The following is a 55,991-nucleotide window of genomic DNA, read 5'->3' as shown; positions in this document are numbered from 1 at the left end:
GGCAAATCAGCTTGAGCGTGGCCTCAAGGTCGTATTCCTTGTCCCTGTAGCTGCAGCGCGCGGCTTGCCCCGTCAGGTAGTCCGTGCGAACCGGTCGGCAGTCCATCTCGATGCCCTTCTGGTGCGACTTGTGGTTGTCGTAGGCGTGCCCGCCGTCGATGCTGATGTTCCCGATCCCGAATTTCCGGTCGCATATGGCCTGCCATTGGCGCTCAATCTGGAAAATCACTGTAAGCAGGTTGGGATGCGCGTACTGCGCCAGCTGGCCGGTACCTGGCACATCATGGAGGGTGCCGTAGACGTAGTAGCCCGCGTCTTCGGGCGCCTGGGGTAGCATGAAGTAGCCGCGTGACTCCTTCGGTTGGATTGGGACGCCGGTCGACATGGCCGTTCCCCTTACACGCACTTATTGCTGGCCAGGCACCAGCCGCCAGCGGTGTTTCCGCCGGTACCGCCGGCGATCTTCTGTTGGGTGTATTTCCACTTCACCCTGGAGTAGCTCAAACCGATCTCGTCGTGCAGGATGTTGCCGTCACCGAGTAACTGGTCCATGTTGGAGATGATCACGTTCTCCAGCTCGACCTCGTAGTACTTCACGCGCTGGCCATCGCCGTCTGCTCGCAAAAACTCCAGCTTTGCCTTCGGAATAGTCCTCCCCATCGAACAAGTCTGCATGAGGATTGGCGAGGCCAGGTCAGCCAGTTTTGTCAGTGAGATTGTCCGATGCTCGCAGCGTTCGGCAGTGTGACCCCCACCAGTTGAAGCAGTAGCACTCCGAGGTTGGACAACGCCAAAATGGGCGCTGGATATTTCGATCCAGCCCAGATGATCCGAATCGGCTGACTCGCCCTTGATACCATCGATTCGCAGGTATGCGTCCGTTGCCATGGTGCCTCCAAGTAAATTAAGGAACACACCTGACATTGTTACGTTAGCTTGGCGATCTTGATTTGGCTGACGTCAAGCGCGATGCAATGATCTGGGAGAAGAAGGGGCTGGCAGAGCAGAGTCGCTAAACACACTAAGGGGGCAGGTGCCGACTGGCAGAGAATGGACCTCGGTAATTGTGCTTCAGAAGACCAATTTGCGGGGAGAACGTGATGCTCGCTCGATGGTGCTTTTGGGTGATCGGGGAATATTGCTCGAGGGGAATTATACGCCACACATAATTTCGACTAATTCCTCGATGGAAACTTTCCGCGACTGGCATTTGGGTTTCGCGCACTCAGAATTTCAGCTCAAAATTGTCGCCAACAGTCAGCGTAGACCTTACCACCTTCGGCTTCGGCCACGTCTTCATTAACTCAGCGGGGTACAGTCGCAGAAACGTGCGTGCATACTCGGGATCCTTGCAGTCCAGCCAATCATCCCACTCTTCGCGAGGAACAACGACAAGGGATCTCTTTTCCTCCCCTGGTTTGTGCATGCGCTTCATCAATGGGTGCTCATTCGCGTTGACCGTGATCTGCGTAAATACTATCTCCGGACCATTTTCACCAGGCCATTCCCGCCATAGCCCCGCAACGGCGAACATCGGCTCATCTACAAGTCCTATCTCCATCCATACGTTTTTTCCCGTTTCGTAGCACGGCTCAATAAACGACGTGGCGGGCACCAAGCACAGCTGGCTGTTCTTCCAAGCCCCTTTGTACGTCACACGCGTTCCTAGGCTGTCATCCCTTGCATTCATTGTCTCGTATCCCTTGAACTTCCTCATTTTCTTGGGATCGCTAGTGGGCGGCAGCTTTGCCTGCTGAGCCTCAAAATCTCTTCGCTGAAGCTTCATAGGATACATTCCGTAGCCGGCAAGTAGCCCTTCACGTCGGCCGTTGGCGCCGCGGCGCACAATGGGCGCCTGGAAGTCTTTGAAGACGTCGGAGTCCCAGGCGGGCTGATCTTGCAGGTCAATCAGAACACCCATCACAGCCTCAAGCAATTCGGGGTCCGGTGGACGGTAGTTTACGCACATGGTTCGACAATGCTTGAAGTTGGAAGTTGCATAATAGCTCTGTTTTGCTGGGTGTTATACTGTATAAATATACAGTTAAAATGGCGGGTGCATTTATGCGTGCATGGGTAGCGCGGAGGCGGGAGGGCGGTGCCCTTCTTCAGGAACCAGTTCAAATCAAATCAGGCACAGCGCCATACGAGTTACTGGTTATCGATGTCACTGACCAAGGGCAGCGGCGCCCATCTAAGGTCGCACGCCTGATGCCACTTGGAGAGCGCAGAGCGGTGGCCGAACTTGTAGCCCCCAAGTTGGTTTGGCTGGACGGCTTCAGGCTAGCCCTAAGCGGCATTGAGAAACTGCAAAACCGTCTCGGCGTCAAGGAAGTCAGCCAATCATGGGTATGCGACCTGGTTCCTCCAAAATTCGCGATTGGCTTCAAAATTACACATACTTACGTGGAGGGTATCCAGTTGCCGCGCCGCGCGCTCCGAGACAATGGAAAGACGGGCGGCAGGCTCAAAGTAGGCGACCACCTCATCAAATCGCTTGGGCGCCACGCATCGCTAGCCGAGTTGATCGATTATGAATCCGGCGACCGCCGGCCCTCCACGCCTCACCTCGCAGACTGCCATCTTGAGTGGATGGCGGGTGACCGCTTCGAGCTGGGCGGACTCTGCATCAGGGAACCATTTGAAGACAGACCCGAACATTTGCTTCGTGGTGGATGGCTCTGCGAATTCGACATCGAGTTGCCCGAATTAAGTCGCGCGCAGAGGCGCCTCATTGGTCCAGCTCACTAATGTGGTTTGCGTCGCTGCTCAGGTTCAGTCAGCACGCGTCCAATAACCCTGAAGGGAACGCCGGCTGCGAGCAGGAATTCGGCAGTTTTTTTTAGGCCAGCCGTGGGCACCATCTCGATGCAAGCATCTACAGTCGTTGACTTTGCACGATCTGGTCGTGTACGGCGCTCACTCTTCATAAAGCCCCCCTTTGTGATCGGTATTAAAGCATAGACGGTTATGCGGGGCGTGAGCTGGCGCAAAGGACATACGCTTCGAACTTGAACTTGGTTAAGGAACTTGATTTAGTAGATTTTCTTGAGGCTGGAATAATGATTTGGTAGAAGCCACCGTTCTGTACACCCTGCAAAGTTGTAAATTGGGTTGGCGGGTAGCTGGCTTTTCGAGGATGTTCCCCTCTTTACTCCTCCAATATGAGTTCGGAGCGAAAGGCCTGGCCGATGTGCATCCGTGCTGAAAGGCCATCATTCTCGATCAAGCTTCTGCCAATGAGTTTCGCCCAAGATGAGTTTTGCACTTCTGCAGAGTCTTCAATGACGGGCCCATGCTCAAGGGCTTCCAGTATGTCCCGGTTGACGCCCTGCTTGATGATTACCCTCCTTACTTGCCGCTCGTTTACCCTGACCCCGCGAGGAAGCGTGAGCGAGACTGTTCTACCTTGGAACTGCCTACCGAACACTGCTTGACGTTCAGCATTGTCCCGGAGCTCTCGCTTCGATCTCTCACTGCGACTGTCCAGCATTTGTTTAGTCTTTCGTGATACCTCACGTGTTGCTCCAGGCTTTCGTCCGAAAGGCGATGCAATTGTTTCTGCGGTTACTTCAAACCCTGCCATGCGTAGCGCCCTAGACATGACGCCCCTATCTGCAGCCTCCTTGGCATCGGAAAGATGATTGGTGCCAATCTCAAAGGCCTCGTCAGGCTCCGGATCAACAATTTTGAGCACGCTTCCTGTTCCGCCTTGAACCGTGATGTTCAGTCCGCACACAAGTCTTTGTCCGGTGTGACCAGCAGGGAATTTGATAGAGCACTTTTGAGCGATTCCGCCAGTCGGTGGTGGTCCTTTTGTGCCGAGCTGCCTCTCGCTGAATTCGGAACCCGATTGCGTACCTTTGCATTCAATGACGTGCCACCTTCCCGCAGTATCGCGAGCGACAAAGTCGGGCGTTTTGTTTGGCCCGCGCTTAGCAGTTCGCCGCTGGGCGGCGCCAACAGACGCTGCAACCCATTGCATGAAATATCGGCCATCAACAATCTGTTCCAGCGAAAGGTGCTCGCTTAGCCAAAGCATGGGAACACCCATTCCGAAGTCGTCGCTCAGAATGGTTTTCTGGTGCGCGTCGAGTTCTGCGAAGCTATTAGTCAGACTCAAACTCTCGTCTTCTGAGATGGCAGCGAGATATCTCACCCACGCCCAAAACTCACTAAGTGAGACCCCTGTTGACGAAGTGGGGGTCGTTAAGTAACCGATCATCATAAGCATGGCCGGAATGTTTAAGTCATAGGCACTGCGACCACCGGCGAACGATCTTGGGAATAACGGGCGGATACCTGGGCCTGGCCAAGTCGCTTTATCGATGTCTACGATGAGTGTCCGTTCCATCATATTTCTTTCGGTATCAATTTCTTCAGTTCGCGCGCCGAATCCTTCCCGAGTACACGCCTATACTTCCTACGTTATCTAAGCTGTACTATTTGTCGCTGACGATGAGTTTCTAGGTCATTTTTTTAGGTGTACTGCGTTAGCGCTCATCGCAATCCCTAATTTAAGTGAGCCAGGAAGGTGGCTTACCAAGGTGCTCGATCAAGTTGTTAAGGCGTGTCTTGTCATTCAGTCCAAAGCATTCAATGGCATTTGTCCGAAAAACAGCCTGTCGATCAAGGTTTGAAAAAGCGAGGGCGCGCGCAAGTTCTGTCGGATAGTCTTGCCAACCATCCTCTTTTATCATCATGAACCAGTCCGAGCCATACATTACGTGTCGTCCGAAATCCGGGAATACATTCAGCGCGTCCTTTATGCGTTCAAGAGGCTCGCAGGTAGCATCTATACATGCACGTAGACCGGTCCAGTAGCCTAGATCTCCATAAGTATTTGTACCCTTGGGCTGGCTCATTAGCTGTGCAAAATCACGGGTCCAAGACGTCGGATCTCCTTCGCTGCCATCACCGCCAAGATGGCCGAGATTTACTCGCATGGGTAGGCTTGGTGCCATGGCATCCGCGAGTGTTTGCCATCCTGTAGGACTGCTTGCATTGTCGGCTTCGTTGTCGTATCCCATACTGCGGTTTGCGTGGGCCATCACAGGCACCCTTTGCTCTGCACACCACTTGAACATTTTGAGCAACAGCCGGTCTAGTTCCACTCCATTCCCATATGGCTTAAACCCCATTGGAGGATAAATCTTTACGCCGATGAAGCCGTGGTGATTCACTGCCTCCTGAACCAGCGCTAGCGATGCACCGGATTCATTTAAGTCAGTCATCGGGTTGTAGGCTATCAGCGGCAGCATGTACCCGCCTGACATTTTAGAGATCAGCGCCATCAAGAGCATCTGATCGTGCGGGGTCGAGCGAGAGGCACAATACCTATAATCAAAGTTGACCATGGCGCCAAACGCTGCGGCGATACCCATCGGTTCCCAAGTACGCCGATACAGGTCCAAGTTCATCCAGCGATCCTGCAGCATGCACGCTACAAAGCGGATGATTCCGTCCGGTGTGCTTCCTGAAACGCCGCGCAGCTGGTCCATGCGACCACGGGCGCCCGGCGAATGCATCTCGTCTAGGATTTTGTGCACGGTTGTACTGTTGAAGCGGCGGGGTATGAAGCGTGCGCCCCATTTTCTCTCAAGCGATACCTGTGCCTTGTCATATTCGATATCTACGCCACGACTAACGATTTCCTCCCGCAGACGCTTCTCGATCCGCTGCCGTTGTTCCATCGCCCTATCTTCTAGCGACTTCGTGCCTCGGCCATCCGTTCGCGTGTTCGCGTCTCTGAGCAGCTCATATTCATCTTTTGCGCTGCTGGCAATTTCGGTGACGGCCCGCACCACTGGTTCCATGGCGATGATGAAACCCTGCAGTTCTGGAGTGGAGTGACCGACGGAATGGGCTAGGTAGCCGGCGGCATCAATATCGGAAGCGTTAAAGAAGTGAGCATGGACGTCGATAGCACGAACGGGCAACACTTCCATGCCGCGCGTGAGCCCGCTCGTTATCAATAAAGGGCGCACAGGACCATTGTGGGCTTCAATGTCATCCCGTCGTAGTTGTGGCGGGATGCAGCACCCGCCTAAACCAGACAAAGCCAGTCCGCCGAGAATTCCTATTGCGTTGCGCCGTCCACTATCCATCTCAGCCCCTTCATTGGGTTCCGATGGGAAACAGTACCGATTTTCCGGGCGAAAATTTCTATCCAATTGTCACCATGTCCGAAATACAACGACTGATGGTCAAGAGTGCTGTTCTTCAGTACGCTTTTAGTCTGTCTCTGGACTATGATGTGATTTCCACGAGGAAACTACATTATGGATATCTTTGCCTTATACCCGACAAGCCCAGGATATGACTTCATTACCGAAGATACCTATTTCGAAAAGACCCAGCGTCGTTTTCCTTGGGCTACGCACACTAAAAGTGTGCCGAAGAGCCCGCTATATCTCGCTACCTGTCCGGAATGTAAAAATGCGATAGAGATCCGCGAGTTAGATAGGGTGCGCGGCGAAAATGAACGAGCTCCAATGGAGCCTTTTGGAAAGCACTATCAGCACAACGTGCCTGGGCTGGACATTATTTACGATCAAGCGAAATACGATAACTGCTCGTTGCGCGCGAAAGTTAGCCTGAGTTCCTCTGAGCCCCGCTTGAGCCAGGCATTCAACGATGAGGTGCTGAAGCTTTTGGTAAACGAAGCAGCCGTGGTTCGGGAAGTCTTGGCCACTACCGTTGGCATTGGTTTTGGCGACCGGCTTTTCGAATCTATGTTAAAGACTTTTATCGAACAGGGACGCTACAGGTGTAAGGGCGTTATGCCTTCAAATTTACCTTTCGCGCTGCTCTACTGGACCGAGAGTCAATGGATAACCGGACAGTACGTTTCTTCAGAAAAGCATATTGAGATAGAACGTGCTATTGAAAATTCTCAGCACTTTTGCATGAGTGGGCGCCAAATCAGTTCAAAGCATTGGCGTGATAAGCAGTCGGCGGCCGCACGTGACAAAACGCCACTCCCTTCAAGACCGGACTGGGGGCCACACAGGCTCGCTTTCTTCATGGGAAAGCGAGTCGTTCGTGGGGACGAGCGAAAGGGGGAAAAGAATCATATGACGCTAACCCTAACAGAGCACACCAATAATAAGCCGACGGGAAACCCAATCTATAAAAAGAAAATTTCCTATTCAAATAATCACTTCCCTAACGCGATTCGTGCGTTCGAGCGCAGGATGAGCAAACCAGAAGAGGCTGCTGAGACCTTGGCAAAACGCATACGAGCGGGGAAACTTGCCTACTCTTACGCCAAGCATCTTCTTCCGGATACATGGCGCCCAAACTGGGAAGGCGAGTAGAGTCGTTCGCCTTCATGCAAGCTAATCTGGCAATTATCGGCACGCCTGTTGGGGCCGTCCGATGGGGAATTTCTCGCGTGTCTCATAGCTATTCTGCGCCGCTGCTGCCGACGGCAGGCATCAAGGTAGTGGCATCATCTCAACGCTCAACTCGTGCGATCTTGACTTTAAATTAAGGCTGAAAAGTAGATGGATAAGGTTATAAAACTGGGTCTTAACAAATATCCGACAATACCGCATACGCTCCGCTCTGCACCAAAGCTTAACGAGCCAGCCCAGGAAATATCGGTTGGCCTGGCCCAACTTTTTCATCACTATTACCTCGACACATATGGTCGCCGTCCCCCCAGCCCGGATCCGACACAATTCGAGCACGTTCGGTTCTTGCTACCAACCTCAGACTTCCGTTTTCAGGGCGGAGGATTGGGGATATCTACAGCTGCTCGGCGAAGCCGATCATGCGAACTTGGGCAAGCATTTTGTCGCTGGTTCCTTCACGAACATTTAAATATTACATACTTTGCGCACATGGGAGATCTGCTCGACAGGCAGCTTCATCGTGCGTTCGGAGGCTGCTCCATTAGTCGCGTAAAAAGTGGCGACACGCCAGACTATTTCTGCGCTGAGAGTGTGGATCGTGTGTTTCTAGCGGAGGCCAAAGGCCGTTACACTTCAATCGGGTTCGCTACCAAGGAATTCGATGGTTGGCGAGAGCAGTTCAATCGGGTCCAGGTATTAGATGCGGCAGGGATCCCACATAGCGTAAAAGGACACGTCGTAGCAACACGATTTGCTACAGAAAGAGATAGCGCTGTAGTTCGAACGACATTGCTCGCTGAAGATCCACAGAGCCCAGGAGAGAGGCCCCTTGATGGTGAACTCGCGCGCGTACTTGGTTCTGCGATCATCGGTTCTCACTACAGTCGAATTGCGGAAAAGCTAGACCAGCCACTCCTAGCAGCCGCACTGCGCAATGGCATCACACTTCCTCCGGAAATCCTTGTTCCCGTCGTCGTTTGGGAATTGGCAATGCCCCTGTTCAAGGGCCGACGGTTTGTAGGTGGATACTTCAGCCCTGATGATATCCCCGCCTTCCGGGTAATAGACGGCAAAGTCGTCGCCAATCGCAATGACCCATTCAGACTAGACCGCCCTAGAGCAACTTTCTTTGGCGTTGAGGAGAAGATCTTTCGTCAAATTGTCATGGTGTGTCGTTCGACAGGGCGATTCGACGAACAGTTAAATCAACTTGAAAATATTGAGGCTATTTATAGCGGGATTAGCATGCTCCGTGATGGCTCCATTATTGGTCCGGCGGAGTTCTTCTTACCCGTTGGCACTGCCACACTGTGAGTTTTTAGCTCCAGGCTTCTTGCCAGATATTGATGGAATACGCCCATGCCTTCGTCCGGTAAGAAGCGCTTATGCTACCTTGGCAACATTATGATGACCGCTTTGAGACGGCGTAATTGCAGTACCACCGTAGGAAGTCTTCAATATCGTGGCTCATTCGAAGGACACTCACCGTGATAGGGGTGGACTTGGCAAGAGGCTTTTCAGGAGGAACTCCTTCAGCCCGGAGAATCATTAGTTCCACTTCGAAATCGTTAGGAAGGGCGACGAATCTCATGTGCTTTGGCGCGGAATGGACGATGAAATCATCCCGTACGGCCTTCAGCGGCATTTCGAACCAGTCTGTGCCATTTCTGATGCGTTCGGCATAAGGCTCGTGATCGCCATATGGTGCTGTTAGCCTTTTGAAAAATTTCTTGTGGTCGTTAAACGATTTGAAGCTTGGCCGATTGCCGACTTGCAGAAAGTGGCTAGACAGGGACGTCACCCGGTCCAGCAGGATTCTTGCGTGGATCAGGCAGTTTATTATCTCCAGCTCTGTGTACGGAGCCACCTCGCGATACTTCTCCGCGATAGCTCTCTGGGATGGGGAGTATTTTTGGCGGTACTTGCGAGCGTAGTGAGCTGAGCTCATGTAGCGAGTCACAATGGACATATTTGTGAGGAATCTACGGACCGAAAGGTAGTACAGGCTGTAAGCATCCCGGTAGCGTGAGACGTCTGTACTAATAACTGGATCCAAATCAAATTCCATTGCAGTGAACCACGGTTCGAGCGGATCCCGCTTTACTCGAGAAACCTCGCTACGCACGTTGGGTCGTTTTCCCAGCGAGCGATGACCCAAGGGGAAGTCCATATTTGATAGATCCTTTTGGCCGCAATAATCTTCAGAGTGTGTCGGCATAGCGGCCTCTGCCATGAGGGTTAGAGGTTCTGCAATCCTACTTACGCCTCTTGGCCGGCAGCCGGTAACGGTCTCTCAAAACTCCAATTCATCTGACAGCTTGTGTCAGATCAAGTCTAAGCTAATACCGCAAAGGCGCCTGGCCCACGCCTCCCTCTCCGTAGGTATCGACCGCGAAGATCTTGAGGATTTGTAGAGCTTCGGACGGTCTGTATCAAACGGAGTCTAGCTGTTCCCGTTTAGGTTTCGTCTTTGTCGATGCCGAATCGATACTTGCGAAGCGCCAGTCCCTCATCAACACGTTGTCTTTCGTTCTCGATAAAGCGCCGAAGACCATCAGAAAGCCATTCCGCGAAAGCTCTCACGTGTTCATTTTCTTCGGTCAGCCAAGTAGAGAGTGCTTGCTGTTTACTTTCGAATGAATGGACCATACCGTATTCGCCATGCACAACACCAGTTGACTCTATGATCGCGGCAACTTCGTTCCAGACCGTTGAGTGTTCCGGAACAGTTTTAACGATGGCCTTGCAGACCTCATAGGTTGATAGCGACCCTTCATATGTTCGGAGGACGCCGATGACAAAGTCGATGTCATCTTGACTACCAGCTCTCGTGTAATCGAGGAGCAATTCCTCAATTGGCGAGCCGAAGGCCGGAAATGCAGATTTGATGAGTCGCGCGCCACGATAGCTGAACATGTACTGAACTTCATCCTCAAAGTCTCGGCGTAGAGCAGCTAGTAGTTGACCAGGTTCTGCGGATAGAAGCCCATTCAGTTTATGGAGCTGGTAGGGAACGGGCTCATACCGATCTTCACCAAAGTCGTCGCTCTCCTTTTTGCTCTTTTCCAAGCTACGCGCATATTTAATTCGTTCGATAAAGAAGTCGATGACGCCTTTGAGATCCTGCTGCGCAATCTCGCTTAAAATCTCCTCGCCGTGGTAGTCCAGGTTTGGAAGGGGAATCAGCGACGTTAGCAGTTCCGTGCGGTCATCTGATGCCATCGCCCTTATCAACGCATTAAAGTCCTTCCTGAACCAGATCACACTGACCCAGCGTGTATCATTTTTCTTGGCCAATTCACGCAGGGCCTGCATAAATATCGGCATGGCGTCATTGGCTCCCTCAGAATACAGATTTGCCGCGACTCCCATAATCTGCATCAAAGTCTCTCGATCATCGATTTCGCTGGCCCGAGTAAGAACTGCGGTAAGCACATCCAACTTCGAGACTCCGACGTTATATAGTGACTTGGCAATAGTTGTTAGGTTCCGTCCGGCAGAAATCCACTCACGCACAATGCCTTCAATTTCCGGCTGATGTACATTGGCCCATAAGCCCCGAATCAACGGAATGAGGAAGTACGCCATGACCTCCTCATGGACGGTGATGAGATTGAGGGCGAGCTGAGGCTTCTCCTTTCCAATGGATTCTAGGAACTCGTAATAGACAGGGAACATTGCCATGTCATTTGAGCGAGTCTTAGAGAACTCAAGGATGCGATTTTTCCAGAGGTCGAAACTTGAATCGTCAATCTCGTCAAGATACCGGCGTGCCGCCTCCTTGCGCTTAGCATCGCTATAGCCCCAAGCTTCTTCAGAGCGGCTTAAGTCCTCCCAATTTCCAAAGATGCCCTCAAATCCAATGAGTTGCTTGTAGATCTGGTATTCCTTGTGTGCGGCCAGCGCATCACGTATTTGTAATGCCTTTTCCTTTATCGTTTGCGTAGCACCGTGGAAGTAGTCCCAGTAGGCCATGTGCTCGATAGATTGCACGAGAGGTAGTGCGTCCGTCGCTACTTGATCGTGCATGAATTCAAGCACTGCGATGGTATCGCGCTCGAACATTGCGAGTGTTTCGGCATCGCTGTCTGAGCGCTCCCGCCTGGTTGCAGAGTCAAGCGTGTGCAGTACTTGCTTTCGATGCTCGATTGATTTATCAAGCCCGTACATGCGCTTTGCCAGATTGATTGCGTCCGAGCGTACTGCTGCGACGCCGCCATCGCTCGTCACAGATCCACGCCGAATCGTAATGGTCTGGTATGACCAAGATGTACCTTCAATTGTCGGCGACAAGACTTTGCTAAGAACACGGAGAATTACATTAGCATTGCGCAGCAGCGCATCATCCTTCAATTTTGAAAGATGAGTCACTAACCGAGCCTGAGGTTCTGCTCCACGTGGTGGCGTACTAAAGAAAATGTCTAGGTGATACGCCGCTAGCGACTCAAGAGACCTCTCTGCTTTTGCTCTTACTTCCTCCTCAGCGGATTGCGACATCTCGAGCAGGAAATCAATCACATCTTCTGTGTGCACATAACGTATTTTTTCGGCGACATCGATTGCTTCGCGTATCAGGCTTTCATGCGTCCAGTAGCGAACTTGAGTTTCCGAAAGCGGCTTACCTTCTTCTGTTAGACCTCGATTCGATATCGTACGCACAAATGATGTCAATGTAGGGAGCGTAGCCATATGGAAGCGCGGTACCAAAACCGCCAATATCTTTAGAGATTCCGAAAGCGCATTGTATTCCGTGCTCTTCTGGAGAATTTCTGAGATACGTTTGAACTCGTCGCTAAGACGAGAATCAACAGCAGCAGACTTGATGTCCACCAGTTTAGAAAGGGCTGCAAGGCGAAGGTCGAGGTCGCTCATTTGAGAACCTTCAGCAATACGTCGATAACAACTTCTGTGCCCGCGGCTTCCTTAGCAAGGGCGCGGCTTGTAGGTAAGAGGTGCGATCCGGTATCAGTCAGCCGGCCTGACAACACGAGCGTTTGGGCTTCGTGCTCGACAATTGCCCGGTCGTACCCGGCGGCTTCAAGGGTGGCGAATAAGGCGTCTTTTGAAGGCGTGTTGAGCGCCTCTATGAGCCCCAGTATTAAAACGTCGATGTTTTTGAACGCGGCGCTGCGGAGTTGGTCGAGCGGCACAAGCGGGCCTTCGACGACCTGCTTCTGCATAGGGGCTACCGCCGTAGCTTGTTCTATGTCGGCAAGCAGTGTGGCTACGTCCTTGTAGACCTTGAAGCCCTCCGCTTCAAATGCTGCCGCCAACTTGTTGTCGGCAATCAGCGCGCACCGGATGCCCTTCTTTGGTTTGATTTCAATCGCGGCTTCCAGAATCCATGAATCTGGAATGTCCTTACGTCGTTGTTCTCGGGGCTCGTTCGGGTTGAAAGGCGGTCGCACATCGAAAAATCGAGCCCATGCGTTGGCGGCCTGTTCCTCAGAGATATCGATCACCTCGATCTTGTTGTCCGTCACAAATCGCTTGAAGACCTCTTGTGAATTTCGCGTGACCTCGCCAAGATCCCCCAATTCCATAATAGGTTTGGGCAGGCCGTCCACAATCATCCCAAGCATGCCGCGTTGGAGCTTGGCAAACTTCGATTGCAGTTCTGCGACCGCATCTGTGTATGCTTTTAGGTGATGGGTCCGCTCTTCCTCGAGGGCAATGTGCGGAATGTGGATTTTTAGAGTTCCCTTCTGGGACTCCCGCAGCAGAAGCTGAAAGTCCGGGTGCAGGAAGGGAGTCCTCCGCAACATGCTCGTGTCGATGACAAGGTCGAAGGTTTCCATGGCCGATGCTTAGCTAGCGAAATTCACGTAAGGATGTGGACGATTATAGCAGCCGGTGCTGCCCCGGCTTGCATAGATAGCAAGCCAGCGTGGGCTTCATCCAGCACCACAGATTGAGTTTGCAGGGGATCACGTTGGCTGCTATGATATACTGTATATCCATACAGTATCCGGCGAACATGTCACACGATCCACTACTCAACATTAAAGGCCGTGGTGCCTTATCTAACGAGCGTGCCCGATTCGAAGAGTGGGCCAGGGAGTCGGATCCAGAATATCAGAATCTTGACGAAAATGGCGCGTTGGTTGAAACAAAAATACGAACAACCGTTTGGCTCCAAGAGGCGAAAAGTATAATTTCGAGAAACACGTCGCCTGATATACCATTTGATTATTCTATTAATCCTTTCCAAGGTTGTGAGCACGGTTGCATTTACTGTTTTGCTAGACCTACACATGCCTATATTGGGCTTTCGCCTGGCTTAGACTTCGAATCAAAAGTTTTTGCCAAAGTAAACTCTGCTGATTTGTTGAGAAAAGAGTTATCGTCGAAGAGTTATGCTCCAAAAGTGATTGTGCTTGGAGCTAATACTGACCCATATCAACCTGCCGAGAGAGAGCTCCGAATTACACGAGGAATTTTGGAAATACTTGAAGAGTTTAATAATCCAGTCTCGATCACGACAAAATCTGGACTTGTTGTTCGAGACAGCGACATTTTAGGACGGATGGCAGCAAAGGGGTTAGCTCGAGTATTTGTTTCTGTAACAAGTCTGAGAAACGAAATTTCACGCACACTGGAGCCGCGGGCGAGTGTGCCTAAAAGGCGACTTGATGCCGTAAAGAAGTTAAGCGATAGTGGTATCCCTGTGGGAGTATTAGTTGCTCCAGTTATTCCTGCCATTACCGACGAAGAACTTGAGGCAATTGTCGCTGCTGCAGCGAACGCAGGCGCTACTACAGCAGCTTATATTCTCTTAAGGCTCCCTTTGGAAGTCGCAGATCTGTTTAAAGAATGGCTTTCCATTCATTACCCTCAGAGAGCAAAGCATGTTCTTAGTATTTTGAGTCAAATGCGAGGCGGCAACCTTTACGATTCACGGTTTGGAAAGCGCATGAGGGGAACGGGAGTCTTTGCGGACCTACTGCGAGACAGATTTCATTTAGCATGTAAAAAAAATTTCATAAACCTGGAGCGAAAAGATCTCAGGTTGGATTTATTTTCCTTGCCGAATACCGGCAGCCAGCAGATGAGCTTATTTTAGAGCTAGGATTGGTCGTGACGTTGCTTGAGTACATCCAGCATCTGTGCGTCTGGAGGCGGACGCGACCGCCACTGCATTCAAGTTCTAAGCAAGCAGCGATGTGCAAATTGGCATCCGTGACGACGATAGCTCCGCTGGCAAGGCGTAGGCGCGACGCGTATTGCCAGCAAGCGCTTCATTGCAGGCTTATGGCAAGACTAGACGTAGATGTACATAGTTATGTATTTGAGGGGGGGAGATGGATTGGCTGTGAGCATGGCTGCATTTATTGCTACGCGCGGCCCACGCACAGCTACCAGGGCCTGTCGCCGGGGCTGGATTTCGAGAGCAAGATCTTCGCCAAGATCAACGCCCCGCACCTGCTGCGGCGCGAACTGGCCAAGACATCCTACGTGCCCGAATCGATCGCGCTGGGCGTCAACACGGATGCCTACCAGCCGTGCGAACGGGAACTGCGGATCACGCGTGGCGTGCTGGAAGTGCTGCAGGAATGTGAACACCCGGTCGGCCTGATCACCAAATCGGCCCTGATCGAGCGCGATATCGACATCCTCGCCGCCATGGCGGCCAAGCGGCAGGCGGCCGTGGCCGTCACCATCACCACGCTGGACCCGGCCATCGCCCGCACGCTGGAGCCGCGCGCGGCCGCACCCGCGCGCCGGCTGCGCACGGTGCGCACGCTGGCCGAGGCCGGCATCCCGGTGGGGGTGAGTATTTCACCGATCATTCCGTTCATCACGGAACCGGAGATCGAGCGTTTGCTGGAAGCCGTGCATGAGGCCGGCGCCACGTCGGCCCACTACGTCGTGCTGCGGCTGCCGTGGGAGGTCAATCCCCTGTTCCAGCAATGGTTGCAGGCGCACTTTCCGGAGCGGGCCCAGCGCGTGATGAACCGGGTGCGCGAAATGCGCGGTGGCAAAGACTACGACGCCGATTTCAGCACGCGCATGCATGGCGAAGGCGTGTGGGCCGAGCTGATCCGGCAGCGTTTCAAGATTGCTGCCGCACGGCTGGGGCTGAACGGCCATGGCGGCCGTTTCCACCAGCTGGACGCCAGCAAGTTCCGCCGTCCGCTGGTGATTCCCCCGCTGGGCGCGCGTGCCAGCAGGACGGGCGAGGGACAGCTGGACCTGTTCGGCTAAGCCGTCCGCGATGCGAGGCAGGCCATGGACATCACGTCAGAACGCCTCCCATTCGTCCGGGCTGGAGCGGGTGGAGGGCGCTTGCGCGTCGCGCGCGCCGGCGCCCGTGCGCCGTTTGGCCGTTGCCAGCGCGATGACCGCGTGCCCGGTCGCTGTGTCGCCAGTGCCCATGCTGGCGCTGTATTGCGGCCCGGCGGGGGCAGCCTTGGGGGCGACCGCTGGAGCGCTGGCGCCGCCGGCCAGGCCATGCGCAAGCTGGAAGGTGGCGACCGCCTGCACCAGTTCCTGGGCCTCGCCGCGCATGCTGGCGGCTGCTGCGGCCATCTGCTCGACCAGGGCCGCGTTTTGCTGGGTCGCCTCGTCCATCTGCGTGACCGCCTCCGTCACCTGGGACACGCCCGTGGCCTGTTCGCGGCTGGCGGCGCTGATCTCGGCGACGATCTCCGTCACCCGGCCTATGGCCTCGACCACGGCGTCCATCGTCCGGCCCGCCTTGTCCACCAGCGCCGCGCCATGTTCGACCCGCGCCACGCTGTCGCCGATCAGCGACTTGATCTCCCTGGCCGCCTCCGCGCTGCGGCCGGCCAGCGCCCGCACCTCGGTCGCCACGACGGCGAAGCCACGGCCTTGTTCGCCGGCGCGGGCCGCTTCCACCGCCGCGTTGAGCGCCAGGATATTGGTCTGGAATGCGATGCCGTCGATCACGGCGATGATGTCGCTGATCTTGTGGCTGGCTTCATCGATGTCTTTCATGGTCTGGATCACCTGGCCGACCACCTCGCCGCCTTCGCGCGCCACGGTGCTGGCGTCTACGGCCAACTGACTGGCCTGGCGCGCGCTGTCGGCGTTCTGCGCCACGGTGGACGACAACTGTTCCATCGAGGCCGCCGTTTCCTCCAGCGCGCTGGCCTGCGCCTCGGTGCGGCCCGACAAGTCCATATTGCCCTGCGCGATCTCGGCGCTGGCCGTGGCCACGCTGTCGGAGCTGTGGCGCACGCTGCTGACCACCCTGGACAGGCTGTCGCGCATGGCGCCCATGGCGGCCAGCAGGCTGTGCTGGTCGCCTTCGCGCCGCTGCACATCGACCGCCAGGTTGCCGGCCGCGATCTCACGGGCCACGTTGGCGGCATAGGCCGGCTCGCCGCCCAGCTCGCGCGTGAGCGAGCGCGTGATGCGATAGGCCGCCAGCGCGCCGAGTATGGCGCCCAGCACGGTGGCCAGCAGCATGGCCGTGCCGGCATGGCTGACCGTCGACTGGGCTTCGGCCGCGCTGAGCCGCATGCTTTCGCGCTGGTAGTTCATCATCTCGTCCAGCGCCTTGAAGAACGTGGCCTGCAAGGGGCGGACCTCGTTGAGCAGCGTGTCGCGCGCCTCGTCGCTGCGGTTGTCCAGGCCCAGTGCGATGGCCTTGTCCAGCGTTTTGAGATAGGGCACGCGCGCGTCCACCACGCGTTGCAGCAGTTGCTTGCCCTGGTCGGGCGCACTGTCGCCGCCCAGCTTGTGCAGGGTGGCGCCGATCGATGCACGCGCGCCATTGATGCGGCTCACTTCCTCCTGCATGGCGCCATGGTCCGACAACAGCACCACGTTGCGCACGGCGCGCGCCACCAGGTTGACGTTGTCCTGCACTTCGTTGAGCTGGTCGTACTTGACCATGCGGTCATTGACCAGCAGGTGCATCTCGCTGCCGATGTTGCCCAGTTGCGCGTGGCCGTAGCCGGCCACGCCCATGCCCACCAGGATGGTCAGGCCAAAGCCGGCCGCCAGCCGTGTGGCCACGCTCGCGTTGCGAAAATCCATGTTCAATCCCCTTGCCTCGATGTGGTCTATCCATTCGGCAACATGCCGTCAAGGAACATCATATGTACAATTTTTGATAACTGTCGGCAGGCAGTGTGGGGGAATTGATATGGCGCACGGTTGCCGCGTAGGCCCGCCAAGGCCACTGTTGGGCGGCCGCGACTGGCCCGCCGTTCAGGAAGTCTTGGCGTTCAGTTCGGCCAGGTGGCGCTCGATGGCGAACACGTGCTGGTCGTGCTGGCCCAGTTCGCGCAGGGCGGCGGCCAGGTGGTTCAGGTAGTCGCTGTTGGGGCCGCTGGGGCCGGACGAGCGCGCGATGTGGCGCGCGATGTCCTGCTCGGAGGCGGCGCCGAGGAAGGCCGTGTTGTCTTCCGTGGCGATGTAGACCAGGCCTTCCTCGCTGCGGCCGTCGTCGAAGTGGATGGGGATGGCCAGGCGCAGGTAACCGTTCTTCTCGCGATGGTCGAGATGGCCGAAAACGTCGGGTGTGATCAGGTAGGCCATGCCGTGGCAGATGGCGCCCGCTTCGCGGATCAGGGTCACCACGCGGCCCGGCGCTTCCGGCGTGCCCCGGTGGTCATGCGAGCCTTGCCAGAAGCGGCGTGTCCAGTCCGTGATGCTGGCGGGGCGGCGTTCCAGATAGGGGAAGTCGGCCTTGTAGATCAGCGAGCCGTAGCCGAACAGCCATACGCTGTGGCAGCCGTCGAACTTGTTCATCTTCTCGTTCGCGGCGATGGTGTTGGCAGTCATGGTGCAAAGTGGTCAGGGAGACAAACCGGCCGCGCGGGGCCGGCACTTGCGCATTATAGGGCGGACGCGGCGCTGGCGTCAGCCATGGCGTGCCTGCGGGCGTCAGGCCGCCAACGTGGGCAAGGTGTCGGGCATCAGCAGTTTGCCATCGTCATCGGTGGCGATGCGCAGGAACTCGGGCTGGGCGATGCCGAGATGGCGGAACACGCGGGCCAGGTGCTGCTCGTGCTCGTCCATCATGCGCTGCTGCGCCGGTTGCGCGGCCGGGCTGCAGCACGAGGTGATCACCAGCAGGCGCTTGCCGCCGGCGCAGGCGCTGGAAGCGTCGGCGTCGTTGGCGCCCGGCGCCTGGGCCAAGTGCAGGAGCCGGTCCAGCCAGGCCTTGAGGACCGACGGGATGGAGTAGTTGTACAGTGGCGCGGCCAGCACGACCAGGTCGGCGTCGCGGAATTCGCGCAGCAGCGACTGGCTCAGCGTGGCCTCGGCGCGCACTTCGGCGTTGAGCGGGATGCTGTCGTCCCACTGCTGGCGCAGCACTTGCAGCAGGGGGCCGCTGATGTGGGATAGCGGCGCGGCGGCCAGGTCGCGATACACGACACGCGCCGAACCGTCCGGACACTGTGCGGCGACCACGGCGGCGGTGGACTGGCGCGAGCCGGTCACGTCGCCCAGGGCGCAGGTATCGATATGGAGGATGTTCATTTGTTAGGTTTGTTCAACAGGCGTAAAGCATCGCGCAGTATATCCTTATGGCAATTATGTTGCCAATAGGTAAAAAGCCTATACTTTGTTGCAATGTCGAACTAAGCCGGACGGCGTAGGGCGCCCGGCCGTGATGGGTGACGCCGCTCAGTCCAGCGTCACGTTCCACTCGTGGCCGGCCACGTACTGGTGCAGGAAGGTGGCGAAGCTGTCGGCCGCCGGCGACAACGCACGGGCATTTTTTGTGTAGACGAAAAAGCGCCGCGTCAGCTCCGGCTCGAACAACTGGCGCATCTGCAAGCCATACAGTTTGACCATCTGCGCCGCGTAGGGCAGGCAGACCGTGATGCCCAGCCGCGCGGCCACCATGGCCAGCGCCGTCGTCATGAAGGTGACCTCGTTGTAGGGGCTGAGTGAAATGTCGCGGAACGAGGCGTGCATGTCGCGCAGCAGCCGTTCCGTGAACTGGCCCTGCAGCGAGATGAACGGATAATCGGCCACGTCGGCCCAGGTCACGCGTTCGCGTTGTTCGAGCGGATGGCCGGGTGGATAGACCAGCACGAACGGCATTTCCAGCAACTGCACGGCGTCGATCTCGGCCGTGGGATCGCGTTCGGGGCCGATGCCGAAATCGACTTCGCCGCTGAACACGCGGGCCGTCACCTGTTCCAGCGGGCAATCGACCAGCCGCACCTGGATCGCCGGCTGGGTCGCCTGGTAGGCGGCGATCACTTCCGGCAGCAGCGTGCACGACATCATCTGCGGCGCCGCCACCCGCACCATGCCCTTCTTGAGCGCTTTGCGGTTGGCGATGTCGGCCATGGCGCCGTCGAGGTCCTGCAGCATCTTGTCGAACAGCGGATACAGTTCGCGGCCCAGTTCCGACAACTGGGCGCGGCGCGTGGTGCGCTCGACCACCGTCACGCCCAGCACCTGCTCCAGCTCCTTGATCTGGCCGCTCAGGGCGGACTGGGTCACGTGCAGGTACTCGGCGGCCAGCGTGAAGCTGCCGGTCTTGGCCACGGCCACGAGGGCGCGCATCTGTCGCAGGCTGGGATTCATAAGAAAATCCGATAAATGATCAAGAAAATACCGTTTGTATGATATCTGAATCTGGATTCTAATGCTCTGCATGAGGACTTAACCGGAGACACAGATGAAGATCAAGCAAATCCACCACGTGGCCTACCGCTGTATCGACGCCAAGCAGACCGTCGAGTGGTACGTCAAACACCTGAACATGGACTTCGTGCTGGCCATCGCCGAAAACGAAGTGCCATCGACCAAAGCGCCGGACCCGTACATGCACGTGTTCCTGGACGCCGGCCACGGCAACGTGCTGGCCTTCTTCGAGCTGCCGACCCAGGCGCCGATGGACCGCGACCGCAACACCCCGGCCTGGGTGCAGCATCTGGCGCTGGAAGTGGAGAGCATGGACGCACTGCTGGCCGCCAAGGAGCGCCTGGTGGCCGCCGGCATCGAGGTGCTGGGCCCCGTCAACCACACCATCTTCAAGTCGATTTACTTCTTCGACCCCAACGGCCACCGGCTGGAACTGGCGGCCAACACCGGCACGCCGGAGATGTACAAGAAGCTGGACGACGTCAAATGGGAAATGCTGGAGGAGTGGTCGAAAACCCGCAAGGCCCCGCGCCACGCGGCCTGGATGCATGAACCGCAGTCGGAGGGCCAGCAATAATGAAGCTCGCCACCCTGAAGAACGGCAGCCGTGACGGCGCCCTGGTGATCGTCAGCCGCGACCTGTCGCGCTGCGTGGCCGTGCCGCACATCGCCGCCACCCTCCAGCATGCGCTCGACAACTGGGACGCCATTGCACCACGGCTGGAGCAGACCTACGCAGCCCTCAACGCCGGCGCCGTGGCCGACGCCCAGCCGTTCGACCAGCTGCAATGCCATTCGCCCCTGCCGCGCGCCTACCAGTGGGCCGACGGTTCGGCCTACATCAACCACGTGGAACTGGTGCGCAAGGCCCGCAACGCCGAAGTGCCGGCCTCGTTCTACACCGACCCGCTGATGTACCAGGGCGGTTCGGATAGCTTCATCGGCCCGCACGATCCGATCTACGCGCTCACCGAAGACTGGGGCATCGACCTGGAAGCGGAAGTGGCCGCCATCACGGGCGACGTGCGCATGGGCGCCAGCGTGGACGACGCGGCCAAGGCCATCCGCTTGGTCATGCTGGTCAACGACGTCTCGCTGCGCAACCTGATTCCGAACGAACTGGCCAAGGGTTTCGGCTTCTTCCAGTCCAAGGCCGCCAGCGCGTTCTCGCCGGTGGCTGTCACGCCCGATGAATTGGGCGCGCACTGGGCCGACACCAAGCTGCACCTGCCGCTGCTGGTGGAACTGAACCACCGGCCGTTCGGCCGCCCCAACGCGGGCGAGGACATGACCTTCAACTTCGCGCAGCTGGTGGCGCACGCCGCCGCCACGCGCGAGCTGGCGGCCGGCACCATCATCGGCTCGGGCACCGTGTCCAACAAGCAGGGCAGCCTGCATGGATCGAGCATCGAGAACGGCGGCGTGGGCTACTGCTGCCTGGCCGAAGTGCGCATGTACGAAACCATCGAAAGCGGCAAGCCGCAGACGGGCTACCTGAAGTTCGGCGACAGCGTGCGCATCGAGATGCGCGACGCGGACGGCGCCAGCATCTTCGGCGCCATCGAGCAGACCGTCACCCACTACCGCGAACGCGGTTGATGGCGGCGCCGGGCAAGGAGTCCGGCGCATGAACACATAAAAAACAAGGAGACAGCATGGAAAGTCAGATCGATATCCCGGCACTCATCGACCGCAACAAGGTCGGCGGGTTCCAGCTACGCGTGTTGCTGCTGTGCGGCTTGTGCATCCTAATGGATGGCTTCGACGTGCAGGCGATGGGCTACGTGGCCCCGGCCATCATCCAGGAGTGGCATGTGACCAAGGCCAGCCTGGGGCCGGTGTTCGGCGCCGGTTTGCTGGGCATGCTGGTCGGCTCGCTCGCGTTCAGCGTGCTGGCCGACAAGATAGGCCGCCGCCCCGTGCTGATCGGCGCCACGCTGTTCTTCTCGGTGTGCATGCTGGTCACGCCGTGGGCGTCCTCGCTGGAGCAGTTGCAGGTGCTGCGCTTCATCACGGGCCTGGGTCTGGGCGCCATCATGCCCAACGTGATGGCGCTGGCCGGCGAGTACAGCCCGGCGCGCCGGCGCGTGACGCTGATGATGCTGGTGTCGTGCGGCTTCACCGTGGGCGCGGTGGTCGGCGGTTTGGTGTCGGCCGCGCTGATCCCCGCCTTCGGCTGGCGCGCCGTGTTCTATGTCGGTGGTCTCGCGCCGCTGGCCATCGGCTTGCTGATGCTGCCGCTGCTGCCCGAGTCCATGCAGTTCCTGGTGTTGCGCGGACGGCGCACGGACAAGGTGGCCCAATGGCTGCGCGCCATCGATCCGACCGTGGTGGCCGGCGCCGGCAGCCGCTACCTGGTGCAGGAAGCGCCGCAGAAGGGCGGCTCCGTGCTGGCGCTGTTCCGCGCGGGCCGCGCCTGGACCACCACGCTGCTTTGGCTGGTCAACTTCCTCAACCTGCTGAACCTGTACTTCCTGTCCAACTGGCTGCCCACCATCATCAAGGATGCCGGCCTGTCGACCAGCATGGCGGTGCTGGCCGGGACCGTGCTGCCGATCGGCGGCACCATCGGCACGCTGGTCATGGGCCAGTTGATCGACCGTTCCAGCTTCCGCCGCGTGCTGATCCCCAGCTTCCTGGTGGCCGCTGTGGCGATCGTGCTGATCGGCCGGCCCGAAGCGTCGCTGCTGTTCCTGTTCGCCAGCATCCTGGTGGCCGGTTTCTGCATCGTCGGCGGCCAGCCGGCCGTCAACGCGCTGGCCGGCAGCTACTACCCGACCACGCTGCGCTCCACCGGCATCGGCTGGAGCCTGGGCGTGGGCCGCATCGGCTCCATCGTCGGCCCGGTGCTGGGCGGTGAACTGATCCGCATGAACTGGCCCAACAGCACCATCTTCGCCATCGCGGCGGTGCCGGCCCTGCTGTCGGCCGTCATGCTGTGGTTGATGGAGCGCCCGCCCGTGGTGGAGGGCGCCGTGGCCGACGGCATGGCGGCCGCCGGCCATTAATGGCTGGATTTTCCTGAAAGAGTCGAGCAATGAAGCTGTACACCTATTTCCGCAGTTCTGCCGCTTACCGCGTGCGTATTGCGTTGAACTTGAAAGGGCTGGCTTACGAGGCCATCCCCGTTCATTTACTGCGTGATGGCGGCCAGCAGCTGGCGCCGGCCTACCGCGCCGTCAACCCCAGCGCCCTGATCCCGGCGCTGGAGGACGACGGCGCCATCGTGCACCAGTCGCTGGCCATCATGGAGTACCTGGACGAGCTGCATCCGGCCGTCCCGCTGCTGCCCGTGGGCGCGCTGGCCCGCGCCCGCGTGCGCGCGCTGGCGCTGACGGTGGCGTGCGACACGCACCCGATCACCAACCTGCGCGTGCTCAAGTACCTGAAAGGGCCGATGGGTTTGTCGGAGGAGGTGAAGGCGCAGTGGTATAAGCACTGGCTGGGCGAGGGCATGGCCATGCTGGAGGCGCACCTGGCGAACGAGCCGCAGACAGGGCGCTTCTGCCACGGCGACGCGCCCACCATGGCCGACTGCTGCCTGGCGCCGCAAGTGTTCAACGCCCAGCGCTTCGAGCTGGACCTGGCGCCCTATCCGACCATCATGCGCATCCACGCCAACTGCATGGCGCTGCCCGCGTTCGCGGCCGCCCATCCGTCGCAGCAGCCGGACGCCGAGTAAGCGCTGTCGCTCAGGCGGCCCGCAGCGCTTCCACGATGCGCAGGCGGGCCGCCCGCACGGCCGGCAGGAAGCCGCCGATGAAGCCCATGATGAGGGCGAACACCAGCGTCTTGAGCACCACGGCGGCGCTCAGCTTGAAGCCGAAGGCCAGCTCCGAGAAGGTCTGGAAATTGGCGGTGGAGAAGGACATGAACTGCATCAGCGAGGCCAGCGCCAGCCCCGCCACGCCGCCCACCAGCGACAGCAGCATGGCCTCCGTGAGGAAGGCGGCCAGGATGCTGCGGCGCCGGAAGCCCAGCGCGCGCAAGGTGCCGATCTCGCCCACGCGGTTGGCCACTGAAGCGTACATGGTGATGGTGGCGCCTATCATGGCGCCGATCGAGAAGATCACCGACAGCGTCATGCCCAGGATGTTGATGAAGGTCGACAGCGCCTTGGACTGGTCGGCATAGAACACCTGTTCGCGCTTGGCGTCCAGCGTCAGGCGCGGGTCGGTTTCGATGTCTTTCTTGAAGCGTTCGAAGCTGTCCGTGCTGGCCAGCCGCAGCACGATGGCCGACCACGCGTTGCGGCGGAATGCTTGCAACAGTTGGTCAGCGTCGCCCCACACTTCGGAATCGAAGCCGCTGTTGCCGGCGTCGAACAGGCCCACCACGGTCCATTCGCGCTGGCCGAAGCGCAGCTTCTCGCCGATGCCGGCGCCGGCGAAGCGGCGCGCGATGCTGGCGCCGGCGATGATCTCGGAGGCGCCGGGCCGGAACATGCGCCCGCTCGTCAGCTTCACCTGGGGCCGCAACTGCAGGCCGCGCAAATCCACGCCGCGGATGATGACGTTGGACGGCTTGTCCGTGTCGCGCTTGTTGAGCGAGATCAGCACCACGGTTTCCTTCGACAGCATGGCCTGGCCGTCCGGCCCGCGCGCGATGGCCGGGTGGGTGGCGACGATGTTGGCCTGGGCGCGCTCGATACCGCTCTGGATCTCGGTGTCGGCCGCGCGCCGGATCACCACCACGTTGTCGTACTCGCCGGTGGTCACCAGCGTGCTGCGCAAGCCCTCGTCGAGCATCAGCACGGTGGCGAACACGAACACCACCAGTGCCAGGCCGGCCGCCGTCAGGCCGGTGGTCAGGCGCCGCATCCACAGGTTGCGGGCGATGTAGGAGAGCGGGATCTTCATGGCGTCATCCTATGCTACGCAAGCCTTCGACGATGTTGACGCGGCTGGCCCGGATGGTGGGCGCGATGCCGGCCACCACGCCGATGGCCAGCGCCGCCAGCACCTGCTGCAGCACGGTCGCCGCCGACACGTCGAACACGGGGAACATGGTGCCCATCTTGGCCGCGAAACCGGCGGCCACGGGGAACAGCAGCACGATGCCCAGCCCGGCGCCGCACAGGGCCAGCAGCAGCGATTCGCCGAAAATCATCAACGCCAGGAAGCCGGGGCCGAAGCCGAGTGCCTTGAGCGTGGCGTATTCGCCCAGCCGTTCGCGTGCGCTCATGGCCATGGTGTTGGCCATCACGGCCATGATGATCAGGATCACCACGTAGGACACCACGCGGATCGCCACCACGATCGCTTCCGACATGGACACGAAACCGAGCTGGAATGCCTTCTCCGTCTCCGTCAGCGTTTCGGCCAGCGAGTTGCGGAACTGGCTGTCGATCGCGGCTGAGATGGCGGCCGCGTTCTCGGGCTGGCCGATCTGCACCACGTACACGCCGATCTGGTTGGCGCGGCGCGGCGTGATCTTCTTGATCGTCTCGTTGATGTAATCCCACTGCACGAACATGGTGGAGGTGTTGGTGCTGCTCTGGCGGCCGTCGTAGATGCCGCGCACCACGAACTCCCACTGGCCCGGATAGATGGTGCCCTTGATGGGGATGATGTCACCCACCTTGAAGCCATACTGGTCGGCCAGCTTGCGGCCGACGATGGCGCCCTTGCGGTCGCGCAGGAAGGCGCTGCGCTGGTCCTCGGGCAGCAGGTAGTCGGGATAGATGTCGAGGTAGCTCTGGCCGGAGATGGCGAATTGGGCGAAGAAGTTCTTCGGGTCCTGGTACACGCCGCCGAACCAGTTGGCGTAGCCGACCGCCTTCACGCCTTCCACGCCGCGGATGCGGGCCTGGTAGGACAGCGGCAGCGGGAACACCAGCGAGGTCTTGTTGCGGGTGACGAGGGTGGTGTTGGCGGCGCCTTCCGCGCCCGCGTACCAGGCGTCGATCACCGTTTGCAGCAGGCCGAACGAGAGCGTGGCCACCACCAGCCCGAGCACCGTCAGCGCCGTGCGCAGCTTGTGGCGCAAGGCGTTCTTGGCGATCAGGCGCAGCGAGTAGAGCGGCGCGACCATGCGTCAGGCCGCTCCTTCGGCCAGCAGCTCGCCTTTTTCCAGGTGCACCAGGCTGCGCGCGGCGGCGGCCGCGTTGGCGTCGTGGGTGACCATAATGATGGTCTTGCCCAGCTCGCGGTTCAGCCGTTGCAGCAGGGCCAGCACCTCGGCGGCCGAAGCGCGGTCCAGGTCCCCGGTCGGTTCGTCGGCCACGATCAGGGCCGGGTCGGTGACGATGGCGCGCGCGATGGCCACGCGCTGCTGCTGGCCGCCCGACAGCTCGTTGGGCGTGTGGTCCATGCGGTCGGCCAGGTTGACCATGGCCAGCGTCAGCTCCACCCGTTCGCGCCGCTCGCGCCGCGACAGGGAGGTGAGCAGCAGCGGCAGTTCCACGTTCTCGAACGCGGTCAGCACTGGCATCAGGTTGTAGAACTGGAAGATAAAACCGACGTGGGTGGCGCGCCACTGGGCCAGCGCGCTTTCGCCCATGCGGGCAATATCGAGGCCGTCCACGCGCAGCAGGCCGCTGTCCGGTTTGTCGATGCCGGCGATCAGGTTGAGGAGGGTGCTCTTGCCGGAGCCGGATGGCCCCATCAGGGCCGTGAAGTCGCCGGCCTGAATGGACAGGCTGATGTCGGTCAGCACCGGCACCACCTGGCCGCCGCGCCGGTAGGACTTGACCAGGTGTTCGATCTGGACGATGGGCTCCATGGCTTATTTCTTCGCCAGTGCGATGGCCTGGCCGTCGCGCAGGCCGGGCGCGGGGTTGAGCACCAGCTTGTCGCCCGGATTGACGCCTTGCACGGCCACCAGTTCGCCCACCTTGGCGCCGGCCGTCACGGGCACCTGGTGCACCTTGCCGGCATCGGCCACGAAGGCCACGGATTTTCCGTCGCGGGTGGCGATGGCGCCCGGCTGCACGGCCACCACGGGCGCGCGCTCGGCAGGGGGCACCGGTTTGGACAGGAAGGCCACTTTGGCGCTCATGTCGGGCAGCACGCGACTGTCCGGCGCGGCGAAGCGCACCTTGACCAGCAGCGTGGCCTTGCTGCGGTCCAGCGTGGGCACCATGCGCGACACCGTGCCTTCCAGCCGCAGTTCGGGGAAAGCGTCGAGCTGGATCTCGGCCGGCTGGTCGACGTGGATCTTGCTGATGTTCGATTCGGAGACGTCAGCCTCCACCTCCAGCGTGTCCATGTCGGCGATGGTGACGACGGCGCCCTTGCTGTCGGCGGCCGACGAGAATGGGGTGATGTTGTCGCCCACGTTGGCGCTCTTGGTCAGGATCACGCCGTCGAACGGGGCGCGGATCAGGGTCTGGTCGAGCGCCACCTGGGCCGACTGCGCGCCGGCCTTGGCGGCGGCGATGGCGGCCTGGTAGCCGGCGATGTTGGCGCGCGCCTTGTTCAGCCGGGCCTGGGCCGCATCGTAGGTGGCGGCGGCGATGAATTTCTGTTGCAGCAGTTCGGCGCTGCGCTTGAAGGCCGCCTGCGCGTCCTGCAGCTCGGCCTGGCCCTGCGCCAGGTTGGCCTGCGCCACCTGCACGTTGGCCTTGGCCTGGCCCAGCGCGGCGCTCACGTCGCGGTTTTCCAGCCGCGCCACCACCTCATCCTTCTTCACGTGGCTGCCCTCCAGCACCCCCAGCCATTCCAGCCGCCCGGTGGCCTTGGACGAGAGCGCCGCCTTGCGCTGCGCCACCACGTAGCCGGTGGCGTTGAGCAGCGTGTAGTTCTGGGACGGGTAGGCCTGGGCCACGGTGACCGTCTCCACGCTGGCCGCGCCGCCCAGCCGGCGCGACACCACGGCCGCCGCGCCCAGCACCAGCACGCCCACCACCACCCAACGCAGCCAGCGCCGCCGCGGGTGTGCGCCCGCCAGTTGCGCTTGCGGGCCGCGTTCGATCTTGAGCTTGGAGATGTCAGGGTTTGCCACGTTTTACCTCAGCGGTGGAAGGGATGGTGAGACTGGCGCAAAACAACATAACAATCTTGCTATATTGTCGTCGCCGGCGCAAGCGCGGCGACCCCTGTGGGCGCAATGTCGGCGCAATGTCGGCGCAATGTGGGCGCAAGACGGGCGTAAGCGCGCTGCGTTACAATTTCGCCTTTCCCCTCTCAGCCCGCTGCGCCATGACCATCCCCGCACCCATCGCCGACGCGCTCACGCGCGCCCACGCTTCGTGGTGCCCCATCCTGCGCAAGGGGCTGGAGGCGATGATGGCGGCCGATCCGGCCTATCTGCCGGCGCTGGCCGTGGACGATTATCTGCCGACGGAGCAGCGCCTGTTCGCCGCGTTCGCGCTGCCACTGGAGCGGGTGCGCTATGTGCTGGTGGGCGAGGGGCCGTATCCGCGCGCCGAGAGCGCGACCGGCGTCTGTTTCATGGACGGCGCCGTCGGCAGCCTGTGGTCGGACGAGGCGGGCGGCGGCCTGTCCAAGCCCGTCAACAAGGCCACCTCGCTGCGCAATTTCATGAAGATGTTGCTGGTGGCCGACGGCCAGCTGGCGCCGGACAACACGGCCGGCCCCGCGCTGGCGGCCGTGGCCGAGCGGGCCCGCAACGGCGGCGCCACCATCCAGACCCTGGCCCAGATGCAGGCCGCGCTGACGGCGCAGGGCTTCCTGCTGCTGAACGCGGCGCTGGTGTTCCGCCCGCACGTGGCGCCCGCGCGCGATGCCAAGGCGTGGCTGCCGTTCTTCGAGACGGTGATGGCGGAACTGGCCCGGCTGGTGCAGCCGGCGCCGGTGGTCATACTGTGGGGAAAGATCGCTGAGCAGCTGAACAAGTTGCCGGTGATGAAAAGTTTCCCGCAAGTATGTTGCGAGCATCCGTACAACCTGAGTTTCATCGTCAACACTGACATGCATGGCCTGTTCGGCCCCATGCGGCTGCTGGCGGCCGGCCAAAGCCGGTCCTGACAAACTTACGCAAAGTTTGATATACTTGACTAAATCGATCAACTAATCAGGGTTTCTTGACTAGTTGAAGAGCGATATTTTAACCGAGTTGAACCGAGGTAGTGATGCGTCTGACCACCAAAGGCCGTTTTGCCGTGACTGCGATGATCGATTTGGCCATGCGCCAGGGCAAGGGCCCCGTCACGTTGTCGGGCATCAGCCAGCGGCAAGCCATCTCGCTGTCCTACCTGGAGCAGCTGTTCGGCAAGCTGCGCCGCCATGAGATCGTCGAATCCATCCGCGGCCCCGGCGGCGGCTACAGTCTGGCGCGCCGGGCCGACAAGGTGACGGTGGCCGACATCATCATCGCCGTCGACGAGCCGCTCGACGCCACCCAGTGCGGCGGCAAGGAAAATTGCCACGGCGCCGACGCCGCCAGTGGCGCCCGTTGCATGACCCACGAACTGTGGGCCACGCTCAACGAGAAGATGGTCGACTACCTCGATTCCGTGTCGCTGCAGGACCTGGTCGACCAGCAGAAACTGAAGAACGCCGAACAAAACGTGGTCGTGCTGCACCGCAACCACGCCGCGATGGGCTGATGACCGCGCCGCGGTTAGCCTGAAAATAAGTTGTCACGCTTTGGAGTAACTAGATGAATGCCCCTGAAAAAAACGTCGCGCAGGTCCAGTTCCATACCGCCCCGCATTTCCCGATCTACATGGACTACTCGGCCACCACGCCGGTCGATCCGCGCGTCGCCGATCAGATGATTCCGTATCTGCGCGAGCAGTTCGGTAATCCCGCCTCGCGCAGCCACATGTATGGCTGGGTGGCGGAAAAAGCGGTGGAAGAGGCGCGCGGCCACGTGGCGGCGCTGGTCAATGCCGATCCGCGCGAAATCATCTGGACCTCGGGCGCCACCGAGAGCAACAACCTGGCCCTGAAGGGCGCGGCGCAGTTCTACAAGACCAAGGGCAAGCACATCATCACCGTCAAGACCGAGCACAAATCGGTGCTCGACACGGTGCGCGAACTGGAACGCCAGGGCTTCGAAGCGACCTACCTGGACCCGCAGGACAACGGCCTGATCTCTATCGAACAGCTGACGGCGGCTATCCGCCCCGATACCATCCTGGTGTCCGTCATGCTGGTCAACAACGAGATCGGCGTGGTCCAGCCGATCGCCGAGATCGGCGCGCTGTGCCGCTCGAAAGGCATCATCTTCCACTGCGACGCCGCCCAGGCGACGGGCAAGGTGGCCATCGACCTGCAAAAGACCAAGGTCGACCTGATGACCTTCACGGCCCACAAGACCTACGGCCCGAAAGGCGTGGGCGCGCTGTACGTGTGCCGCAAGCCGCGCGTGCGCCTGGAAGCGCAGATGCACGGTGGCGGCCATGAGCGCGGCCTGCGTTCGGGCACGCTGCCGACCCACCAGATCGTCGGCATGGGCGAGGCGTTCCGCCTGGCCAAGCTGGAGATGGATGAGGAGATCGTGCGCATCAAGGCGCTGCGCGACCGCCTGGCCGCCGGCCTGCAGGAAATCGAAGAAACCTACGTCAACGGCGACATGGCGCACCGCGTGCCGCACAACCTGAACGTGAGCTTCAACTACGTGGAAGGCGAATCGCTGATCATGGCCGTCAAGGACCTGGCCGTGTCGTCCGGTTCGGCCTGCACCTCGGCCAGCCTGGAGCCGTCGTACGTGCTGCGCGCGCTGGGCCGCAGCGACGAACTGGCGCACAGCTCGATCCGCTTCACCATCGGCCGCTTCACCACCGAGGAAGACATCGACTTCGCCGTCAACCTGATGAAGGCCAAGGTCGGCAAGCTGCGCGAACTGTCGCCGCTGTGGGATATGTTCAAGGAAGGGATCGACATCAACTCGATCCAGTGGGCTGCCCACTAATCAGACACGCACGCATTCAGATAATTTAGGAGCATCAAAATGGCTTACTCGGAAAAAGTGTTGGACCACTACGAAAACCCCCGCAACGTGGGCGCGTTCGAAAAAGGCGATGAAACCGTCGGCACCGGCATGGTGGGTGCGCCCGCCTGCGGCGACGTGATGAAGCTGCAGATCAAGGTCGGCGCCGATGGCCTGATCGAAGATGCCAAGTTCAAGACCTATGGCTGCGGTTCGGCCATCGCATCGAGCTCGCTGGTGACCGAATGGGTCAAGGGCAAGACGCTGGACCAGGCGCTGGCCATCAAGAACACCCAGATCGCGGAAGAACTGGCGCTGCCGCCAGTGAAAATCCACTGCTCGATCCTGGCGGAAGACGCCATCAAGGCCGCCGTGCTCGATTACCAGACCAAGCACCCGGTCGCAGCGGCTTAATTTGTTTGACACCGGCCCCCGGCGGAATCCGGGGCCGGCAGGAGAAATGCATGGCAATCACACTGACCGAAAAAGCGGCGAAGCACATCAACCGTTACATCGAACGGCGCGGCAAGGGCGTGGGCCTGCGCTTTGGCGTGCGCACCACGGGCTGCTCGGGACTGGCCTACAAGCTGGAATATGTGGACGAGGCGGCGCAGGAGGATCACGTGTTCGAATCGTTCGGCGTGAAGGTGTTCGTCGATCCGAAAAGCCTGCCGTACATCGACGGCACCGAGCTGGACTTCGCGCGCGAGGGCTTGAACGAAGGCTTCAAGTTCAACAACCCGAACCAGAAGGACGCGTGCGGCTGCGGCGAAAGCTTCCGCATCTGAGCCCGCGTACCACGCGCCGCGGTCTTGCGATTGTGACGGCAGCCTGCGACTAGACCCGGATAGACCCCAGCCATGCAAAATCATTTCGAACTGTTCCACCTGCCGCAGCAATTCACGCTCGACCAGAGTGCGCTGGACGCCGCCTACCGCGACGTCCAGGGCCAGGTCCATCCCGACCGTTTCGTCAACGCGACGGACGCGGAAAAGCGCGTCGCCATGCAGTGGGCCACGCGCGCCAACGAAGCCTACCAGACCCTGAAGAATCCCCAGAAGCGCGCCCAGTACCTGTGCGAGCTCAATGGCGTGGATCTGCAGACGGAGTCCAACACGGCCATGCCGATGACCTTCCTGATGCAGCAGATGGAATGGCGCGAAGCGCTGGGCGAAGCCCGCGCCGCCAAGGACCTGGGCGCGCTGGAGGCGCTGGACCGCGAACTGCGCAACGACCGCAAGGGCCGCCTGCTCGATATCGCCGTCCACCTCGATGGCAACGACTTCCACGCCGCCGCGCAGGATATCCGCGCACTGATGTTCATCGATAAGATGAAACACGAGATCGACCTGGCGTTCCATCAGTTAGAGGACGCTTGAGCGGACGGTGGGGCAGGGCGCCGCACGCTGCGGCGATGGCCGGTGTTGCGGCCTGCGGCCGCGCACTGGCGGCCGTCTCTACGCATACTTTTAATCAGAGCCGCAAGGCATGAAACCATAAATGGCACTTCTGCAAATTTCCGAACCTGGCATGTCGACCGCGCCGCACCAGCACCGGCTGGCGGTGGGCATCGACCTGGGCACCACCAATTCGCTGGTCGCCACCGTGCGCAACAGCATTCCCGAAGTGCTCAACGATGAAGACGGCCGGCCGCTGCTGCCGTCCGTGGTGCGCTACCTGCCCAATGGCCACGCCAACATCGGCTACAAGGCCCAGGCCGCGCAGACCACCGATCCCAAGAACACCATCGTCTCCGTCAAGCGCTTCATGGGCCGCGGCCTGCAGGACATCGCCTACGCGGAAAACCTGCCCTACGATTTCCAGGACACGCCCGGCATGGTGCAGTTGAAGACCATTGCCGGCATCAAGAGCCCGGTCGAAATCTCGGCCCAGATCCTGGCCACGTTGCGCCAGCGCGCGGAAGACTCGCTGGGCGATGACCTGGTGGGCGCCGTGATCACGGTGCCGGCCTATTTCGACGACGCCCAGCGCCAGGCCACCAAGGACGCGGCCCAGCTGGCCGGCCTGAACGTCCTGCGCCTGCTGAGCGAGCCGACGGCCGCCGCCATCGCCTACGGCCTCGATAACGGCTCCGAAGGCCTGTTCGCGGTCTACGACCTGGGTGGCGGCACCTTCGATATCTCCATCCTCAAGCTGTCCAAGGGCGTGTTCGAAGTGCTGTCCACCGGCGGCGATTCGGCCCTCGGCGGCGACGATTTCGACCACCGCCTGTTCTGCTGGATCCACGAGCAGGAAAAGCTGGCGCCCCTATCGGACGAGGACACGGCCGTCCTGATGGTCAAGGCGCGCGAAGCCAAGGAACTGCTGTCGACCAAGGATGAAGTGATGGTGGATGCGGTGCTCGGTTCGGGCGAGGAAGTCCACCTGCGCATCACGGCCGCCACCTTCCACGAGATCACCAAGCACCTGGTCGGCAAGACCATGAACGCGATCCGCAAGGCCCTGCGCGACGCGGGCGTGGACGCCGACGACGTGGACGGCGTGGTCATGGTGGGCGGCGCCACGCGTATGCCGCACGTGCAGCGCGCCGTGGGCGACTTCTTCCACACCACGCCGCACGCCAATATCGACCCGGACAAGGTGGTGGCGCTGGGCGCCGCCATCCAGGCCAATCTGCTGGCCGGCAACCGCGCGCCCGGCGACGACTGGCTGCTGCTGGACGTGATCCCGCTCTCGCTCGGCATCGAAACCATGGGCGGCCTGGTCGAGAAGATCATCCCCCGCAATTCCACCATCCCGTGCGCGCGCGCCCAGGAGTTCACCACCTTCAAGGATGGCCAGACGGCGCTGGCCGTGCACGTGCTGCAGGGCGAACGCGAACTGGTGTCGGACTGCCGCTCGCTGGCCCGCTTCGAACTGCGCGGTATTCCGCCCATGGTGGCGGGCGCGGCGCGTATCCGCATCACCTACCAGGTCGATGCCGATGGCCTGCTGTCGGTGTCGGCGCGCGAGCTGCGCTCGGGCGTGGAAGCGTCGATCAGCGTCAAGCCGGCCTATGGCCTGGGCGACGACGACGTGGCGCGTATGCTGCAGGATTCGTACAAGGCCGCCGACGTGGACATGGTGGCGCGCGCGCTGCGCGAGGAACAGGTGGAGGCCGAGCGCATCCTGCTGGCCACCCAGTCCGCACTGGACGAAGACGGCAATCTGCTGGACGGCGCCGAGCGTGCCGCCGTGGACGCGCTGATGCAGCAGGTGCGCGACGCCGTCACCGCATCGAACGCCGGCACGCTGGACCACAGCGGCGTGAAGGCGGCCGTCGAGGCGCTGGCCAACGGCACCGAGGAATTCGCCTCGCGCCGCATGGACCGCAGCGTGCGCAGCGCGCTGGCCGGCAAGTCGCTGGACCAGGTAGTGTAATCATCCCATCCCCGCCGCCGCCCGCCCGCGCGGGCCGGGCGGCGAACCGAATTGAACAGACAGAGGTAACCAAGTGCCACAAATCGTCATCCTGCCACACGCCAAGCTGTGCCCCGACGGCGCCGTGATCGAAGCGCCCGCCGGCAAGTCCGTGTGCGACATCCTGCTCGAAAACGACATCCACATCGAGCACGCCTGCGAGAAATCGTGCGCCTGCACCACCTGCCACGTGTTGGTGCGCGAAGGCTTCGGTTCGCTCAATGAGGCGACCGAGACGGAAGAGGATATGCTGGACAAGGCCTGGGGCCTGGAAGCGTCGTCGCGCCTGTCGTGCCAGGCCATCGTGGACGAGGAAGACCTCGTGATCGAAATCCCGAAATACACGATCAACCACGCCAGCGAAGGCGGGCACTGAGCCGGGAGCACGACATGAAATGGACTGACATCTCCGCCATCGCGGAAGCGCTGTACGACAAATACCCGGACACCGATCCGACCACCCTCCGCTTCACCGACCTGCACAACAAGGTGGTGGACCTGGAAGGCTTCGACGACGACCACGCCCGTGGCGGCGAGAAGATCCTGGAAGCGATACAGCAGGCGTGGATCGATGAAGCGCGCTGAGAACCGGGCGGCCAAGGCCGTACCGCTGGCCGCCACCACCAGCACCGCCACCATGCCCGAAATCCGCGACGGCCAGTCCGTGGCGCTGCTGCAGGAACTGCACATCCTCACGCGCGACGGCAAGTTGAACCAGGACAGCCGCCGCAAGCTCAAGCAGGTCTACCACCTGTACCAGTTCATCGAGCCGCTGCTCAAGGAACTGCAGGCCGAGCGGGGCGAGGGCGGTCCCGGCATTTCGCTGGTCGACCATGGCGCGGGCAAATCCTACCTGGGTTTCATCCTGTACGACCTGTTCTTCAAGGGCTTGCAGGACGACTCGCACATCTACGGCATCGAAACGCGCGAGGAACTGGTGGCCCGTTCGCAGGAGCTGGCCAAGAAGTTCAATTTCCCCGGCATGTCCTTCCTGCCGCTGTCGGTGGCCGAATCGACTGAATCGAAGCTGCTGCCCGAGCGGATCGACGTCGTCACTGCGCTCCACGCCTGCAACACGGCGACCGATGACGCGATCCATTTCGCGCTGAAGAAGCACGCCAAGTACATGGTGCTGGTGCCGTGCTGCCAGGCCGAAGTGGCCTCCGTGCTGAAGAAGAACAAGGGTAAGGCGCTGGCGAAAAGCGCGCTGACGGAGATCTGGCGCCATCCTATCCACACGCGTGAATTTGGCAGCCAGATTACCAACGTGCTGCGTTGCCTGCAACTGGAAGCGCACGGCTACCAGGTCAACGTGACGGAACTGGTGGGCTGGGAACACTCGATGAAGAATGAACTGATCATCGCCACCTACAAGAACCTGCCGCGCAACCGTCCCACCGAGCGCCTGCGCGAAGTGCTGGAAACGCTGGGACTGGAGGAAATGGGCAACCGCTTCTTCACCGAACAAGTGGCGCAAGCGTCCGCATAACTGACTAAACCGATGACCGATACCAGCACTGACAATTCCATCCGTCTCGCCAAGCGCGTGGCGGAAATGCGCGCCTGTTCGCGGCGCGAGGCCGAGCAATACATCGAAGGCGGCTGGGTCAGCGTGGATGGCGTAGTGGTCGAGGAGCCGGGTGCGCGCGCCGCGCCCAGCCAGACGGTCACCATCGCCCCCGAGGCGACGCTGCTGGATGTGGTGCCGGTCACGCTGCTGCTGCACAAGCCGGCCGGCATCAACGCCGGTGTCGGCCGGCAGGGCGTACCCGCGCTCACCTGCCTGCGCGCAGACACGCTGACGGCCGACGCCCGCGGCCAGCGCTTCCTCAAGCGCCACCTGGCGGGACTGACGCTGACCAATCCATTGGAAACCATGGCCAGTGGCCTGCTGGTGTTCACCCAGGACTTCCGCGTGGCCCGCAAGCTGGTGGACGATGCGGCGCGCATGGAGCAGGAGCTGATCGTGGAAGTGGCGGGCCAGATCGCCGAAGATGGCCTGGCGAAGCTGAACCACGGCCTCACCTTCAACGGCAAGGCGCTGCCGCCGATCAAGGTCAGCTGGCAGAACGAGAAGCGGCTGCGCTTCGCGCTCAAGGGCGTGCAGCCGGGCCAGATCGAGCACATGTGCAAACAGGTGGGATTGAGCGTGGTGGCGATCAAGCGCATCCGCATCGGCCGCATCGCCATGGCCGGCTTGCCGGTGGGAGAGTGGCGCTATCTGCAGCCCTACGAACGGTTCTGAACCATAAAAAAACCGGGGTCAGGTCATGAAGTCACGCAATGTTGCGTAGCTTCATGACCTGACCCCGGTTTTTCAGTTCAGGCGGCTTTCTTCTTTTTCTCGGGCTTGGGCAATTGCACCAGGCGGGTGCCCGTCAGGCGGTCGTGCAGGAACTGGCCGTCCTTGTCGAACAGGGCCGTGGCCGACCAGGCCAGGATGCCGGCGCCCAGCACGCCCAGCGCTTGCCAGTGCGCCAGTCCCAGCGCGTAGTCCAGCAGCGCGGCCGGCACGATCCACAGCCAGGCCAGCAGGTAGCGCACGGCGGCCGCTTGCAGCGGCACGTGGTCGTGGCCCGGCATCACCAGTTTGATGCGCCAGGTGCGCATGGCCAGCGTCTGGCCTTCACGGCTCCATTGATGAATGAAGTAGGCGCCCAGCACGAGGAAGGCCAGCGCCTGCCGCATGTGCTCGACCACCTTGGCGTGGCTGGCCTGGGTGGCGATCTCGAAGACGAGGAAGGGCAGGAACAGCACCGCCAGGCCAAGCAGGGTTTCATACACCATCGAGATCAGTCGGCGCGCCACGGTGGGCACGGTCGGGCTGCTGGCAGCCGGGGTGGGGCTATTTGACATTCGTAGGGGTGGTTGCGCTGGCCGGATTGGCGGCCGGGGTCGTGGTGCTGGCGGGCGGGACGGACGCGGCGGCGGCCGATGCGGTGGTGGCCGGGGCCGTTGTCGTCGCCGCCGCAGGGGCGCCGGTGGCCGGCGCCGCAGTGGCGGGTGCTGCCGGTGCTGCCGGCGCTACCGGGGTGGCCGGCGTGATCGGGGCGATCGATGGCGGCGGCACGTTCTTCTTAATCGGCGCCACCGTCTTCATCTTGCTCTGTTCGGGCGTGGGCAGGTTGGCCACCTGCTTTTTCTCGGTCACGGCGGCGGCCAGTTGTTTCTTCTGCTCGTCCGGCAGTTGCTGGTATTCCTCCCACTGGGCCGACTTGTGGCCAGGGCCGATCTTCTGGGTGCGGGCGTAGTTCTCCCGTACCTGGCGCCGCTGTTCCGGCGTCATGCGCACCCATTCGTTCATGCGTTCGCGCACGCGCGCCTGCTCGTCGGCCGTCATGGACGAATAGCGGTTGGCGATCTTCAGCCACTTTTGCTTGCGCAAGCCTTCCATCTGGTCCCATTCCACTTGCAAGGGGAGCAGTGCTTGCTGTTGCGATTCAGTTAATTCCTTCCACAGGGGCTTGTCCAGGCCTTTGGGCGCGGCACCATGCTGCTTGCCGCCAGCACCGTGCTTGCCGGTGCTGGACGATGCCGCTGGGACGACGGCCGCCACGCTGGCGGCCGGCGCCACCGGCGCCGGACGCGTGGCGACCCAAGCCGTGCCGGCCACTGCCGCCAGCACGCCTGCCGCCACCGCCACGCCCAGTTTTGCCTGACTGCTGAAACCCGCCATGCTTATTGCTCGCTTTGCTCGCTTTGGGCGAGGTAGGCGTTAAAGCCGTGGTCCAGGTAGGCCGACAGCGGCAGTTCGTCCGACAGCACGGCCGCGTCCAGCTCGGCCAGTTCGGCCACGCGCTGTTGCTGTTCGTATTGGTAGATGCCGATCAGGCCAGTCACCAGCACCAGCAGCGGGATCACCATGCTGACCCGGCCCAGCCAGGCGAACGGTTGCGAGAAGGCGGCGCCCAGGCCGCGCGCGCCGCCGGCGCCGACCGTGGCCAGCGCCGCCTGCTTGACGCGCAGCGGGGCATCGGCCTTCTTGCGCGCCAGGGCCGCCTGGCGCGCCTGCGCCAGCCGGTCGGTGGTCGAGGCGGGCAAGTCGTCGAGCCGCTCGTTGAGCTTGTGCCGCACCTTGTATGCGAAATTGAGATCTTCGGTGTTCATAATTTTATTCCCTTGGCCTGCAGTGCCTCGGCGAGTGCATGAGTTGCTCGTGAGCAATGCGTTTTGACGCTCCCCTCGGAGCATCCCATCGCTTCGGCCGTTTCGGCCACGTCCATATCTTGCCAGTAACGCATCAGGAAGGCTTCCCGTTGACGCGCGGGCAGTTTTTGTACCTCATTCTCGATCAAGGCCAGCATTTGCTGGCGTTCGACCTGGTCGGCGCTGGACTCGGCGGCCGAGGTGCCCTGTTCGGCCTCGTACGATTCCAGTATATCAAAGTCCTCATGCTCGTCCCCCGAGGGGCCCAGGCCGGAGAACAGGCTGACCCAGGTGTTGCGTACTTTTTCTCGGCGGAAATAATCGAGGATGGTGGTCTGCAGTATGCGCTGGAACAACATGGGCAGCTCGGCGGCCGGCTTGTCGCCGTATTTCTCGGCGAGCTTGATCATCGCATCCTGCACGATGTCCAGCGCGGATTCGTCCTTGCGTACCGCATAGACGGCTTGTTTAAAGGCGCGCCGCTCGACGTTTTCTAGAAAGTCGGATAATTCTTTGTCTGTTGCCATGCGTCGTGGAGCGTTTGGCCGGGAATGCCGGCATCTGGGGCGCGAGGGCCGGAAGTGTTGCCTGTGGCGTATTGTAACGTTTCGTAAACTGAGCGCATGCTAGCAAAAATTGGCCATTTCTGCATGGTTTTCGCATGTTGACGCACCAGAATGGCGCTTTACGCATGATTTCGCTTGCCCAAACAGGCATGCCGGTGTTACCGTATGGGAGCTTTGAACACCCCAAAGCTCTATGGTCTGGTCGCCGCTGGCACACAACGCCGCAATCGACAAGACGCGCTTTCATATGTAGGCAGTTTGCTCTAACCCGCGCCACAAGCGCGAGAGGTACGCACAACCGCTGCAGAATACTCCAGCCTAACGAAATTGCGTCCAGCGACGCCTTGTACGCTCCCTACGGTGAGCGGAAGAGGCACCGTGAGCGCAGCGAAAAGGGCAGCTGGACCACGCTGTGGCAGTACGCATACTTCGCCAGGACAGGGCATCCGATCAATCTCCAATGGACCTTGAAAGGAATGTTTTATGAATACCGAAGCAGCAGGAAACCAACTCACAGGCGCGGAAATCGTCGTGCGCTGCCTGGCCGAAGAGGGCGTTGAGCACGTCTTTGGCTACCCGGGCGGTGCCGTTCTGTACATTTACGACGCCATCTTCAAGCAAGACAAATTCCAGCACATCCTCGTTCGCCATGAGCAGGCCGCGATCCACGCCGCCGATGCCTATTCGCGCAGCTCGCAGAAAGTCGGCGTCGCCCTGGTGACCTCCGGTCCCGGCGTGACCAATGCCGTGACGGGCTTGTCGACGGCCTATATGGACTCGATCCCGATGGTGGTCATTTCGGGCCAGGTGCCCAGCCACGCCATCGGCCAGGATGCGTTCCAGGAATGCGACACGGTCGGCATCACCCGTCCCGTCGTCAAGCACAATTTCCTCGTCAAGGACGTCAAGGACTTGGCGGAAACCATCAAGAAAGCCTTCTTCATCGCCCGCACCGGCCGTCCCGGCCCCGTGCTGGTCGATATCCCGAAGGATATCTCGATGCACAAGACCACCTTCTCGTACCCGAAAGAGGTCGAGATGCGGTCCTACAAGCCGGTCGACAAAGGCCATTCGGGCCAGATCCGCAAGGCCGTGCAGCTGCTGCTGCAAGCCGAGCGCCCCATGATCTACACGGGCGGCGGCGTGATCCTGGCCAATGCCTCGCCGGAACTGAACAAGCTGGTCGACAAGCTGGGCTTCCCCGTCACCAACACGCTGATGGGCCTGGGCGCCTACCGCGCCAGCGACGAGAAGTTCGTCGGCATGCCCGGCATGCACGGCACCTACGAAGCGAACATGGCGATGCAGCACTGCGACGTCCTGATCGCCATCGGCGCCCGTTTCGACGACCGCGTGATCGGCAACCCGAAGCACTTCGCCAGCCACCCGCGCAAGATCATCCACGTGGACATCGACCCGTCGTCGATCTCCAAGCGCGTCAAGGTCGACATTCCCATCGTCGGCAACGTCAAGGACGTGCTGATCGAGTTCCTGGCCCAGCTGGACGCGGCCGAGACCAAGCCCAACGCGCCCGCGCTCAAGGACTGGTGGAAACAGATCAATGAATGGCGCGGCCGCAAGTGCCTGGCCTACACCCCGTCCGACCTGGTGATCAAGCCCCAGGCCGTGGTGGAGAAACTGTGGCAAGTGACCAAGGGCGACGCCTTCATCACTTCCGACGTGGGCCAGCACCAGATGTGGGCGGCCCAGTACTACCCGTTCGACAAGCCCAAGCGCTGGTGCAACTCGGGCGGCCTGGGCACCATGGGTGTCGGCCTGCCGTACGCCATGGGCGTGCAGATGGCCAATCCGGACGCCACCGTCGCCTGCATCACCGGCGAAGGTTCGATCCAGATGTGCATCCAGGAACTGGCGACCTGCAAGCAGTACCACCTGACGCCGAAGATCATCATGCTCAACAACCGCTTCCTCGGCATGGTGCGGCAGTGGCAGCAGATCGACTACGGTTCGCGTTATTCCGAGTCCTACATGGATTCGCTGCCCAACTTCGAGAAGCTGGCCGAGGCCTATGGCCACGTCGGCATGCGCATCGAGAAACCGGGCGATGTGGAAGGCGCGCTCAAGGAAGCGTTCGACATGAAAGACCGGCTGGTGTTCATGAACTTCATCACCGATCAATCTGAAAACGTATGGCCGATGGTGAAGGCGGGCAAGGGGCTCTCCGAAATGCTGTTGGGTTCGGAGGACTTATAAGATGCGACACATTATCTCTGTATTGCTGGAAAACGAAGCGGGCGCGCTGTCGCGCGTGGTGGGCCTGTTCTCGGCCCGTGGCTACAACATCGAGACGCTGACCGTGGCGCCGACGGAAGACGCGACGCTGTCGCGCATGACCATCGTCACCAGCGGCTCGGATGACATCATCGAGCAGATCACCAAGCACCTGAACCGCCTGATCGAGGTGGTGAAGGTGGTCGATCTGACCGAAGGCGCCCACATCGAACGTGAGCTCATGCTCATCAAGGTGCGCGCCGTCGGCAAGGAGCGCGAGGAAATGAAGCGCACCGCCGACATCTTCCGTGGCCGCATCATCGACGTGACGGAAAAGACGTACACCATCGAACTGACCGGCAACAAGGGCAAGCTCGACGCGTTCATCGATTCGATCGACCGCGCCTCCATCCTGGAGACGGTCCGTACCGGCGGTTCCGGCATCGGACGCGGCGAACGCATCCTCAAGGTTTAACCGGACGTCCCCGACGCACGGCTTCAAACAAACAATACCCCAAATATAGGAATTATCATGAAAGTTTTCTACGACAAAGACGCTGACCTCTCCCTGATCAAGGGCAAAAACGTGGCCATCATCGGCTACGGTTCGCAGGGCCACGCCCACGCGCAAAACCTGAGCGACTCCGGCGTCAACGTCACCGTGGGCCTGCGCAAGGGCGGTTCGTCGTGGTCCAAGGTCGAGAAGGCCGGCCTGAAAGTGGCGGAAGTGAACGACGCCGTCAAAGCCGCCGACGTCATCATGATCCTGCTGCCGGACGAAAACATCGCCCAGGTCTACAACGAAAACGTCGCTCCTAACGCCAAGCAAGGCGCCGTACTGGCCTTCGCCCACGGCTTCAACGTGCACTACGGCCAAGTCGTGCCACGTGCCGACCTGGACGTGATCATGGTCGCACCGAAGGCCCCAGGCCACACCGTGCGCGCTACCTACACCCAGGGTGGCGGCGTGCCGCACCTGATCGCCGTGTACCAGGACAAGTCCGGTATCGCCCGCGACATCGCCCTGTCGTACGCTTCGGCCAACGGCGGCGGCCGTGCCGGCATCATCGAAACCAACTTCCGTGAAGAAACCGAAACCGACCTGTTCGGCGAACAAGCCGTGCTGTGCGGTGGTACCGTGGAACTGATCAAAGCCGGTTTCGAAACCCTGGTTGAAGGCGGCTACGCTCCTGAGATGGCTTACTTCGAGTGCCTGCACGAGCTCAAGCTGATCGTTGACCTGATCTACGAAGGCGGCATCGCCAACATGAACTACTCGATCTCGAACAACGCCGAGTACGGCGAGTACGTGACGGGCCCGAAAGTGGTGACGGAAGACACCAAGAACGCCATGCGCCAGTGCCTGAAGGACATCCAGACCGGCGAATACGCCAAGTCCTTCATCCTGGAAAACAAGGCCGGCGCCCCGACCCTGATCTCGCGCCGCCGCCTGACGGCCGAGCACCAGATCGAAGAAGTGGGTGCCAAGCTGCGCGCCATGATGCCTTGGATCGCCAAGAACAAGATGGTCGACCAGTCGAAGAACTAAGCCGTTTCTTCGTACGACAAAAAGCCGGGATGCGTCCCGGCTTTTTTTTCGTCCCTGCGTTTTAGGGCAGAACTCAGATTTCGCTCAGACGCTCTGCCATGCGGGTCTGCCAGCCTGGTCCGGTGGCTTTCCAGCGGGCGATCACGTCAGCCGGCAAGCGCAGTGAAATCAACTGGCGCGGATTGGCGAGCCGGGGCCGGCCCCCTTTGTTCACCTTTCCGCGCGCCAGCATCTCGTCGGTGATTTCGGGTAGTTCAAGGTACTCATCGGGTTGAATCTGATGGCGGTCAACCTTTTCCAGACCCGATCCCAAGGAGCGGGGCGATACGTTTCTTTTCGCGTTCATTGGCTTTCCTCATGCTGAAAACGTGGCGTTCGGCGAAGCGTGGTGAGTAGCCGATCAATGTCTTTTCGCGCTTACGCATGTCGAAGGTAATGCGCATAGGTTGTTGTAGTTACAAAAACTATTGGGAGGCAAGCGACGTGAATAGTGCGCGGGATGGTTGTCGGGTGTTTGGACGGGTTTATGCATTCCATCATGCGTATGCGGGCGACATATTGATCAGGCTCGCAAGTTGTTACAAACACTCACCATGTGTTACTGCCCCCGCCTGCGCGATACGGTACAGTGTTGCTTGCCGATATTTCAACCTGGAGCAAGCCATGACCGTCATCCACAAACTCGCCGCTGCTGCGGCCGTCACCTTCGCCGTGGCCGCGCAGGCCGCGCCCGTTGAACCGCTGACCACGGCCGGCACGTTGGTCGTCGTGCCCGCGTTCGGTGAAGTCAAACACGCCAACGATCTGGCCGTCATCACGCTGGCCGTGGAGGAGCAGGACAAGGACAAGGCCGCCGCCGCTTCGCGCGTCAACCTGAAAATGAAGCAGGGCATCGACATCGTCAAGCAGCAGGACCCGCGCGCCAGTCTGAAGACGCAAGGCTATTACACCTATCCCGTTTATCCGGAAGACCGCCCCATGCCGAACGGCGTGGCGCCCCGTCCGCGCGTACCGACAGCCTGGCGCGTGGGCCAGTACCTGCAGGTGACCACCACCAGCCTCGACACGCTGCCCAAGACCGTGGCCGCCGCCCAGCGCGTGCTGACCCTCAACAGCCTGAACTTCGGCCTGACGCCCGAGACGACCAAAAAACTCGATGACCAGCGCATCGCTGCCACCTACCAGAACCTGAACGAGCGCATCGTGTCCATCGCCAACGCCATGGGCCGCAAGGTCGGCGATGCCGTGCTCGATACGGTGGACTTCGAAGGATCGGGTAACTACGTCCAGCCCGAGCGCGCCGCACCCATGCTGATGCGGGCCGCGAAAATGGCCGACAGCGCGGAAGTGGCCGAACCCAGCTTCGAGCCCGGTGAGACGACCTTGCAAATGCACGTTGTAGGCAAGGTACGTTTTCGCTAGTTTTTGACGCATCGACCGGGCTTGGCGAGCCAGACGGAGATTTGTTGAGGCAATCTTGTCTTTGGGCATGTTTTTGCGCGGCAGGGCAAGGCATGCTGTGCTAAGGCACCTGTTTTTTTGCAGGTGAAACACTGGCGCACAACGGAGAACACGATGCTGAAGAATCTCACGATCAAGACCCGTCTGGTGGTGGTTATTGCATTCCTGTCGCTGGAACTGATTTTCGGGGCGGTGGTGGGGATTACAGGGCTGTATTTTGCGAACGCGTCGATGCAGTCCATGTACGGCGACCGCCTGGTGTGTCTGGGGCAGCTGGACCAGGTGGTGCGCCTGCTCAGCGCCAACCAGACCAACGCCGCCAAGGCGCTGACGGCGCCGCCGGACAAGGTCAAGCGGCTGCTGGATGAGATCGAATCCAACATCCAGCAAGTGGGCAAGGTGTGGGGCGACTATACGGCTACGAAGCTGACGCCGGATGAGGAGCGGCTGGCCAACCAGGCGGCCGCCGCGCGCGCCACTTTCCTCCAGCAGGGCTTGCTGCCCGTGGTGGCCGCGTTGCGCGCCGACGACCAGGCCAAGGCGCAGGAACTGGTGCAGGGGCGCATGGAGCAGACGTTCGTGCCATTGCGCCGCGCCATCGATGACCTGATCGCCTTGCAACTGAATGTGGCGCGCGATGCCTACCAGGCGTCCGAGCAGCGCTATCACTGGATTCGCAACTGGTGCCTGGCCGGCGTGGTGGCGGGGCTGATCCTGGCGGCCGTCATCGGCTACTGGCTGGTGAAAGCCATCACGGTGCCGCTGAACGAAGCGGTGGATCTGGCCGGCGCCATCGCCGGCGGCGACCTGACCCGCACCATCGTCGTGCGGGGCAACGATGAAACGGGGCGCCTGATGGCGGCCCTGCAAAAGATGAACGCCAGCCTGGTCAGCATTGTCGGCCAGGTGCGCTCGGGCACGGATACCATCGCCGTGGCCACCGGCCAGATCGCGGCCGGCAACCAGGACCTGTCCTCGCGCACGGAGGAGCAAGCCAGCTCCCTGCAGGAAACGGCCGCCTCAATGGAGCAGTTGACGGCCACCGTCAAGCAGAACACGGAATACGCGGTGCAGGCCAACACGCTGGCCGAATCGGCATCGGCCGTGGCGGCCCGGGGCGGGGAGGTGATCGGCCATGTGGTGGGCACCATGGATGAAATCAGCGATTCGGCGCACAAGATTACCGACATCATCGGGGTGATCGACAGCATCGCGTTCCAGACCAATATCCTCGCGTTGAACGCGGCGGTGGAGGCGGCCCGCGCGGGCGAGCAGGGACGCGGCTTCGCCGTCGTCGCCAGCGAGGTGCGCAGCCTGGCCCATCGCTCCGCCGACGCGGCCAAGCAGATCAAGGCGCTGATCGGCGCTTCGGTGGAACGGGTGGAGGCGGGCAGCCAGTACGTGAGCGCGGCCGGCGACACCATGCGCGACATCGTCACCAGCGTGCGCAAGGTCAGCGACATCATTGGCGATATCACGCTGGCCAGCAAAGAACAGAGCAGCGGCATCGAGCAGATCAGCATCGCCATCAGCCAGATGGATCAGGTGACGCAGCAGAACGCGGCATTGGTGGAGCAGGCGGCCGCCGCGTCGGAGGCCATGCAAAGCCAGGCCGGGCGGCTGTCGCAGGTGGTGGGGCTGTTCAAGCTCGATGCGGCCGGGCGCGACGAGCACGCGTCAGCGGCCTTGCGTCTGGTCGCTCCGGCTGCTTAGTCGTTTAGCCGCAGAGCCGCAGAGCCGCTGTTTTCTGCCGCCAAACCGGCCGTCTACGGCCGTTTTCTACCCCGTTTGTCCCTCAATAGCGCCGATTCGCCCATCGCCGTGGCCGACGATGGGCGAAGTTGCGCCGCGAACTGCCTCTTTTGTTGTCTCGTCCTCTATAATGATGGCGCAACACGCTGACAAGCATTTCGCGCGCATCACCCGTAGCACTTAGAATTGGAACAATATGGCAAATTTCCCCCGTCGCAGAGCCAAGAACGGCGCCAACCAGGGCGCCAAGGCGCCCAAGCTGTCCCGTTTGGGCCGCTTCGCGCGCCAGCCGCTGGCTGACGGCGTCGCCAAGCCTCGTCCGCGCGGGATCTACCTGCTGCCCAACGCTTTCACCACGGCCGCACTGTTCTGCGGTTTCTACGCCATCGTGATGGCCATGAACCAGCGCTTCGAGCATTCGGCCTGGGCCATCTTCATCGCCATGGTGCTGGACGGCCTCGATGGCCGCATCGCCCGCCTGACCAACACCCAGAGCGAATTCGGCGCCCAGTACGACAGCCTGTCGGACATGGTGTCGTTCGGCGCCGCGCCGGCGCTGGTGGTGTACGAATGGTCGCTGCGCGGCTTGGGCAAGCTGGGCTGGATCGCCGCCTTCGTCTATTGCGCCGGCGCCGCGCTGCGCCTGGCCCGCTTCAACACCAACATCGAAGTGGTCGACAAACGTTTCTTCCAGGGCTTGCCCAGCCCATCCGCCGCCGCGCTGGTGGCCGGCTTCATCCTGCTGATGGTGGACCAGGAAGTGTCGGGCATCGAACTGCGCTGGGTGTCGTGGGGGATCGCCGTGTTCGCGGGCCTGACCATGGTCACCAACGTGCCGTTCTACAGTTTCAAGGACGTCAATTTCCGCAAGTCGGTGCCGTTCATCGCCGTGTTTTTGATCGCGCTGATGTTCGCCCTTGTTTCGATCGACCCGCCCAAGGTGCTGTTCCCCATCTTCATCGCCTACGGCCTGTCCGGCTATGTCGTGTCGGCCTGGCGCCTGGCCAAGGGCAAGCCGGTCAGCCTGATCCAGACCGGCCATGAGCCGGTCGACCCGAGCGAACGCCGCTGATTGCGGCGGGCGGTCGGCCCACAGCTATTTTATGTAACGCCACGGAGCCATCATGAGTAACCTGTCCAACCGCCTGATCATCTTCGACACCACGCTGCGCGACGGCGAGCAATCGCCCGGCGCCTCGATGACGAAGGATGAGAAGATCCGCATCGCCAAGCAGCTTGAACGGCTGCGCGTGGATGTGATCGAGGCCGGTTTCGCCGCCGCCTCGCAGGGCGATTTCGAATCCATCAAAGCCATCGCCAGCACGGTGCGCGACTCGACCATCTGCTCGCTGTCGCGCGCCAACGACCGCGACATTTCGCGCGCGGCCGAGGCGCTGGCGCCAGCGGCCCGCAAGCGTATCCACACCTTCATCGCCACCTCGCCGCTGCACATGGAAATGAAGCTGCGCATGCAGCCGGACCAGGTGCTGGTGCAGGCCAAGAACGCGGTGCGCTTCGCGCGCCAGTTCACCGACGACATCGAATTCTCGCCCGAAGACGCCAGCCGTTCGGAAGAGGACTTCCTGTGCCGCGTGATCGAAGGCGTGATCGCCGAAGGCGCGACCACCATCAACTTCCCCGACACGGTGGGCTACGCCGTGCCGGAACTGTTCGGCGAAACCATCCGCCGCCTGCGCGAGCGCATCCCCAATTCCGACAAGGCCATCTGGTCCGTGCACTGCCACAACGACCTGGGCCTGGCCGTGGCCAACTCGCTGGCCGGCGTGATGATCGGCGGCGCGCGCCAGATCGAGTGCACCATCAACGGTCTGGGCGAGCGCGCCGGCAACACGGCGCTGGAAGAAGTGGTGATGGCGCTGCGCACCCGCAGCGGCTACTACAACCTGGATGTGGGCATCGACGCCACCCAGATCGTGCCGGCCTCCAAGATGGTGTCGCAGATCACGGGCTTCGCCGTGCAGCCGAACAAGGCCGTGGTGGGCGCCAATGCGTTCGCCCACGCTTCCGGCATCCACCAGGACGGCATCCTGAAGGCGCGCGAAACCTACGAGATCATGCGCGCCGAAGACGTGGGCTGGACCGCCAACAAGATCGTGCTGGGCAAACTGTCGGGCCGTAACGCGTTCAAGCAGCGCCTGCAGGAACTGGGCATCGAGCTCGATTCAGAAGCGGAAGTGAACGCCGCGTTCGGCCGCTTCAAGGAACTGGCCGACCGCAAAGCCGACATCTTCGACGAAGACATCATGGCCCTCGTATCGGACGAACAGCAGGCGCAGGAAAGCGAGCACTATCGCTTCGTGTCGCTGGCCCAGCGTTCCGAGACCGGTGAGACGCCGCTGGCCAAGGTGGTGTTCTCGATCGACGGCCAGGAGTATGTGTGCGAAGGGCGCGGCGACGGCCCGGTGGACGCCACCGTCAACGCCATCGAAGGCCAGGCCGCCAGCGGCGCCGAGCTGGTGCTGTTCTCCGTGAACGCCATCAGCAACGGCACCCAGTCGCAGGGCGAGGTGACCATGCGCCTGTCCAAGGAAGGCCGCATCGTCAATGGCGTGGGCGCCGATCCCGACATCATCGTCGCTTCGGCCAAGGCTTACCTGTCGGCGCTCAACAAGCTGCACTCGAAGATCGAGCGGGTCAATCCGCAGATCTGATCCGCGCCGGCCTCCGCCTGCGGCCAGTACCAGCGCGCATCGCGCCGGTGCCGGCCGCAGGCAGGGCATGACGCGTGTTTGTCATAAAATCACAAGATCTCACTCCCCGGTAGCCTGACAATGGCGGCTATCGCGGGCGTTGCGCGGTTCATGCCGCCATGCTCCCGTGCCACTGCACGCCGCCACAGAGCGGTGCTACATCAAGGAGACCATGGTGAAGATTCTGCGCACGCCCGAGGCGTGCTTTTCGGATTTGAAGGATTATCCGTTCGCGCCGCATTACTATCAGATCACGCCTGAACTTCGTTTGCATTATGTGGACGAAGGCCCGCGCGACGCGCCGCCCGTGCTGATGCTGCATGGCGAACCCACCTGGTCTTACCTGTACCGCCACATGATCGGTCCGGTGGCCGGCGCCGGGCTGCGGGTGCTGGCGCCGGACCTGATCGGCTTTGGCAAGTCCGACAAGCCCGCCGCCCGCAGCGACTACAGCTACGCCGGCCAGGTGGCGTGGTTGCGTCATTGGATCGAAGCACTGGACCTGCGCGACATCACGCTCGTCTGCCAGGACTGGGGCTCGCTGTTCGGCCTGCGGCTGGCGGCCGAGATGCCCGAGCGTTTCGCCCGCATCGTGCTCAGTAATGGCGGCCTGCCGACCGGCACTGGCATGCCGACCATGTTCCGCATCTGGCGCGCCTTCTCGCGCTACAGTCCGTGGTTCCCGATCGGCCGCATCGTCCAGAGCGGCACCCGGCGCACGTTGTCGCGCGAGGAGATCGCGGCCTACGATGCGCCATTCCCCAGTGCCGCGTACAAGGCCGCCGCCCGCATCTACCCGTCGCTGGTGCCGGTGGAGCCGGACAACGTGGCCGTGCCCGACCAGTTGCGCGCCTGGCGCGTCTACGAGGGCTGGACCAAACCGTTCCTGTGCTGCTTCAGCAACGGCGACCCGATCACGCGCGGGCTGGATGCCGAATTCAGGCGGCGGGTGCCGGGCGCCAAAGACCAGCCCCATACGACGCTGCGCGGTGGCCACTTCATCCAGGAGGACGACGGCGCCGCCTTCGCCCGGCTGGTGGTTGCGGCGTGCCGGCAAACGGTGTCGTGATCCGCAGGGGCCGCAGGCGCGGTAGTATGAGGGGATGACTGGCAGGTTTCATCCATCGGCGAAGCGAGGCGGCACATGGCGAAACGGTTGATTATCGAGGGCAGGGTGCAGGGCGTCGGCTATCGGGCCTCGTTCGCACGGCAAGCGGAAGTGTTGGGCCTGGATGGCTGGGTGCGCAATTGCCGCGATGGATCCGTGGAGGCTTGCATCCACGGCGACGTGGCGGCGATGGAAGCCGTCATCACCTGGGCCAGGCGCGGGCCGCCGTCGGCGCGGGTGATCGACGTGACGGTCGAGGAGTTCAGCGCCGAAGGGCTGTCCGGCAGCGGCTTGCGCATCTTGCCCACCGCTTAGTCCGGGTTCAGCGCCCCCAGTGTTTTTCCCGTTCCGGGTCCGGCCCGTTGGTCATCTTGCCGACCGTGCCGTTGGCGGCGAACTCCACATACATCACGGAATCCCACACGTCCTGCTCCTTGTAGCGGTACATCCAGACGTCCGCCGGGCTGTGGGCGAAGCGCAGCACTTCGGCTGGACGGCCGAACGTGTGCAGGATGGTGTCGCGGTTGTCCTTGCCGATGCGCACGGCGCCGAAGCGGGCGCTGGTGAGTACCTGTTCGTAGGACACGAGCCGGCCCTGCGGGTCGAGCCGCGCCATCCACGTGTACTGGCCGGCCGGGCCGCGCGCGTATTCGAGCAGCGTATCCGCGCCGTCGCGGTAGGTGGCGGTGGGCGTGCCCAGCGCGGCGCGCACGGCCGCTTCCGGTTCGCCCGGCGTCAGTTGGGCGCCGCCCAGGCCGGCGCAACCGGCGGCCAGCACGGACAAAGTTAGTAAAGAGGCTAGGTTTTTCATGGTGCCACACGCGTCGTGAGGAGGAATACAGTAAGAATTGTAGCCAACACTGGCAACGCGCGCTGTTTTTCCGATATACTTGCGGGTCTGGTCTTTCGGCCGGAATTTTTTTGAAGTTCACGATGCGCAGGGTTCAGACTCCGTGCACCGCATGTTAAAGGTAAAATCATGACCGTAGAAAACATCAACAAAGCCGCCATCATCGCGGACAACGCCCGTGGTCAAAACGACACCGGCTCCCCAGAAGTTCAAGTTGCGCTGCTGACCGCACGCATCAACGAACTGAACGGCCACTTCAAAGCCCACTCCAAGGACCACCACTCGCGCCGCGGCCTGATCATGATGGTCAACCGTCGTAAGAGCCTGCTGTCCTACCTGAAGGGCAAAGATGCAACCCGTTACCGCGATCTGATCGCTAAACTCGGCCTGCGTAAGTAATTTTTGCGCCACCCGGTTTAAACCGAAATGCCTGCGCCAGTTCGCTGACGCGGGCATTTTGTCATTTAGCCCGGTGATTTATTGCTAAGAGGAACAGTCCCTTGGCACAGCGACATGGCATTCCCGGATACGGCACGGCGCGCCACTGACAGCGCGGCGTGTGGCAACAGAGCAATCGTAGAGAGAGCAAGTGTAGTGAAAGCAGTAAAGGCGGACCATCTTACAAGGAGACGCCGCCTGTGGTGAGGTGAACGACAGCCCCTGAAAATCTGTCGGCAAATAGAAAGGGAATACCCATGTTTAACAAAGTTACGAAAACCTTCCAGTACGGCCAACATCAAGTCACGCTGGAAACCGGTGAAATCGCCCGCCAGGCATCGGGCGCGGTCATGGTGTCGATCGAAGACACCGTGATCCTGGCCACCGTGGTGGCAAAAAAGGATGCCAAGCCTGGTCAGGACTTCTTCCCGCTGACCGTTGATTACGTCGAGAAGACCTACGCTGCCGGCAAGATCCCCGGCGGTTTCTTCAAGCGCGAAGGCCGTCCTTCGGAAAAGGAAACGCTGACCTCGCGTCTGATCGACCGTCCTATCCGTCCGCTGTTCCCTGAAGGCTACCTGAATGAAGTGCAGATCATCATTCACGTGCTGTCGGTCAACCCAGAAATCGATCCGGACATCCCCGCCATGATCGGCGCCTCGGCCGCCCTGTGCGTGTCCGGCATCCCGTTCAACGGCCCGATCGGCGCCGCCCGCGTCGGTTACGCCAACGGCCAGTACATCCTGAACCCGACCGTCGAACAACTGAAGACCTCGCAGATGGACCTGGTGGTGGCCGGTACCGAAACGGCCGTGCTGATGGTCGAATCGGAAGCGCAGCAACTGTCGGAAGAAATCATGCTGGGCGCCGTGGTCTACGGCCACGACCAGATGAAGGCCGTGATCGACGCGATCCACGACCTGGTGCGCGACGGCGGCAAGCCGGAAGTGGAATGGACTCCGCCGGCCAAGAACGAAGCGCTGATCGCCCGCGTGGCGCAATTCGGTGAAGCGAAGATCCGCGACGCCTACCTGACCCGCGACAAGCAAGAGCGTACCGCCAAGCTGAAAGCCGCCAGCGCCGCAGTGATGGCCGACCTGGCCGCCGACGCGACCGCCGAAGCACCGGACGCCGTCGAAGTGGGCAACATCCTGTTCGACATGGAAGCCAAGATCGTGCGTTCGCAGATCCTGGAAGGCGAGCCACGTATCGACGGCCGCGACACCCGCACCGTGCGTCCGATCGCGATCCGCACCTCGGTGCTGCCACGCACCCACGGTTCGGCCCTGTTCACCCGCGGCGAAACGCAGGCGCTGGTGGTGGCCACCCTGGGCACCGCTCGTGACAGCCAGAAGATCGACGCGCTGATGGGCGAGTTCACCGATTCGTTCATGCTGCACTACAACATGCCACCGTTCGCCACCGGCGAAACCGGCCGCGTGGGCACGCCTAAGCGCCGCGAAATCGGCCACGGCCGCCTGGCCAAGCGCGCGCTGATCGCCGCGCTGCCATCGCAGGAAGAGTTCAGCTACTCCGTGCGTCTGGTGTCGGAAATCACCGAATCGAACGGTTCCTCGTCGATGGCCTCCGTCTGCGGCGGCTGCCTGGCGCTGATGGACGCCGGCGTGCCGATGAAAGAGCACGTGGCCGGTATCGCCATGGGCCTGATCAAGGAAGGCGGCCGTTTCGCCGTGCTGTCGGACATCCTGGGTGACGAAGACCACCTGGGCGACATGGACTTCAAGGTGGCCGGCACCCGCAACGGTATCACGGCGCTGCAGATGGACATCAAGATCATGGGCATCACCAAGGAAATCATGCAAGTGGCGCTGGCGCAAGCCAAGGAAGGCCGCGAGCACATCCTGGGCGAAATGCAGAAAGCCATGCCGCACGTGAAGACCGAGCTGTCGGACTTCGCACCGCGCCTGATCACCATCAAGATCAACCCCGAGAAGATCCGTGACGTGATCGGCAAGGGCGGCGCCGTGATCCGCGCGCTGACCGAAGAGACCGGCACCCAGATCGACATCAGCGACGAAGGCGTGGTCACCATCGCCTCCGTGGACGCTGCCGCCGGCCAGGAAGCCAAGCGCCGCATCGAAGAGCTGACCGCCTCGGTCGAAGTGGGCAAGACCTACGACGGCGTGGTGCTGAAGCTGCTGGACTTCGGCGCGATCGTGCAAGTCATGCCGGGCAAGGATGGCCTGCTGCACATCTCGCAGATCGCCAACGAGCGCGTGAACGCCGTGGCCGACTACCTGAAAGAAGGCCAGGCTGTGCGCGTGAAAGTGCTGGAGACGGATGATCGTGGCCGTCTGAAGCTGTCGATGAAAGCGGCCGCTGAAGAAGCGGCAGCAGCAGCCCAGTAAGTTCTTCGGCTTAGGCTGAAACAGAAAACCGCCAGTGCGTGAGCCTGGCGGTTTTTTTATGGGCGGGTGGGGATTGTTGCTCGAACCACGTGGGCATGAAGGTTTATGGCGGCCGTTAGGAGGCTTTATGTTTGCAGTCAATCGAACGTAGCCTCTGCGGCTTGCTCAAACCGTCATTATCTGGCAATGTTAATGTTCTTAAAACGTCAATATGACGTCTACTTTACGTTAGCGAGCATACTTATGCGAACTCGATCCATCGCTCAGACTTCGATCCTCCTAGCAGTTACCGCAGGAGCGAATTTCACAGTAGCAGCTGAACTTGATGTGTTGATTGGTCGGGACTACGCTTCTGCTCGAAAGATTCTGATAAAAGATCATTGGGTTCCGGTCCGTCAATCCGAGGAGCAAACGATGGAACATGATAGAAAGATCCAGCGGAAGTATCCCGAAATGGATAGCTGCGCTATGGATAAGCCGGTTTGCTCGTTCAGTTTCAAAAGAGCCGGGAAATGTATGCGAATCATCACTTGGGGCGAAGAAATGAAGTCCTTTACAGTGAACACCATTACCCATGAATGCTTAGATGACGCAAAGCGCTAACATTGCAGTCAACTGGACTGCCTCCACGCTGCGCGTTCCGGCAGCCAGTTACTTTGAACGTTAGGCCCGGCTTTGAAAATGAATTCCGCTTCTACCACTTCGCTTAGCTTTTGGGCTGCTGGCTGCGCCACTAGCTTGGCTACGCTCAGCGCAAGGGCCGGTGGCTATTCGCGGTGCGGTGGCAAGTGCGAATTGCGATGGTTCGCGCGCGCACGCGTGGGCGCTGGCGCGGACGCGTGCGTGGTAAATCGTTCGCGGCAAGTTCATGCGCCGTGTCTAACATTTCGTTTAACCGGACGCGCTGACGCGCGCCGGTTACCTCAACGTTGGGCTTCCTGAGATGCGCCTCATATTTTCTGTATCGTTGCTCTTGTTCAGTCAGCTAGCCCTTGCGGCCGAGCCCGCATCTTTTGAAACAACGTGTGGGGGAGTCAAGTATCGCGTCACAAAAGTCAATCGTGGACATCCTCTGGATAACAAATTTGTCCTCTCCGCTGGCCCCAAGGTGATTTACGAAGCGGATGAAGGTGGCTGGTTCCACGCTGTATGCACTACGTCAAAAGAAGAGGCTCCCGTTATTCTCTTCCAAAGTTATTGCGGTGGGAGTGCCTGCGTCGAGGATAAATACGGAGTCGTTGACGCAAAGACCTCCCGCCTTCTTCTGGCTCCACGTAAGGCGAATGAAGGCAATTCGCGTGAAGCCGCTGGCGTCCTTGGGATGAAGCCCACATACCTGCCAAACAAAAGGGGGAACTTCTGCTGTGGTGACTGAATCTATGCCCAACAATTCCGTCAACCGGACCTCCGCATCGCTGCGCGCTGCTGCGGCCGGTTACGTCCAACGTTGGGCTTCTTGAATGACACGGGGCCGGATCACTTACTTTTTGTTTGCTACGCTTCCTGCGCTGGCTTACGCTCACGGCGAAGAAGTGCTGTTGACGGTCTACGCCGAGCTTCTTACAGTCGCGCTCGTTATTTTGATGTTGCGGCTTTCGCGGAGATTTCGCCCGTTCTGGTTCGGTGGCACAGTCACTTGTATCTTCGGCGTAATTGCATCTTGGTTCGCGACCGCCCGCATGCCGTATCTTGCAAATCAAGCTTTGATCACTGCTATATCCGTGGCATTGCCCCTGCTTGCCACTGCTGCATACCTAGTTTGGAGGCGTAGCCGTGTCGCTAGGTAAAATATGGCCCAACAATTTATTCCAGCGGACGCCATACGGCGCCGCTGAATCTGCACGTTGGGCCTTCGATGAATAAACTAGTCGTCACTCTTGCTGCCGCAATGTGCTGCGTTGGATCGACTTCGGTTGCAGTTGCAACGAAGCTCCAGGGCTCGAATTCGGAAGTGCAAATTGGTGAAAGTTACGCTAGCACCCGAACCAAGATGCTTCGTCTCGGTTGGGCGATCGATCGTGAATGGGGCGTCTCTGGCGTTCACGAGAAGCTCTCCTTCTCAAAATATCCGGAAGTTCTTTGTGGTGAGGGGTTCCAGGCAGTGTGTACTGGTCGTTTCAAGAAGGGCGACTCCGCTATTCTCCTCACCATTGATCAATTCAGGAAGCGCCTCCCTGTTACCTACATCACCAATGACTAAGCCCAACAACCCAATCTACCGGACGCCTTGTGACGCCGCTGATCGTTCACGTTGGGCGGCCTTAGCATAAGTTATGAGTACTAAACTGGAACGAGAAGAATATGAGGAGCTTCATCGTTACCTCAAATATACGCTGCACGAACTTCCTGCTGGCGTGCTCTACGGTGCTAGTGGCGCAAGTGAAAAGGAGTGTTCGGAGCTAATGGAGGCGACATATCGCCTGGAAGAACTCTCTAAACTCATCGGGGAAGACCTTTCGGATTTCCTGGCGCTTTGCCGGTGGCATGGTAATCCCCCCATATTTGATGCGCTCTGAAAGTAGAGGCTAAGCGGCGAGGGCCAATTTCTGTTTTGGCGTAATTCCGCCCAAGGCCATGTTCGGCCGGTCGTGATTGTAGGTCCATAACCAACGC

Annotated in this window: 55 protein-coding genes (1 of these 55 running past the window's edge); 33 read left to right on the top strand and 22 right to left on the bottom strand. The window is 60.8% G+C overall.

The annotated features are described in order from the left end of the window. The 3 genes from H3H37_RS20600 to H3H37_RS20590 form a co-directional block, all read right to left on the bottom strand. Positions 1-385: the 5' portion of a penicillin-insensitive murein endopeptidase gene (locus H3H37_RS20600; RefSeq protein ID WP_182166015.1), read on the bottom strand. The gene continues 143 nt to the left of window position 1, outside the view; the window shows 385 of its 528 coding nt (coding positions 1-385); it begins with the start codon at positions 383-385; its stop codon lies off the left edge, out of view. 11 nt (positions 386-396) lie between these two features. Then, positions 397-888 (bottom strand): Hcp family type VI secretion system effector, encoded by a 492-nt coding sequence (locus H3H37_RS20595; protein WP_182166013.1) that lies wholly within the window; start codon positions 886-888, stop codon positions 397-399. Positions 889-1,225: 337 nt separating this feature from the next. After that, positions 1,226-1,921 (bottom strand): SOS response-associated peptidase family protein, encoded by a 696-nt coding sequence (locus H3H37_RS20590; RefSeq protein WP_229218937.1) that lies wholly within the window; start codon positions 1,919-1,921, stop codon positions 1,226-1,228. A 314-nt stretch (positions 1,922-2,235) separates the two neighbouring features. Here H3H37_RS20590 and H3H37_RS20585 point away from each other — a divergent pair, with 314 nt between their 5' ends. After that, positions 2,236-2,751 (top strand): hypothetical protein, encoded by a 516-nt coding sequence (locus H3H37_RS20585; RefSeq protein ID WP_182166009.1) that lies wholly within the window; start codon positions 2,236-2,238, stop codon positions 2,749-2,751. 400 nt (positions 2,752-3,151) lie between these two features. Here H3H37_RS20585 and H3H37_RS20580 read toward each other — a convergent pair whose 3' ends face one another. Next, positions 3,152-4,357, bottom strand: coding sequence for a hypothetical protein (locus H3H37_RS20580; protein ID WP_229218936.1), 1,206 nt, complete (start codon positions 4,355-4,357; stop codon positions 3,152-3,154). A 160-nt stretch (positions 4,358-4,517) separates the two neighbouring features. Further along, positions 4,518-5,948, bottom strand: a complete 1,431-nt coding sequence (locus H3H37_RS20575; protein WP_182166007.1) for an amidohydrolase family protein — start codon at positions 5,946-5,948, stop codon at positions 4,518-4,520. Between the two features lie 333 nt (positions 5,949-6,281). Between H3H37_RS20575 and H3H37_RS20570 the strand changes: the two genes are divergently transcribed. Continuing rightward, positions 6,282-7,319 (top strand): hypothetical protein, encoded by a 1,038-nt coding sequence (locus tag H3H37_RS20570; RefSeq protein ID WP_182166005.1) that lies wholly within the window; start codon positions 6,282-6,284, stop codon positions 7,317-7,319. Between the two features lie 189 nt (positions 7,320-7,508). After that, positions 7,509-8,672, top strand: a complete 1,164-nt coding sequence (locus tag H3H37_RS20565) for a hypothetical protein (protein WP_182166003.1) — start codon at positions 7,509-7,511, stop codon at positions 8,670-8,672. Between the two features lie 88 nt (positions 8,673-8,760). Here H3H37_RS20565 and H3H37_RS20560 read toward each other — a convergent pair whose 3' ends face one another. From H3H37_RS20560 to H3H37_RS20550, 3 genes are all read right to left on the bottom strand, one after another. Beyond that, the gene (locus H3H37_RS20560) at positions 8,761-9,528 is read right to left on the bottom strand and encodes a hypothetical protein (protein WP_182166001.1); all 768 of its coding nucleotides are present in this window, start codon (positions 9,526-9,528) and stop codon (positions 8,761-8,763) included. A gap of 287 nt (positions 9,529-9,815) precedes the next feature. Continuing rightward, a complete protein-coding gene (locus H3H37_RS20555; protein WP_182165999.1) occupies positions 9,816-12,230 on the bottom strand; it encodes a hypothetical protein in 2,415 nt (804 codons plus the stop codon). Beyond that, positions 12,227-13,156 (bottom strand): PIN domain-containing protein, encoded by a 930-nt coding sequence (locus tag H3H37_RS20550; protein ID WP_182165997.1) that lies wholly within the window; start codon positions 13,154-13,156, stop codon positions 12,227-12,229. The genes H3H37_RS20555 and H3H37_RS20550 overlap by 4 nt, the downstream gene beginning before the upstream one ends. Before the next feature lie 179 nt (positions 13,157-13,335). Between H3H37_RS20550 and H3H37_RS20545 the strand changes: the two genes are divergently transcribed. Continuing rightward, positions 13,336-14,421 carry a PA0069 family radical SAM protein gene (locus H3H37_RS20545; RefSeq protein WP_182165995.1) on the top strand — a complete coding sequence of 362 codons (1,086 nt, stop codon included), beginning with the start codon at positions 13,336-13,338 and terminating at the stop codon, positions 14,419-14,421. A 188-nt stretch (positions 14,422-14,609) separates the two neighbouring features. Then, the gene (locus H3H37_RS20540) at positions 14,610-15,563 is read left to right on the top strand and encodes a PA0069 family radical SAM protein (RefSeq protein WP_229218935.1); all 954 of its coding nucleotides are present in this window, start codon (positions 14,610-14,612) and stop codon (positions 15,561-15,563) included. A 36-nt stretch (positions 15,564-15,599) separates the two neighbouring features. Here H3H37_RS20540 and H3H37_RS26155 read toward each other — a convergent pair whose 3' ends face one another. The 4 genes from H3H37_RS26155 to H3H37_RS20520 form a co-directional block, all read right to left on the bottom strand. Further along, positions 15,600-17,363 (bottom strand): methyl-accepting chemotaxis protein, encoded by a 1,764-nt coding sequence (locus tag H3H37_RS26155; protein WP_182165993.1) that lies wholly within the window; start codon positions 17,361-17,363, stop codon positions 15,600-15,602. A 174-nt stretch (positions 17,364-17,537) separates the two neighbouring features. Continuing rightward, positions 17,538-18,113, bottom strand: coding sequence for a gamma-glutamylcyclotransferase (locus tag H3H37_RS20530; RefSeq protein WP_182165991.1), 576 nt, complete (start codon positions 18,111-18,113; stop codon positions 17,538-17,540). 102 nt (positions 18,114-18,215) lie between these two features. Next, positions 18,216-18,815: an NAD(P)H-dependent oxidoreductase gene (locus H3H37_RS20525; RefSeq protein WP_182165989.1), complete on the bottom strand. Its 600-nt coding sequence runs from the start codon at positions 18,813-18,815 to the stop codon at positions 18,216-18,218. 147 nt (positions 18,816-18,962) lie between these two features. After that, complete coding sequence (locus H3H37_RS20520; RefSeq protein WP_182165987.1) at positions 18,963-19,877, bottom strand: LysR family transcriptional regulator; 915 nt, start codon at positions 19,875-19,877, stop codon at positions 18,963-18,965. Positions 19,878-19,971: 94 nt separating this feature from the next. On the opposite strand from H3H37_RS20520, the gene H3H37_RS20515 reads away from it, so the two are divergent. The 4 genes from H3H37_RS20515 to maiA are packed head-to-tail and all read left to right on the top strand — an operon-like array spanning position 19,972 to position 23,619. Then, entirely contained in the window at positions 19,972-20,514 is a 543-nt protein-coding gene (locus H3H37_RS20515) for a VOC family protein (protein WP_182165985.1), read from the top strand. Then, complete coding sequence (locus H3H37_RS20510; protein WP_182165983.1) at positions 20,514-21,536, top strand: fumarylacetoacetate hydrolase family protein; 1,023 nt, start codon at positions 20,514-20,516, stop codon at positions 21,534-21,536. The genes H3H37_RS20515 and H3H37_RS20510 overlap by 1 nt, the downstream gene beginning before the upstream one ends. 56 nt (positions 21,537-21,592) lie before the next feature. Beyond that, entirely contained in the window at positions 21,593-22,945 is a 1,353-nt protein-coding gene (locus H3H37_RS20505; RefSeq protein ID WP_182165981.1) for an MFS transporter, read from the top strand. 29 nt (positions 22,946-22,974) lie between these two features. Further along, complete coding sequence (maiA, locus tag H3H37_RS20500) at positions 22,975-23,619, top strand: maleylacetoacetate isomerase (RefSeq protein ID WP_182165979.1); 645 nt, start codon at positions 22,975-22,977, stop codon at positions 23,617-23,619. A gap of 10 nt (positions 23,620-23,629) precedes the next feature. Here maiA and H3H37_RS20495 read toward each other — a convergent pair whose 3' ends face one another. From H3H37_RS20495 to H3H37_RS20480, 4 genes are read right to left on the bottom strand one after another with little or no spacing between them, the layout of a single operon-like run. Further along, positions 23,630-24,796 (bottom strand): ABC transporter permease, encoded by a 1,167-nt coding sequence (locus tag H3H37_RS20495; RefSeq protein WP_182165977.1) that lies wholly within the window; start codon positions 24,794-24,796, stop codon positions 23,630-23,632. A gap of 4 nt (positions 24,797-24,800) precedes the next feature. Continuing rightward, entirely contained in the window at positions 24,801-25,970 is a 1,170-nt protein-coding gene (locus H3H37_RS20490) for an ABC transporter permease (protein WP_182165976.1), read from the bottom strand. A gap of 3 nt (positions 25,971-25,973) precedes the next feature. Beyond that, positions 25,974-26,660: an ABC transporter ATP-binding protein gene (locus H3H37_RS20485; protein ID WP_182165974.1), complete on the bottom strand. Its 687-nt coding sequence runs from the start codon at positions 26,658-26,660 to the stop codon at positions 25,974-25,976. A 3-nt stretch (positions 26,661-26,663) separates the two neighbouring features. Then, positions 26,664-27,881 (bottom strand): efflux RND transporter periplasmic adaptor subunit, encoded by a 1,218-nt coding sequence (locus H3H37_RS20480; protein WP_182165972.1) that lies wholly within the window; start codon positions 27,879-27,881, stop codon positions 26,664-26,666. A gap of 197 nt (positions 27,882-28,078) precedes the next feature. Between H3H37_RS20480 and H3H37_RS20475 the strand changes: the two genes are divergently transcribed. The 11 genes from H3H37_RS20475 (at position 28,079) to H3H37_RS20425 (ending at position 36,441) form a co-directional block, all read left to right on the top strand. Further along, the gene (locus H3H37_RS20475) at positions 28,079-28,867 is read left to right on the top strand and encodes a uracil-DNA glycosylase family protein (RefSeq protein WP_182165970.1); all 789 of its coding nucleotides are present in this window, start codon (positions 28,079-28,081) and stop codon (positions 28,865-28,867) included. Positions 28,868-28,971: 104 nt separating this feature from the next. After that, positions 28,972-29,448, top strand: a complete 477-nt coding sequence (gene iscR / locus H3H37_RS20470; RefSeq protein WP_182155881.1) for a Fe-S cluster assembly transcriptional regulator IscR — start codon at positions 28,972-28,974, stop codon at positions 29,446-29,448. 53 nt (positions 29,449-29,501) lie between these two features. Beyond that, entirely contained in the window at positions 29,502-30,758 is a 1,257-nt protein-coding gene (locus tag H3H37_RS20465) for an IscS subfamily cysteine desulfurase (protein WP_182165968.1), read from the top strand. Between the two features lie 39 nt (positions 30,759-30,797). Then, positions 30,798-31,190, top strand: coding sequence for a Fe-S cluster assembly scaffold IscU (iscU, locus tag H3H37_RS20460; protein ID WP_182155877.1), 393 nt, complete (start codon positions 30,798-30,800; stop codon positions 31,188-31,190). A gap of 50 nt (positions 31,191-31,240) precedes the next feature. After that, positions 31,241-31,564 (top strand): iron-sulfur cluster assembly protein IscA, encoded by a 324-nt coding sequence (gene iscA / locus H3H37_RS20455; RefSeq protein WP_182165966.1) that lies wholly within the window; start codon positions 31,241-31,243, stop codon positions 31,562-31,564. Positions 31,565-31,636: 72 nt separating this feature from the next. Further along, positions 31,637-32,155 (top strand): Fe-S protein assembly co-chaperone HscB, encoded by a 519-nt coding sequence (hscB, locus tag H3H37_RS20450; RefSeq protein WP_182165964.1) that lies wholly within the window; start codon positions 31,637-31,639, stop codon positions 32,153-32,155. A gap of 121 nt (positions 32,156-32,276) precedes the next feature. Then, positions 32,277-34,157 (top strand): Fe-S protein assembly chaperone HscA, encoded by a 1,881-nt coding sequence (gene hscA, locus H3H37_RS20445; protein ID WP_182165962.1) that lies wholly within the window; start codon positions 32,277-32,279, stop codon positions 34,155-34,157. Between the two features lie 73 nt (positions 34,158-34,230). Next, a complete protein-coding gene (gene fdx, locus H3H37_RS20440) occupies positions 34,231-34,572 on the top strand; it encodes an ISC system 2Fe-2S type ferredoxin (protein ID WP_182165960.1) in 342 nt (113 codons plus the stop codon). Positions 34,573-34,586: 14 nt separating this feature from the next. Further along, positions 34,587-34,781 carry a Fe-S cluster assembly protein IscX gene (iscX, locus tag H3H37_RS20435; RefSeq protein ID WP_182165958.1) on the top strand — a complete coding sequence of 65 codons (195 nt, stop codon included), beginning with the start codon at positions 34,587-34,589 and terminating at the stop codon, positions 34,779-34,781. After that, complete coding sequence (locus H3H37_RS20430) at positions 34,768-35,685, top strand: class I SAM-dependent methyltransferase (RefSeq protein ID WP_182165956.1); 918 nt, start codon at positions 34,768-34,770, stop codon at positions 35,683-35,685. Before iscX ends, H3H37_RS20430 begins: the two co-directional genes overlap by 14 nt. Before the next feature lie 12 nt (positions 35,686-35,697). After that, the gene (locus tag H3H37_RS20425; RefSeq protein WP_182165954.1) at positions 35,698-36,441 is read left to right on the top strand and encodes an rRNA pseudouridine synthase; all 744 of its coding nucleotides are present in this window, start codon (positions 35,698-35,700) and stop codon (positions 36,439-36,441) included. Positions 36,442-36,518: 77 nt separating this feature from the next. On the opposite strand, the gene H3H37_RS20420 is transcribed toward H3H37_RS20425, so the two are convergent. Genes H3H37_RS20420 through H3H37_RS20405 form a run of 4 tightly spaced genes read right to left on the bottom strand, consistent with a single transcriptional unit; the run spans position 36,519 to position 38,869 of the window. Continuing rightward, on the bottom strand, positions 36,519-37,052 hold the full coding sequence (locus H3H37_RS20420) for an RDD family protein (RefSeq protein ID WP_182165952.1): 534 nt from the start codon (positions 37,050-37,052) through the stop codon (positions 36,519-36,521). Beyond that, on the bottom strand, positions 37,042-37,872 hold the full coding sequence (locus H3H37_RS20415; protein WP_182165950.1) for a DUF3106 domain-containing protein: 831 nt from the start codon (positions 37,870-37,872) through the stop codon (positions 37,042-37,044). The genes H3H37_RS20420 and H3H37_RS20415 overlap by 11 nt, the downstream gene beginning before the upstream one ends. A 2-nt stretch (positions 37,873-37,874) precedes the next feature. Further along, complete coding sequence (locus H3H37_RS20410) at positions 37,875-38,303, bottom strand: DUF3619 family protein (RefSeq protein ID WP_182165948.1); 429 nt, start codon at positions 38,301-38,303, stop codon at positions 37,875-37,877. Further along, a complete protein-coding gene (locus H3H37_RS20405) occupies positions 38,300-38,869 on the bottom strand; it encodes an RNA polymerase sigma factor (protein ID WP_182165946.1) in 570 nt (189 codons plus the stop codon). The genes H3H37_RS20410 and H3H37_RS20405 overlap by 4 nt, the downstream gene beginning before the upstream one ends. A 522-nt stretch (positions 38,870-39,391) precedes the next feature. Here H3H37_RS20405 and H3H37_RS20400 point away from each other — a divergent pair. Genes H3H37_RS20400 through ilvC form a run of 3 tightly spaced genes read left to right on the top strand, consistent with a single transcriptional unit; the run spans position 39,392 to position 42,689 of the window. Beyond that, positions 39,392-41,122, top strand: a complete 1,731-nt coding sequence (locus H3H37_RS20400) for an acetolactate synthase 3 catalytic subunit (protein WP_182165944.1) — start codon at positions 39,392-39,394, stop codon at positions 41,120-41,122. A 1-nt stretch (position 41,123) separates the two neighbouring features. After that, positions 41,124-41,615 carry an acetolactate synthase small subunit gene (gene ilvN, locus H3H37_RS20395; RefSeq protein ID WP_093389534.1) on the top strand — a complete coding sequence of 164 codons (492 nt, stop codon included), beginning with the start codon at positions 41,124-41,126 and terminating at the stop codon, positions 41,613-41,615. Between the two features lie 57 nt (positions 41,616-41,672). Beyond that, positions 41,673-42,689 carry a ketol-acid reductoisomerase gene (gene ilvC, locus H3H37_RS20390; protein WP_182165942.1) on the top strand — a complete coding sequence of 339 codons (1,017 nt, stop codon included), beginning with the start codon at positions 41,673-41,675 and terminating at the stop codon, positions 42,687-42,689. A 73-nt stretch (positions 42,690-42,762) separates the two neighbouring features. Here ilvC and H3H37_RS20385 read toward each other — a convergent pair whose 3' ends face one another. Further along, on the bottom strand, positions 42,763-43,035 hold the full coding sequence (locus H3H37_RS20385; RefSeq protein ID WP_182165941.1) for a BrnA antitoxin family protein: 273 nt from the start codon (positions 43,033-43,035) through the stop codon (positions 42,763-42,765). A gap of 317 nt (positions 43,036-43,352) precedes the next feature. Between H3H37_RS20385 and H3H37_RS20380 the strand changes: the two genes are divergently transcribed. From H3H37_RS20380 to H3H37_RS20355, 6 genes are all read left to right on the top strand, one after another. Further along, a complete protein-coding gene (locus tag H3H37_RS20380; protein WP_182165939.1) occupies positions 43,353-44,111 on the top strand; it encodes an SIMPL domain-containing protein in 759 nt (252 codons plus the stop codon). A gap of 153 nt (positions 44,112-44,264) precedes the next feature. Continuing rightward, entirely contained in the window at positions 44,265-45,863 is a 1,599-nt protein-coding gene (locus tag H3H37_RS26150) for a methyl-accepting chemotaxis protein (protein WP_182165937.1), read from the top strand. A 235-nt stretch (positions 45,864-46,098) separates the two neighbouring features. Next, positions 46,099-46,974: a CDP-diacylglycerol--serine O-phosphatidyltransferase gene (gene pssA, locus H3H37_RS20370; RefSeq protein ID WP_182165935.1), complete on the top strand. Its 876-nt coding sequence runs from the start codon at positions 46,099-46,101 to the stop codon at positions 46,972-46,974. Between the two features lie 52 nt (positions 46,975-47,026). Continuing rightward, on the top strand, positions 47,027-48,574 hold the full coding sequence (locus H3H37_RS20365; protein ID WP_182165933.1) for a 2-isopropylmalate synthase: 1,548 nt from the start codon (positions 47,027-47,029) through the stop codon (positions 48,572-48,574). 211 nt (positions 48,575-48,785) lie between these two features. After that, the gene (locus H3H37_RS20360) at positions 48,786-49,682 is read left to right on the top strand and encodes a haloalkane dehalogenase (protein WP_220456514.1); all 897 of its coding nucleotides are present in this window, start codon (positions 48,786-48,788) and stop codon (positions 49,680-49,682) included. Between the two features lie 75 nt (positions 49,683-49,757). Next, the gene (locus H3H37_RS20355; RefSeq protein WP_182165931.1) at positions 49,758-50,036 is read left to right on the top strand and encodes an acylphosphatase; all 279 of its coding nucleotides are present in this window, start codon (positions 49,758-49,760) and stop codon (positions 50,034-50,036) included. 7 nt (positions 50,037-50,043) lie between these two features. On the opposite strand, the gene H3H37_RS20350 is transcribed toward H3H37_RS20355, so the two are convergent. Next, the gene (locus tag H3H37_RS20350; protein ID WP_182165929.1) at positions 50,044-50,532 is read right to left on the bottom strand and encodes a hypothetical protein; all 489 of its coding nucleotides are present in this window, start codon (positions 50,530-50,532) and stop codon (positions 50,044-50,046) included. A 168-nt stretch (positions 50,533-50,700) separates the two neighbouring features. Between H3H37_RS20350 and rpsO the strand changes: the two genes are divergently transcribed. The 4 genes from rpsO (at position 50,701) to H3H37_RS20330 (ending at position 55,894) form a co-directional block, all read left to right on the top strand. Then, a complete protein-coding gene (gene rpsO / locus H3H37_RS20345; RefSeq protein WP_173594619.1) occupies positions 50,701-50,970 on the top strand; it encodes a 30S ribosomal protein S15 in 270 nt (89 codons plus the stop codon). A gap of 296 nt (positions 50,971-51,266) precedes the next feature. Then, positions 51,267-53,378, top strand: a complete 2,112-nt coding sequence (gene pnp / locus H3H37_RS20340) for a polyribonucleotide nucleotidyltransferase (RefSeq protein ID WP_182165927.1) — start codon at positions 51,267-51,269, stop codon at positions 53,376-53,378. A 1,855-nt stretch (positions 53,379-55,233) separates the two neighbouring features. After that, positions 55,234-55,578, top strand: a complete 345-nt coding sequence (locus H3H37_RS20335) for a hypothetical protein (RefSeq protein WP_182165925.1) — start codon at positions 55,234-55,236, stop codon at positions 55,576-55,578. A gap of 73 nt (positions 55,579-55,651) precedes the next feature. Continuing rightward, positions 55,652-55,894 carry a hypothetical protein gene (locus tag H3H37_RS20330; RefSeq protein WP_182165923.1) on the top strand — a complete coding sequence of 81 codons (243 nt, stop codon included), beginning with the start codon at positions 55,652-55,654 and terminating at the stop codon, positions 55,892-55,894. Positions 55,895-55,991 lie beyond the last annotated feature (97 nt).

It is taken from the genome of Rugamonas brunnea (genome assembly GCF_014042345.1).
Classification (GTDB): domain Bacteria; phylum Pseudomonadota; class Gammaproteobacteria; order Burkholderiales; family Burkholderiaceae_D; genus Rugamonas; species Rugamonas brunnea.
This window is presented reverse-complemented; position numbering and strand designations above follow the sequence as displayed.

Excerpts from the sequence above, each read along its gene's own strand:
- H3H37_RS20595 (WP_182166013.1), bottom strand. The coding sequence starts at position 888 with ATGGCAACGGACGCATACCTGCGAATCGATGGTATCAAGGGCGAGTCA.
- H3H37_RS20590 (WP_229218937.1), bottom strand. The coding sequence starts at position 1,921 with ATGGGTGTTCTGATTGACCTGCAAGATCAGCCCGCCTGGGACTCCGAC.
- H3H37_RS20580 (WP_229218936.1), bottom strand. The coding sequence starts at position 4,357 with ATGATGGAACGGACACTCATCGTAGACATCGATAAAGCGACTTGGCCA.
- H3H37_RS20575 (WP_182166007.1), bottom strand. The coding sequence starts at position 5,948 with ATGGAAGTGTTGCCCGTTCGTGCTATCGACGTCCATGCTCACTTCTTT.
- H3H37_RS20570 (WP_182166005.1), top strand. The coding sequence starts at position 6,282 with ATGGATATCTTTGCCTTATACCCGACAAGCCCAGGATATGACTTCATT.
- H3H37_RS20565 (WP_182166003.1), top strand. The coding sequence starts at position 7,509 with ATGGATAAGGTTATAAAACTGGGTCTTAACAAATATCCGACAATACCG.
- H3H37_RS20560 (WP_182166001.1), bottom strand. The coding sequence starts at position 9,528 with ATGGACTTCCCCTTGGGTCATCGCTCGCTGGGAAAACGACCCAACGTG.
- H3H37_RS20555 (WP_182165999.1), bottom strand. The coding sequence starts at position 12,230 with ATGAGCGACCTCGACCTTCGCCTTGCAGCCCTTTCTAAACTGGTGGAC.
- H3H37_RS20550 (WP_182165997.1), bottom strand. The coding sequence starts at position 13,156 with ATGGAAACCTTCGACCTTGTCATCGACACGAGCATGTTGCGGAGGACT.
- H3H37_RS20545 (WP_182165995.1), top strand. The coding sequence starts at position 13,336 with ATGTCACACGATCCACTACTCAACATTAAAGGCCGTGGTGCCTTATCT.
- H3H37_RS20540 (WP_229218935.1), top strand. The coding sequence starts at position 14,610 with ATGGCAAGACTAGACGTAGATGTACATAGTTATGTATTTGAGGGGGGG.
- H3H37_RS26155 (WP_182165993.1), bottom strand. The coding sequence starts at position 17,363 with ATGGATTTTCGCAACGCGAGCGTGGCCACACGGCTGGCGGCCGGCTTT.
- H3H37_RS20530 (WP_182165991.1), bottom strand. The coding sequence starts at position 18,113 with ATGACTGCCAACACCATCGCCGCGAACGAGAAGATGAACAAGTTCGAC.
- H3H37_RS20525 (WP_182165989.1), bottom strand. The coding sequence starts at position 18,815 with ATGAACATCCTCCATATCGATACCTGCGCCCTGGGCGACGTGACCGGC.
- H3H37_RS20520 (WP_182165987.1), bottom strand. The coding sequence starts at position 19,877 with ATGAATCCCAGCCTGCGACAGATGCGCGCCCTCGTGGCCGTGGCCAAG.
- H3H37_RS20515 (WP_182165985.1), top strand. The coding sequence starts at position 19,972 with ATGAAGATCAAGCAAATCCACCACGTGGCCTACCGCTGTATCGACGCC.
- H3H37_RS20510 (WP_182165983.1), top strand. The coding sequence starts at position 20,514 with ATGAAGCTCGCCACCCTGAAGAACGGCAGCCGTGACGGCGCCCTGGTG.
- H3H37_RS20505 (WP_182165981.1), top strand. The coding sequence starts at position 21,593 with ATGGAAAGTCAGATCGATATCCCGGCACTCATCGACCGCAACAAGGTC.
- maiA (WP_182165979.1), top strand. The coding sequence starts at position 22,975 with ATGAAGCTGTACACCTATTTCCGCAGTTCTGCCGCTTACCGCGTGCGT.
- H3H37_RS20495 (WP_182165977.1), bottom strand. The coding sequence starts at position 24,796 with ATGAAGATCCCGCTCTCCTACATCGCCCGCAACCTGTGGATGCGGCGC.
- H3H37_RS20490 (WP_182165976.1), bottom strand. The coding sequence starts at position 25,970 with ATGGTCGCGCCGCTCTACTCGCTGCGCCTGATCGCCAAGAACGCCTTG.
- H3H37_RS20485 (WP_182165974.1), bottom strand. The coding sequence starts at position 26,660 with ATGGAGCCCATCGTCCAGATCGAACACCTGGTCAAGTCCTACCGGCGC.
- H3H37_RS20475 (WP_182165970.1), top strand. The coding sequence starts at position 28,079 with ATGACCATCCCCGCACCCATCGCCGACGCGCTCACGCGCGCCCACGCT.
- iscR (WP_182155881.1), top strand. The coding sequence starts at position 28,972 with ATGCGTCTGACCACCAAAGGCCGTTTTGCCGTGACTGCGATGATCGAT.
- H3H37_RS20465 (WP_182165968.1), top strand. The coding sequence starts at position 29,502 with ATGAATGCCCCTGAAAAAAACGTCGCGCAGGTCCAGTTCCATACCGCC.
- iscU (WP_182155877.1), top strand. The coding sequence starts at position 30,798 with ATGGCTTACTCGGAAAAAGTGTTGGACCACTACGAAAACCCCCGCAAC.
- iscA (WP_182165966.1), top strand. The coding sequence starts at position 31,241 with ATGGCAATCACACTGACCGAAAAAGCGGCGAAGCACATCAACCGTTAC.
- hscB (WP_182165964.1), top strand. The coding sequence starts at position 31,637 with ATGCAAAATCATTTCGAACTGTTCCACCTGCCGCAGCAATTCACGCTC.
- hscA (WP_182165962.1), top strand. The coding sequence starts at position 32,277 with ATGGCACTTCTGCAAATTTCCGAACCTGGCATGTCGACCGCGCCGCAC.
- iscX (WP_182165958.1), top strand. The coding sequence starts at position 34,587 with ATGAAATGGACTGACATCTCCGCCATCGCGGAAGCGCTGTACGACAAA.
- H3H37_RS20430 (WP_182165956.1), top strand. The coding sequence starts at position 34,768 with ATGAAGCGCGCTGAGAACCGGGCGGCCAAGGCCGTACCGCTGGCCGCC.
- H3H37_RS20425 (WP_182165954.1), top strand. The coding sequence starts at position 35,698 with ATGACCGATACCAGCACTGACAATTCCATCCGTCTCGCCAAGCGCGTG.
- H3H37_RS20420 (WP_182165952.1), bottom strand. The coding sequence starts at position 37,052 with ATGTCAAATAGCCCCACCCCGGCTGCCAGCAGCCCGACCGTGCCCACC.
- H3H37_RS20415 (WP_182165950.1), bottom strand. The coding sequence starts at position 37,872 with ATGGCGGGTTTCAGCAGTCAGGCAAAACTGGGCGTGGCGGTGGCGGCA.
- H3H37_RS20410 (WP_182165948.1), bottom strand. The coding sequence starts at position 38,303 with ATGAACACCGAAGATCTCAATTTCGCATACAAGGTGCGGCACAAGCTC.
- H3H37_RS20405 (WP_182165946.1), bottom strand. The coding sequence starts at position 38,869 with ATGGCAACAGACAAAGAATTATCCGACTTTCTAGAAAACGTCGAGCGG.
- H3H37_RS20400 (WP_182165944.1), top strand. The coding sequence starts at position 39,392 with ATGAATACCGAAGCAGCAGGAAACCAACTCACAGGCGCGGAAATCGTC.
- ilvN (WP_093389534.1), top strand. The coding sequence starts at position 41,124 with ATGCGACACATTATCTCTGTATTGCTGGAAAACGAAGCGGGCGCGCTG.
- ilvC (WP_182165942.1), top strand. The coding sequence starts at position 41,673 with ATGAAAGTTTTCTACGACAAAGACGCTGACCTCTCCCTGATCAAGGGC.
- H3H37_RS20385 (WP_182165941.1), bottom strand. The coding sequence starts at position 43,035 with ATGAACGCGAAAAGAAACGTATCGCCCCGCTCCTTGGGATCGGGTCTG.
- H3H37_RS20380 (WP_182165939.1), top strand. The coding sequence starts at position 43,353 with ATGACCGTCATCCACAAACTCGCCGCTGCTGCGGCCGTCACCTTCGCC.
- H3H37_RS26150 (WP_182165937.1), top strand. The coding sequence starts at position 44,265 with ATGCTGAAGAATCTCACGATCAAGACCCGTCTGGTGGTGGTTATTGCA.
- pssA (WP_182165935.1), top strand. The coding sequence starts at position 46,099 with ATGGCAAATTTCCCCCGTCGCAGAGCCAAGAACGGCGCCAACCAGGGC.
- H3H37_RS20365 (WP_182165933.1), top strand. The coding sequence starts at position 47,027 with ATGAGTAACCTGTCCAACCGCCTGATCATCTTCGACACCACGCTGCGC.
- H3H37_RS20360 (WP_220456514.1), top strand. The coding sequence starts at position 48,786 with ATGGTGAAGATTCTGCGCACGCCCGAGGCGTGCTTTTCGGATTTGAAG.
- H3H37_RS20355 (WP_182165931.1), top strand. The coding sequence starts at position 49,758 with ATGGCGAAACGGTTGATTATCGAGGGCAGGGTGCAGGGCGTCGGCTAT.
- H3H37_RS20350 (WP_182165929.1), bottom strand. The coding sequence starts at position 50,532 with ATGAAAAACCTAGCCTCTTTACTAACTTTGTCCGTGCTGGCCGCCGGT.
- rpsO (WP_173594619.1), top strand. The coding sequence starts at position 50,701 with ATGACCGTAGAAAACATCAACAAAGCCGCCATCATCGCGGACAACGCC.
- pnp (WP_182165927.1), top strand. The coding sequence starts at position 51,267 with ATGTTTAACAAAGTTACGAAAACCTTCCAGTACGGCCAACATCAAGTC.
- H3H37_RS20335 (WP_182165925.1), top strand. The coding sequence starts at position 55,234 with ATGAATAAACTAGTCGTCACTCTTGCTGCCGCAATGTGCTGCGTTGGA.
- H3H37_RS20330 (WP_182165923.1), top strand. The coding sequence starts at position 55,652 with ATGAGTACTAAACTGGAACGAGAAGAATATGAGGAGCTTCATCGTTAC.